This window comes from Microcoleus sp. w2-18bC1, from assembly GCF_036700365.1.
Classification (GTDB): Bacteria; Cyanobacteriota; Cyanobacteriia; order Cyanobacteriales; family Microcoleaceae; genus Microcoleus.
Window position 1 is genome coordinate 114,780 of the sequence record NZ_JAUBOS010000005.1, and the last position, 57,671, is coordinate 172,450.

The 57,671-nt window shown below is 45.8% G+C and carries 50 protein-coding genes (1 of these 50 only partly in view); 28 read left to right on the forward strand and 22 right to left on the reverse strand.

Annotated elements, in window-relative coordinates; genetic code table 11:
- The first annotated feature begins 518 nt into the window (after positions 1-518).
- The 3 genes from QT979_RS05485 to QT979_RS05495 all read left to right on the forward strand — a co-directional run bounded on the left by QT979_RS05485 (position 519) and on the right by QT979_RS05495 (position 4,232).
- Positions 519-2,120: a metallophosphoesterase gene (locus QT979_RS05485; RefSeq protein ID WP_333308539.1), complete on the forward strand. Its 1,602-nt coding sequence runs from the start codon at positions 519-521 to the stop codon at positions 2,118-2,120.
- Between the two features lie 145 nt (positions 2,121-2,265).
- A complete protein-coding gene (locus QT979_RS05490; protein WP_333211017.1) occupies positions 2,266-2,994 on the forward strand; it encodes a DUF3891 family protein in 729 nt (242 codons plus the stop codon).
- A 269-nt stretch (positions 2,995-3,263) separates the two neighbouring features.
- Entirely contained in the window at positions 3,264-4,232 is a 969-nt protein-coding gene (locus tag QT979_RS05495; protein ID WP_333211015.1) for a YegS/Rv2252/BmrU family lipid kinase, read from the forward strand.
- Positions 4,233-4,284: 52 nt separating this feature from the next.
- Here the strand turns inward: QT979_RS05495 and QT979_RS05500 are convergent, their stop codons facing one another.
- Positions 4,285-4,641 (reverse strand): hypothetical protein, encoded by a 357-nt coding sequence (locus QT979_RS05500; RefSeq protein WP_333211013.1) that lies wholly within the window; start codon positions 4,639-4,641, stop codon positions 4,285-4,287.
- A 379-nt stretch (positions 4,642-5,020) separates the two neighbouring features.
- Here QT979_RS05500 and QT979_RS05505 point away from each other — a divergent pair, with 379 nt between their 5' ends.
- The 3 genes from QT979_RS05505 to QT979_RS05515 are packed head-to-tail and all read left to right on the forward strand — an operon-like array spanning position 5,021 to position 10,204.
- The gene (locus QT979_RS05505) at positions 5,021-9,514 is read left to right on the forward strand and encodes a WD40 domain-containing protein (RefSeq protein WP_333308541.1); all 4,494 of its coding nucleotides are present in this window, start codon (positions 5,021-5,023) and stop codon (positions 9,512-9,514) included.
- A gap of 19 nt (positions 9,515-9,533) precedes the next feature.
- The gene (locus QT979_RS05510) at positions 9,534-9,773 is read left to right on the forward strand and encodes a hypothetical protein (protein ID WP_333211010.1); all 240 of its coding nucleotides are present in this window, start codon (positions 9,534-9,536) and stop codon (positions 9,771-9,773) included.
- Positions 9,761-10,204 carry a PIN domain-containing protein gene (locus QT979_RS05515; protein ID WP_333308543.1) on the forward strand — a complete coding sequence of 148 codons (444 nt, stop codon included), beginning with the start codon at positions 9,761-9,763 and terminating at the stop codon, positions 10,202-10,204. The genes QT979_RS05510 and QT979_RS05515 overlap by 13 nt, the downstream gene beginning before the upstream one ends.
- A 206-nt stretch (positions 10,205-10,410) precedes the next feature.
- Here the strand turns inward: QT979_RS05515 and QT979_RS05520 are convergent, their stop codons facing one another.
- Together QT979_RS05520 and QT979_RS05525 are read right to left on the reverse strand one after the other, a co-directional pair.
- A complete protein-coding gene (locus tag QT979_RS05520) occupies positions 10,411-12,138 on the reverse strand; it encodes an ABC transporter ATP-binding protein (RefSeq protein WP_333308545.1) in 1,728 nt (575 codons plus the stop codon).
- A gap of 307 nt (positions 12,139-12,445) precedes the next feature.
- Positions 12,446-12,928: an FxLYD domain-containing protein gene (locus tag QT979_RS05525; protein WP_333308547.1), complete on the reverse strand. Its 483-nt coding sequence runs from the start codon at positions 12,926-12,928 to the stop codon at positions 12,446-12,448.
- Between the two features lie 219 nt (positions 12,929-13,147).
- Between QT979_RS05525 and QT979_RS05530 the strand changes: the two genes are divergently transcribed.
- Positions 13,148-13,675, forward strand: coding sequence for a hypothetical protein (locus tag QT979_RS05530; protein ID WP_333308549.1), 528 nt, complete (start codon positions 13,148-13,150; stop codon positions 13,673-13,675).
- Positions 13,676-13,780: 105 nt separating this feature from the next.
- On the opposite strand, the gene QT979_RS05535 is transcribed toward QT979_RS05530, so the two are convergent.
- The gene (locus QT979_RS05535; protein ID WP_333308551.1) at positions 13,781-15,490 is read right to left on the reverse strand and encodes an ABC transporter ATP-binding protein/permease; all 1,710 of its coding nucleotides are present in this window, start codon (positions 15,488-15,490) and stop codon (positions 13,781-13,783) included.
- 629 nt (positions 15,491-16,119) lie between these two features.
- On the opposite strand from QT979_RS05535, the gene QT979_RS05540 reads away from it, so the two are divergent.
- Positions 16,120-17,343 (forward strand): RNA-guided endonuclease TnpB family protein, encoded by a 1,224-nt coding sequence (locus tag QT979_RS05540; protein WP_333308553.1) that lies wholly within the window; start codon positions 16,120-16,122, stop codon positions 17,341-17,343.
- 147 nt (positions 17,344-17,490) lie between these two features.
- Here the strand turns inward: QT979_RS05540 and QT979_RS05545 are convergent, their stop codons facing one another.
- The gene (locus QT979_RS05545; protein ID WP_333308555.1) at positions 17,491-19,194 is read right to left on the reverse strand and encodes an NAD(P)/FAD-dependent oxidoreductase; all 1,704 of its coding nucleotides are present in this window, start codon (positions 19,192-19,194) and stop codon (positions 17,491-17,493) included.
- A gap of 93 nt (positions 19,195-19,287) precedes the next feature.
- On the opposite strand from QT979_RS05545, the gene QT979_RS05550 reads away from it, so the two are divergent.
- A complete protein-coding gene (locus tag QT979_RS05550; protein ID WP_333308557.1) occupies positions 19,288-20,202 on the forward strand; it encodes a calcium-binding protein in 915 nt (304 codons plus the stop codon).
- A gap of 79 nt (positions 20,203-20,281) precedes the next feature.
- Here QT979_RS05550 and QT979_RS05555 read toward each other — a convergent pair whose 3' ends face one another.
- The 4 genes from QT979_RS05555 to ribD form a co-directional block, all read right to left on the reverse strand.
- Positions 20,282-21,766: a DNA-processing protein DprA gene (locus tag QT979_RS05555; protein WP_333308559.1), complete on the reverse strand. Its 1,485-nt coding sequence runs from the start codon at positions 21,764-21,766 to the stop codon at positions 20,282-20,284.
- A 4-nt stretch (positions 21,767-21,770) separates the two neighbouring features.
- Positions 21,771-23,867, reverse strand: coding sequence for a RecQ family ATP-dependent DNA helicase (locus QT979_RS05560; RefSeq protein ID WP_333308561.1), 2,097 nt, complete (start codon positions 23,865-23,867; stop codon positions 21,771-21,773).
- Positions 23,868-23,977: 110 nt separating this feature from the next.
- Complete coding sequence (locus tag QT979_RS05565; RefSeq protein ID WP_333308563.1) at positions 23,978-24,574, reverse strand: hypothetical protein; 597 nt, start codon at positions 24,572-24,574, stop codon at positions 23,978-23,980.
- Positions 24,575-24,626: 52 nt separating this feature from the next.
- Complete coding sequence (gene ribD / locus QT979_RS05570) at positions 24,627-25,802, reverse strand: bifunctional diaminohydroxyphosphoribosylaminopyrimidine deaminase/5-amino-6-(5-phosphoribosylamino)uracil reductase RibD (protein WP_333210993.1); 1,176 nt, start codon at positions 25,800-25,802, stop codon at positions 24,627-24,629.
- Between the two features lie 372 nt (positions 25,803-26,174).
- On the opposite strand from ribD, the gene QT979_RS05575 reads away from it, so the two are divergent.
- Positions 26,175-27,035, forward strand: coding sequence for an FAD-binding domain-containing protein (locus QT979_RS05575; RefSeq protein WP_333308564.1), 861 nt, complete (start codon positions 26,175-26,177; stop codon positions 27,033-27,035).
- Between the two features lie 122 nt (positions 27,036-27,157).
- Positions 27,158-27,571, forward strand: a complete 414-nt coding sequence (locus QT979_RS05580; protein ID WP_333103914.1) for a hypothetical protein — start codon at positions 27,158-27,160, stop codon at positions 27,569-27,571.
- 142 nt (positions 27,572-27,713) lie between these two features.
- Here the strand turns inward: QT979_RS05580 and QT979_RS05585 are convergent, their stop codons facing one another.
- A complete protein-coding gene (locus QT979_RS05585) occupies positions 27,714-28,253 on the reverse strand; it encodes a cyclic nucleotide-binding domain-containing protein (RefSeq protein WP_333103913.1) in 540 nt (179 codons plus the stop codon).
- A 148-nt stretch (positions 28,254-28,401) separates the two neighbouring features.
- On the opposite strand from QT979_RS05585, the gene QT979_RS05590 reads away from it, so the two are divergent.
- From QT979_RS05590 to QT979_RS05625, 8 genes are all read left to right on the forward strand, one after another.
- Entirely contained in the window at positions 28,402-28,680 is a 279-nt protein-coding gene (locus QT979_RS05590; protein ID WP_333210986.1) for a hypothetical protein, read from the forward strand.
- Positions 28,681-28,911: 231 nt separating this feature from the next.
- Positions 28,912-30,021, forward strand: coding sequence for a hypothetical protein (locus QT979_RS05595; protein ID WP_333308567.1), 1,110 nt, complete (start codon positions 28,912-28,914; stop codon positions 30,019-30,021).
- A gap of 205 nt (positions 30,022-30,226) precedes the next feature.
- Positions 30,227-30,502, forward strand: coding sequence for a hypothetical protein (locus QT979_RS05600; protein ID WP_333236574.1), 276 nt, complete (start codon positions 30,227-30,229; stop codon positions 30,500-30,502).
- On the forward strand, positions 30,495-30,836 hold the full coding sequence (locus tag QT979_RS05605) for a type II toxin-antitoxin system PemK/MazF family toxin (RefSeq protein WP_333103909.1): 342 nt from the start codon (positions 30,495-30,497) through the stop codon (positions 30,834-30,836). Before QT979_RS05600 ends, QT979_RS05605 begins: the two co-directional genes overlap by 8 nt.
- Positions 30,837-30,900: 64 nt before the next feature.
- Complete coding sequence (locus QT979_RS05610; protein ID WP_333308569.1) at positions 30,901-34,020, forward strand: AAA family ATPase; 3,120 nt, start codon at positions 30,901-30,903, stop codon at positions 34,018-34,020.
- A 381-nt stretch (positions 34,021-34,401) separates the two neighbouring features.
- Positions 34,402-37,710, forward strand: a complete 3,309-nt coding sequence (locus QT979_RS05615) for a PAS domain S-box protein (RefSeq protein WP_333308571.1) — start codon at positions 34,402-34,404, stop codon at positions 37,708-37,710.
- A gap of 165 nt (positions 37,711-37,875) precedes the next feature.
- Positions 37,876-39,750 (forward strand): adenylate/guanylate cyclase domain-containing protein, encoded by a 1,875-nt coding sequence (locus QT979_RS05620; protein WP_333209605.1) that lies wholly within the window; start codon positions 37,876-37,878, stop codon positions 39,748-39,750.
- 272 nt (positions 39,751-40,022) lie between these two features.
- Positions 40,023-40,625, forward strand: coding sequence for a Uma2 family endonuclease (locus QT979_RS05625; RefSeq protein ID WP_333308573.1), 603 nt, complete (start codon positions 40,023-40,025; stop codon positions 40,623-40,625).
- 9 nt (positions 40,626-40,634) lie between these two features.
- Here the strand turns inward: QT979_RS05625 and QT979_RS05630 are convergent, their stop codons facing one another.
- Together QT979_RS05630 and QT979_RS05635 are read right to left on the reverse strand one after the other, a co-directional pair.
- Positions 40,635-41,402 carry a YebC/PmpR family DNA-binding transcriptional regulator gene (locus tag QT979_RS05630; RefSeq protein WP_333209601.1) on the reverse strand — a complete coding sequence of 256 codons (768 nt, stop codon included), beginning with the start codon at positions 41,400-41,402 and terminating at the stop codon, positions 40,635-40,637.
- A gap of 148 nt (positions 41,403-41,550) precedes the next feature.
- Positions 41,551-42,189 carry a histidine phosphatase family protein gene (locus QT979_RS05635; protein WP_333209599.1) on the reverse strand — a complete coding sequence of 213 codons (639 nt, stop codon included), beginning with the start codon at positions 42,187-42,189 and terminating at the stop codon, positions 41,551-41,553.
- Between the two features lie 63 nt (positions 42,190-42,252).
- Here QT979_RS05635 and QT979_RS05640 point away from each other — a divergent pair, with 63 nt between their 5' ends.
- Positions 42,253-42,525, forward strand: coding sequence for a BrnT family toxin (locus QT979_RS05640; protein WP_333236556.1), 273 nt, complete (start codon positions 42,253-42,255; stop codon positions 42,523-42,525).
- A complete protein-coding gene (locus QT979_RS05645) occupies positions 42,512-42,733 on the forward strand; it encodes a hypothetical protein (protein ID WP_333308575.1) in 222 nt (73 codons plus the stop codon). Before QT979_RS05640 ends, QT979_RS05645 begins: the two co-directional genes overlap by 14 nt.
- Positions 42,734-42,896: 163 nt before the next feature.
- Here QT979_RS05645 and QT979_RS05650 read toward each other — a convergent pair whose 3' ends face one another.
- A complete protein-coding gene (locus QT979_RS05650; RefSeq protein ID WP_333308577.1) occupies positions 42,897-43,070 on the reverse strand; it encodes a hypothetical protein in 174 nt (57 codons plus the stop codon).
- Positions 43,071-43,160: 90 nt separating this feature from the next.
- Positions 43,161-44,069 carry an endonuclease NucS domain-containing protein gene (locus QT979_RS05655; RefSeq protein ID WP_333308579.1) on the reverse strand — a complete coding sequence of 303 codons (909 nt, stop codon included), beginning with the start codon at positions 44,067-44,069 and terminating at the stop codon, positions 43,161-43,163.
- A gap of 199 nt (positions 44,070-44,268) precedes the next feature.
- On the opposite strand from QT979_RS05655, the gene QT979_RS05660 reads away from it, so the two are divergent.
- Entirely contained in the window at positions 44,269-44,622 is a 354-nt protein-coding gene (locus tag QT979_RS05660; protein WP_333209595.1) for a DUF4864 domain-containing protein, read from the forward strand.
- 22 nt (positions 44,623-44,644) lie between these two features.
- Here QT979_RS05660 and QT979_RS05665 read toward each other — a convergent pair whose 3' ends face one another.
- Positions 44,645-45,334, reverse strand: a complete 690-nt coding sequence (locus QT979_RS05665) for a class I SAM-dependent methyltransferase (RefSeq protein ID WP_333308581.1) — start codon at positions 45,332-45,334, stop codon at positions 44,645-44,647.
- 333 nt (positions 45,335-45,667) lie between these two features.
- Between QT979_RS05665 and QT979_RS05670 the strand changes: the two genes are divergently transcribed.
- Positions 45,668-47,530, forward strand: coding sequence for a polysaccharide biosynthesis/export family protein (locus QT979_RS05670; protein ID WP_333209592.1), 1,863 nt, complete (start codon positions 45,668-45,670; stop codon positions 47,528-47,530).
- Positions 47,531-47,628: 98 nt separating this feature from the next.
- A complete protein-coding gene (locus QT979_RS05675; protein WP_333308583.1) occupies positions 47,629-47,757 on the forward strand; it encodes a hypothetical protein in 129 nt (42 codons plus the stop codon).
- 123 nt (positions 47,758-47,880) lie between these two features.
- Here QT979_RS05675 and larE read toward each other — a convergent pair whose 3' ends face one another.
- The 5 genes from larE to fraC form a co-directional block, all read right to left on the reverse strand.
- Positions 47,881-48,708: an ATP-dependent sacrificial sulfur transferase LarE gene (larE, locus tag QT979_RS05680; protein ID WP_333209588.1), complete on the reverse strand. Its 828-nt coding sequence runs from the start codon at positions 48,706-48,708 to the stop codon at positions 47,881-47,883.
- Between the two features lie 136 nt (positions 48,709-48,844).
- The gene (locus tag QT979_RS05685; protein WP_333209586.1) at positions 48,845-49,666 is read right to left on the reverse strand and encodes a Uma2 family endonuclease; all 822 of its coding nucleotides are present in this window, start codon (positions 49,664-49,666) and stop codon (positions 48,845-48,847) included.
- Between the two features lie 161 nt (positions 49,667-49,827).
- The gene (locus QT979_RS05690) at positions 49,828-50,601 is read right to left on the reverse strand and encodes an ABC transporter permease (protein WP_333209584.1); all 774 of its coding nucleotides are present in this window, start codon (positions 50,599-50,601) and stop codon (positions 49,828-49,830) included.
- Positions 50,602-50,776: 175 nt separating this feature from the next.
- On the reverse strand, positions 50,777-51,775 hold the full coding sequence (locus tag QT979_RS05695) for a DUF5357 family protein (protein ID WP_333209582.1): 999 nt from the start codon (positions 51,773-51,775) through the stop codon (positions 50,777-50,779).
- Between the two features lie 5 nt (positions 51,776-51,780).
- A complete protein-coding gene (fraC, locus tag QT979_RS05700; protein ID WP_333142471.1) occupies positions 51,781-52,299 on the reverse strand; it encodes a filament integrity protein FraC in 519 nt (172 codons plus the stop codon).
- A gap of 227 nt (positions 52,300-52,526) precedes the next feature.
- Here fraC and QT979_RS05705 point away from each other — a divergent pair, with 227 nt between their 5' ends.
- The 4 genes from QT979_RS05705 to QT979_RS05720 all read left to right on the forward strand — a co-directional run bounded on the left by QT979_RS05705 (position 52,527) and on the right by QT979_RS05720 (position 57,033).
- Positions 52,527-53,660 carry a cob(I)yrinic acid a,c-diamide adenosyltransferase gene (locus tag QT979_RS05705; RefSeq protein WP_333209580.1) on the forward strand — a complete coding sequence of 378 codons (1,134 nt, stop codon included), beginning with the start codon at positions 52,527-52,529 and terminating at the stop codon, positions 53,658-53,660.
- Between the two features lie 463 nt (positions 53,661-54,123).
- Positions 54,124-56,112 (forward strand): calcium-binding protein, encoded by a 1,989-nt coding sequence (locus QT979_RS05710; protein WP_333308586.1) that lies wholly within the window; start codon positions 54,124-54,126, stop codon positions 56,110-56,112.
- 413 nt (positions 56,113-56,525) lie between these two features.
- Complete coding sequence (locus QT979_RS05715) at positions 56,526-56,768, forward strand: DUF6883 domain-containing protein (RefSeq protein WP_333308608.1); 243 nt, start codon at positions 56,526-56,528, stop codon at positions 56,766-56,768.
- 88 nt (positions 56,769-56,856) lie between these two features.
- Positions 56,857-57,033 carry a DUF4926 domain-containing protein gene (locus tag QT979_RS05720; RefSeq protein ID WP_333308610.1) on the forward strand — a complete coding sequence of 59 codons (177 nt, stop codon included), beginning with the start codon at positions 56,857-56,859 and terminating at the stop codon, positions 57,031-57,033.
- Between the two features lie 133 nt (positions 57,034-57,166).
- Here the strand turns inward: QT979_RS05720 and QT979_RS05725 are convergent, their stop codons facing one another.
- Both QT979_RS05725 and QT979_RS05730 read right to left on the reverse strand, forming a co-directional pair.
- Positions 57,167-57,355: a CsbD family protein gene (locus tag QT979_RS05725; protein ID WP_333048102.1), complete on the reverse strand. Its 189-nt coding sequence runs from the start codon at positions 57,353-57,355 to the stop codon at positions 57,167-57,169.
- Positions 57,356-57,446: 91 nt separating this feature from the next.
- On the reverse strand, positions 57,447-57,671 hold the 3' portion of the coding sequence (locus QT979_RS05730) for a DUF167 domain-containing protein (protein WP_333209577.1). Its footprint extends 12 nt past the window's final position; 225 of the gene's 237 nt are visible here — the last part of the coding sequence; its start codon lies beyond the right edge, outside the window; the stop codon is at positions 57,447-57,449.

Genomic DNA, 57,671 nt, shown 5'->3' on the forward strand with positions numbered 1-57,671 from the left:
CCAAAGGCGTTTTTCGAGTTCGGTGTTGTTTGCTGGCATTGTTAGCGTTATCTTCCCACGTCCTTGATTGATTCCCTCGTCTGCGGCAACAACAAACAGCACCGCCTCGTACAAGCTCTTATTTTAGTTTAGAGACGAGGCGATCGTATCAAAACCAAAGAAACCGAGTTTTTGGCCGTTGCTATCGGTTTTAACTGAGATGTTGCACCACTTCCAATAACCGCCAGGGTTGAAACCCCTGTCGAGAGAGCAAAAGTCCTCGCTTAGAGGACTAAAAGCCTTTCCCTATCAACTTTTCAGTCGGTTTTAACCGAATGCAAGCTGTCAGACGGGGGTTTCAACCCCCGGCGGGTTAAAGAGAATGGGGCAAGATGTGAGTTGTAACGCTGTATTCTCGTCCAAAACCCGGTTTCTGACTGCCCGCGCGTCGATTTTCAGCTTTTAGAGAGATGTAAAAACTCGCCCGATCGCTGCAATATTAATAATTAGGAACTCAGCAATTTTGGAGAAGAGGTGAATTGAAATTCGTTTCCGACCCGCAAATAAAAGTCAAAATCCGCAAAATGAACGAGCGGGTGCGGTGGCAAGAACAGTCGATCGTCCATCGCGGAATCGACCAAACTCGGATGGTTTTAGAATCTCAAACCACCGACTCTCCAGAGTTTTCGTTTTTAGTCGTAGGCGACAGCGGCACGGGCAATCACCGCGGTTACAATCCCCAGCGGCAGATTGCCGAACTGATGCTCTCCGAGCGCGAAACCTGCCGTTTCGTCCTCCACACCGGCGATGTAGTTTATCTCGTCGGTTCCAGCGAATATTACTTGCAAAACTTTATTCGCCCCTACCGAGAATTTATAGTCGGCGGCGAGCATCCCTCCCGGATTGCCTACGATCGCATGGTGTTTAACTTTCCGTTTTTGCCCGTACCGGGAAACCACGACTATTACGACTTGCCCATAGTCTACGGCATTCTGTCGGCGACAGCTTTGCCGCTGCGCCGGCTGTTGGGTTCCAAGTTGGATCTCGATGTCGGCTGGCACGGTTCCGATCGCGGAAACACCTACGCCAAAGCCTTTCTCGACTACCTCAAAGCTCACAAAATGCCGGGAGAGCTCGATCGCCACCTAGACGCCCACTACACCGCCAGCACCAGCACAGGCCGCTGCATCCGCTACCAACCCGGACGCTTTACCCGCTTACCCAACCGCTACTACACCTTCCGCAGCGGCGGCATCGACTTCTTCGCCCTCGACTCCAACACCTTCAACGAGCCATTACCGATCCCGAAAACCAAACAGGGCGACATTCGCCGCCAGAATTTGGAACTAGAACGCCAGAGATTGGAACAAGAAAAATTGGCAATGCTCGAAATGTGCGATCGGCTCAACCCCGAAATTCCCGAGGAAGACGAACAGCTAGACGACTTGGCGGCCAAGTTAGAGCAAGTTGACGAAATGTTGATGGATATTGACAAACAACTGTCCCCCGACAAAACAGCCGCCACCGACGTTGAACAGCTCGAATGGCTGAAAAAAAGGCTGATTAACTCTTGGGGCGATTCCGAGGTGCGGGGGCGGGTAATTTACCTGCACCATCCCCCCTACGTGACCGAGGCGACAAAGTGGAATCAAGCTCAAACTTTGGCGGTTCGGTGGCGATTGCGCGAGGTACTCGACGGGGTGGCCGATGCAGTTGGGGATGTGGCGCGGGGGCGTCCGCTAGTAGATTTGGTGCTGACGGGCCACGCTCACTGTTTGGAATACCTGCGGACTGGGGATACTGGACACGGCGACTCTGGGATTAATTGGATTGTCTGCGGGGGAAGCGGCCACAGTCTCCGCCGCCAGCGCCCGGAAGGGCCGATGTTGGAGGAAGCATTGAGTCCTGAAGCTTATCGGTTGGCGCGGCAGTCTGGTTCCGAAACAGCCAGCCGGCGGGTAGCGGAATCTTTGCTATTTGTCGGCCGCAGCGGTCAAGGTTCCCACAAACGCCGTCCTTATTCGTGTTTGCGGATTGATGTTCTCGATGGATCTCCCCCGAAGTTCCGCATCCGACCTATTGTTGTCGAACGATTTGAGGGGAAATGGCAGGAGATCTCGATCGAACCTTTTGTGATTTAACTTTCGTTTTTCTGTAAGTCTCCATCCTTCTTAAAAATGTGGGCTTTGACCGATTCCGGTTCCCGCTTTTTTAAGGCTACGGGCGATCGAGAGCCGAATTCTCGCACAAAATACTTGTATCAACTTAATTCAGGACAAAAATTCCATGATTGCTAATTTAACCGCCACCGGCTGGGAAATTATTTACCACCGCGCCCACGCTTTACTCGCGGCGCAACTTGGCGGACAGTGGAAGCGCTCGAAATCTCCGGTTCGCCTCTACGAAACCATAGCGGCGATTTCGCATCACGACGATTTGGAGAAAGAGTGGGAAGAAAATATTTTGACTGAAGCGGGCGCGCCCTTTGATTTTACCTTGCAGACAGAAACTTCTCTGCCGAAAATTAAAGCCATGACGCAGAATTCCCTATATCGCGGTAGGTGGGTAGCCATGCTGATTTCTATGCACATGAGTTATCTCAATGAAGGAAAGCGGGGAGAGTCGAAGGAACTCGACGAGTTTTTGGACGAACAACTGGAAAATCAAAAAAAATGGCAAAAAGAGTTGAATATTTCCGAGGAAGATGCTAAGGCAGCTTATGCTTTTTTCCAGTGGTGCGATCGGCTATCATTAATTCTTTGCAGCCGCGAGTTACCCGCCGGAGAACGAGCTTTAGAAATTAGTGTCGGCCCGGACGGCAAGCGCTACGATATTGTACAGCACAGCAACGAACTCGTGACTGTAACTCCTTGGCCTTTTGAAGACGATAAATTTACTGTCAACGTCGAAGCGTGCAATTTAAATCAAGTCAAATTTGACACCAATGAGGAAATCAAGGAAGCGTTGCACAAAGCTCCGCGCAAAGTCTTAGAGTGGACTTTTGTCAAGTCTTAACTAAACCTTTGAAAAATAGGTGAGGGTTGTTGTGGAAGTTTAGCGGGCATGGCATTTGTGTTAACTTAATGTTAAAACCATGTCTAAATCAGGGTTATAGTTGAGCCTTGCTCCCCCTTAACTCCCCTTAATAAGGGGGGGATAAGAACAGTCAAAATGAGTCTTATTAAGGGGGATACGATCGCGATCGAAACTTGGATACAAACTAAACGAAAAAATCTAGAGTTTCAGTTCAGCCATTATCCATTACCTATTACCTATTATCAACTATGAAACGTTCAGCTTGCCTAATTTTCAATCCCGTCGCTGGTAACAGCGACCCCCACCAAGACTTAGCTAGAATTCAGGAACTTTTAGAGCCTTTTATTGACTTAGACATTCGGCTGACAACCCCCGAATTAGACGCAGACCAAATCGCCCGCGAAGCAGTTGATAGAGGAGTTGCGGAAATTATTGCTTGCGGGGGCGACGGCACATTATCAGCAGTTGCTGGAGCGATTGTCGGCACAAATATTCCTTTAGGAATTATTTCGCGGGGAACGGCTAATGCTTTTGCTAATGCTTTAGATATTCCGAATACAATTGAAACCGCTTGCGCCACTATTTTTGGAGGGCTGACGCGGGTGGTGGATGCAGCGATTTGCAACGGTGAAATGCCGATGGTTTTGTTAGCGGGAGTGGGTTTTGAGGCAGAAACTGTCGAACTAGCCGATCGCGAAATGAAGAATCGCTGGGGAATGCTGGCTTACATTCTTTCAGGAATTAAACAGTTAAACAATTTAGAAAGATTTGAAGCGGAAATCGAAACCGAAGATAAAATTATCAGCCTTACTGCTGTGGCCGTAACAGTGGCGAATGCAGCGCCGGCTACTTCGATTTTAGCTCAAGGCCCGGCGGGGATTGTTTTTGATGACGGCTTGCTGGACGTGACGCTGGTGGCGCCTGAGAATAAAGCTGGGGCGATCGCAGCTTCTTATCACCTTTTGCAAACAGCTTTGAGCGGCAATCCTACGGATCGCGACGACATCGGTTATTTGCGGGCAAAAAAAGTAAAAATCAGTGCCGATCCGCCTCAAAAAGTGGTTGTAGACGGCGAAATCATTGGCATGACTCCGGTTTCTATTGAGTGCGTTCCGGGAGGTTTAACTATTTTTGTACCGCGAGTTGAAGAAGAACCCGTGGTAGAAAAACTCACCGGTTTAGCGGACATCGAAATTACATTGAAGCCCTCAACGTAAAATTTTTAGCGACACAAACAATAACAAAGACCGCGCGGGCGGTCTTTGTTTTTTAGGCGTCTAAAATTTGGCGAATGCGGCGCTCCAAACGTTCGAGATCGAGTCCACCTTCATCGCGGCTGATGCGGCGCACGGTTACGTTAACATTGCTCAAATCGGCAAGCAAATCTTGCAGGATTTCTTGTTGCTGCCGAGCTTGAGTTATTTCGCGCGGTTCCTGCACCAAATCACGAACAATTGTATCTTCCGCGCGCGAAGCAACGATCGGGTCTACTTCGCCGTCTACGTGCACAAAAGTGCGCCGACCAGGCCCCCGTTCTTCTTCAATTGGTATTACTGCTGTTACTCGATCGGAGCGTACATATTTCCCAAATCCCAGGTGGACTAAGACAGAAGATTGTATTTTCATAGATAGCAAGTTTTATTTGTTAGTTATCTATATTTTAACTTTTTAAAATCGGATATGACAACTCAATTAGAGCTATTATTACTACAATGTATGTCGGTTTTTTCGATGTTTTAGAGTTGTCAATTTTTCTAAAAGATGCTAAGCTAATTAACTGGATATAACTTACCAACCGTGGGTCAGAAACCGGGTTTTTTACGAAAAGACACGCTCCTACCAGCAGATTTGGTAAAAACCCAGTTTCTTTGGTCGAAGTGCGTAAATCCTGTTACCATAAAATTCAAGCAGTTTGCGATCATCGCCCGCAGCGCATTTCAGGGACACAGCCTACCGATTCTAGATTTGAGCATTACTTCCACGGAAAAACAGGAAAGCCTAAATCATGCTAATTAGTCTCGACTTAGTTATCAGTATCCTGACTACAATTCCCTTCGGCACCATCAAAGACAAGTTTCAGCGCAACGAAAGTGTCATCAAAATCTTAAAAAGATTTAACCTCGACCCCGATGCTCCGCCCGCAGATTTTAGCGGAGTTTATGTTTATACTTTAGTAGAGTACGGCGCTGGCAAACCCAAGCAGATTTTAGAACTGTTTCGCCAAAAAGAGATTGAATCAGCATTTCGCAAAGCTTTCGAGTCCGATAGCCCAGCCATTTTAATTCAAGCAGGCGACGACTATCTTAATGAGAGTGCTTTAGGCAAAGAAATTCGAGATTTAGGCATTGACCCCAGACGGGAATTTATGGCATTTGCCGCCGTGTTTATGGAAGTAGCAAAGCGGACGCGGACGCTGGGAGATGTGATGATGGGAAATTCGATCGCATCTTTGCAAAAACGCCTATCTTTGGTAATGGATCGCATCGAACGCCTGCCCACTATCGAAGGAATTCGCACCGAGTTTGCACGACTGGAAGCCGAAGATTATCCCGCACTTCCCGCCGCAGCATCAACTAATATTCAAAAGTCTCAAGCTTTTATTTTATCACAACAAGTTCGAGGATGGTTTGAAACATTAAGTTATAAGTTTGAAACCTATCAAATATCGGAAGATAACTATTTTGAATGGATTATCAATGTTCCTGTCAGACGCAATCGGTACGATCGCATTTTAGTGCGCGGAATAGCCGGAGAAGCCGGACTCAGAGACATCTCAGCCCTGCGCGAGTCGGTAGAAAAACAGCGCACCGATGAAGGGTGGTTAGTCACCGCCCGCCGCATCAGTCGCGCGGCGCGGGATGAAGTAGAAAAAGATGAAAATCGCGATTTAGCTTGTTATACCTTCGATGAATTACTCGACCAAGATGCCGATTTTACCGCTTATCTGAATTGGCTAGAAACAGAAATTACCAGCCGAGGAATTGATACCAAATATGTGCCGCTAGCTTGTACGAAAGAAGAAATCGACCCCGATACTCACCGCAAGATAGGCGTGAGTCATTATGGCGATCGAGATGGCTGGATCGAAGGTTATCTTGACCTGTGGTTGAATGACCCAGTAAAAGAACATATTTCAGTTTTAGGAGAATTTGGAACTGGAAAAAGTTGGTTTGCGATGCACTATGCTTGGATGGCGCTGCAACGCTACCGAAATGCTCAAAAGCGGGGATTAGAACGTCCGCGTTTGCCGTTAGTAATTCCTTTGCGAGATTACGCCAAAGCAGTTAGTGTCGAGTCGCTATTTTCCGAGTTTTTCTTTCGCAAGCACGAGATACCTTTGGCGGGTTATTCGGCCTTTGAACAACTTAATCGCATGGGTAAATTTCTGTTAATTTTCGATGGTTTTGATGAAATGGCCGCTAAGTGCGATCGGCAAGAAACCATCAACAACTTCTGGGAACTAGCAAAAGCCGTCGTTCCCGGCGCAAAAGTCATCCTCACTTGCCGTACCGAACACTTTCCTGAAGGCAAGGAAGGACGGGCATTGTTCAATGCAGAACTGCAAGCATCAACAACCATTTTAACAGGCGAAATTCCCCAATTTGAAGTCTTAGAATTAGAAAAATTTAACGACGAGCAAATTAGGCAAGCGCTGTCATTTCAAACAGAAGCGGCGACAGTAGAAAAAGTGATGGGAAACCCGCAACTATTGGATTTAGCGCGTCGCCCGGTGATGACCGAGTTAATTTTGGAAGCATTGCCCGATATTGAAGCTGGAAAACCAGTCGATATGTCGCGGATTTATCTGTATGCGGTGCGGCGGAAGATAGAGAGAGATATCAAAGCTGAACGTACTTTTACTTCTGTAGCAGATAAGCTTTACTTTTTGTGCGAACTGTCTTGGGAAATGCTGTCTACCAACCAAATGAGTCTCAATTATCGCGGTTTTCCCGATCGCATTCGCAGCTTGTTTGGTTCCGTCGTGCAAGAGGAAAAAGACTTAGACCACTGGCACTACGACATGATGGGTCAAACGATGCTAATCCGCAATGCAGATGGCGATTATACTCCGGCCCACCGTTCGTTGTTAGAGTTTTTTGTCGCTTATAAATTTGCAGCGGAATTGGGAGTTTTGGCCGCAGATTTTACCGAATTAGTTGCGCCCGAACAGTCTTGTTTAGATCCTAATGCAGCGCCTCAAAAATATACTTGGTCTAATTATTGTCGATTGCAAGCCCAGAAGAGAAATAATGGTGAGCTTATCGCGCCTTTGCAGGGATTTACTGCTGAAGATTTAGGGCAACTTTGTCAGAGTTTCGGAAAAGCGCCGCTGACAAAAGCAGTGATGGATTTATTGTTACCAATGGTAGGGGCGGTGTCCTCGTGCCGGCCTTGCCTCGATGTAGCGGTAGCTACGGAGGAATTATTGGAAATTCTGGAAGCAACGCGGGGAAAAACTGAAAGTGAGGTAGGTTATGTGGGAGGGAATGCGGCGACGCTGTTGGTGAAAATCGATCGCACTGCGTTAGAAACAAAAGACCTGTCTCGTGCGGTTATTTTAGGTGCTGATTTTACAAATGCGACGCTGCGTCGCGTCAACTTTGCTGAAGCTAATTTGGCTAATTCTGATTTTACTAAAATCTTCAGCAGCGTGCGATCGGTCATATTTAGTCCCGATGGCAAACTGTTAGCTACAGGTGATACTGATGGCGTAGTTCGCTTGTGGGAAGCTGGCAGTTGCAGAGAAATATTGACCTGTAAAGGACATACCAACGTGGTGGAGTCAGTCGCCTTCAGTCCTGACGGTGAGATACTTGCTAGCGGGAGTTATGAAAATACAATCAAGTTATGGGATGTCAAGACTGGTGAATGTTTAAAAGTTTTGCAGGGACATACCGGATCGGTAATGTCAGTCACCTTCAATCCTGATGGAAATCTACTCGCTAGCGGGAGTTTCGATTGCACGATCAGGTTATGGGATATCCGCACAGGTGAATGCTGCAAAATTTTGCAAGACCATACTAAAGTTGTATTTTCAGTTGCTTTCCATCCTGCTGGTGAGATACTTGCCAGTGGAAGCGGCGACACAACAGTAAGGCTGTGGAATGTCGGTACTGGTGAATGCCTCAAAATTTTGTACGGTCATACTAAAAACGTGTTTTCAGTAGCTTTCCATCCTGCGGGTGAAATACTTGCTAGTGGCAGCAGCGAAAAAACAGTGAAACTGTGGGATATCAGTAGCGGTGAATGTCTCAAAACTTTGGAGGGACATGGCGATCGAGTACGGTCAATAGCCTTCAGTCCTTCGGGCGAAATACTCGCAAGTGGAAGTCACGATCGAACTGCAAAGCTGTGGGATATCCGCACTGGAGAATGCTTGAATACTTTGCAAGGACATAGCAATCAAGTAAGGTCAGTCGCCTTCAGTCCAAACGGTGAAATACTTGTTAGCGGTAGTTACGATAAAACGCTGAGGCTGTGGGATATCGACAGCGGTGAATGCTTGAATACACTGCAAGGGCATCGCAATCAAGTAATATCGATCGCCTTCAGTCCAAACGGTAAAATACTTGCTAGCGCCGATGACGAACAAACTGTCAAGCTGTGGGATGTCAGCAGCGGTGAGTGCCTCCAAATTTTGCACGGGCATCTCGATCGGGTAAACTTAGTTGCCTTCAATCCTTCGGGTCAAATACTTGCCAGCGCTAGTTATGACCAAACACTGAAACTGTGGGATATTCGCAGTGGTGAATGCCTTCATACTTTGCCAGAATTTGGCAATGAAACACGATCGATCGCCTTCAGTCCAAATGGTGAAATACTTGCGAGTGCAGGTTATGACCAAACGGTGAGGCTGTGGGATATCGGTACTGGCGAATGCCTCAAAACGTTGCACGGACATAACAATTATGTATACTCGGCTGCTTTCAGTCCTTTGGGCGAGATATTTGCCAGTGAAGGTTTTGACGGAACGGTGAGGCTGTGGGATATCCATACTGGTGAATGCCTCCAAATATTGCAGGGGCATACGGATTGGGTACGCGCGATCGCCTTTAGCCAGAACGGTGAAATACTTGCCAGTGGAAGTATCGATCAAACAGTAAGAGTATGGGATATCAACAGCGGTGAATGCCTCAATATTTTTCACGGGCATACTGATTGGATACGTTCAGTTGCCTTTAGTTATTCGGGTGAAATAGTTGCTAGTGGAAGTGTAGATGGAACGGTAAGAATATGGGATATCCGTACAGGTGAATGTCTAAAAATTTTGCAAGATCATACCAGTAGAATTAACTCAGTTGCCTTCAGTTCAAATGAAAAAATTATTGCTGCTTGTAGTCGGGATGGCACAATTATGATTTGGGATATTGAAACTGGTGAGTGCCTCAAAATACTCAAAAGTGACAGACCTTATGAAAACATGAATATTGCAGGAGTTACGGGTTTAACGGAAGTTGAAAAAGCCACGCTCAAAGCTTTAGGAGCTGTTGAAAATTAATCATCGCAAAGGAGGAAGTATGCAGTCAGCAATACGGATTACAACCAAAGTTCTTGCAGGAAATAAACTGGAAATTCAAGTGCCGCCTGGATCTGTGGGTGAAGAGGTTGAAGTGTTTGTGATTATACCAGAAAAGCCTCAAGGTGGGCGACGTAAAGTGTTGGCATTGTTGACAGAAATCCGCAGCCGTCATGTTTCCAGAACTGTTGAAGAAATTGACCGGGAACTAGAAGAAGAAAGAAACTCATGGGACAACTAAACCTACCAACCTCTTCTACAATTTACTTGGATACACAAGTCATTATTTACACCGTTGAAGCTAACTCGAATTACTATTCGCTTCTTCAACCCTTGTGGCTGAAGTTTCAAACAGGTGAAATTGAACTCATGACCAGTGAATTGACGTTACTGGAAACCTTAGTTTTCCCTCTAAAAAATGCTAACACTATCTTAGTCAGTGACTACGAACAACTTTTATTATCCTCAGATATACAGCTAGTTCCCATCACTCAATCTGTACTGAGAACGGCAGCTAATTTAAGGGCTAATACCCATCTCAAAACCCCTGATTCTATTCATGCTGCGACAGCCATCACTGAAGGCTGTACGCTGTTTATCACCAATGACAATGGATTTCGTAATGTTCCAAATCTATCTGTTGTCATCCTGAGTGATGTTTTGGCATCATAATCATAGGTGATCGCATTCCCAAAAGAATGCTATTTTTCCCTTTGGATATATCTGAAAACCTGTTCAACCGTCAGGTTGAGTTCGGGGAACGCAGATGATAAAATACGATGATAGGACTTACCCACGAGTAGTCAGAAACCGGGTTTTTTCGACAATACTTCGTTGAAGCCAGCAAAAACAGCTAAAAACCCGGTTTCTAACGTAGCCTACTGACTAAATTGCTGAGCGTAGTAGCCAGCATAGCGATCGCCCTTTTCCAGCAACTCCTCGTGCGTGCCAGATTCGACAATTCTGCCTTTTTCCAAAACTAAAATGCGATCGGCTCTCCGCACAGTAGCCAAGCGGTGAGCGATAATAAATACCGTGCGATCGCGCATCAATCTTTCCAGGGCCTCTTGCACTAAACCTTCGGATTCCGAATCCAGCGCCGATGTAGCTTCATCCAAAATCAATATTCTCGGATTAAGCAAAACTGCACGGGCGATCGCAATTCTTTGTTTTTGTCCCCCAGATAAATTTACACCCCTTTCTCCTACCCAAGTTTGATAGCCGTCAGGAAACTCACTAATGAATTGATGAGCGTTAGCAATCTCCGCAGCTTTTTGAACATCTTTCAGTTGATAATAAGATTGACCGAAAGCGATATTTTGAGCAATTGTACCGGAAAATAAAATCGTTTCTTGCGGTACAATTCCGATTTGCCTCCGCAGAGTATTTAAGGTGACATCTTGAATATCAATACCGTCAATTAAAATCTGTCCCGCTTGCGGATCGTAAAATCTCGGTAACAAGTTTACTAAAGTAGTTTTACCCGCACCCGATGCACCCACGAGAGCAATCATTTCTCCGGGAAGCACCAACAAACTCATGTTTTGCAGGATGGGCGTCTCTGAGTTATAGGCAAAATTAATGTTGCGGTATTCGACTTTGCCAGTAACATGGGGAAGTTCAATTGCACCCGATTTTTCGACTACAGCGGGTTGAATTGCTAATAATTCAAAAATGCGATCGCTAGAAGCTTCTCCCTGCTTAAAATCTCCGTAATTAGCAGTTGTAATAGCGATCGGGTCAATTAACAGTGCTACTCCTGCGATATAACTGATAAATTGAGTACCTGTGAGATTTCCTTGAGAAATTTGCCAACCTCCCAGGAAAAAAAGCAAAATCACGCTCATCGCTTCCAGAAAGCCAACTACAACGAACTGAAGTGCTTTTACTCTTTCTGACAGATACTTAGCGCGACGGTTTTGTTCTGCTTCTTCTGCAAAGCGGGCAATTTCGTAGTCTTCAGCCACAAATGCTTTGATTAAACGAATGCCGCTGAATACTTCTGTCAGCAAAGCGGATAAATCAGAAATACGATTTTGACTTTGCCGCGAGTAACTTAGTAGTCTTTCACCAAACCATCCAATTAAAATAGCCATCAGCGGTGCAATAATTAATGCACCCAAGGTTAATTGCCAGTTGAGATAAATCATATATCCCAGGACGGCAATTAGCTGCAAAACACAAGGGATAAACTGATGAAAAAATTTATTTACTACTTCGCCAATGCGGTCAATGTCTTCGGTGAGGCGGTAGGATAAGTCTCCAGTTTTGGCGGTTTCAAAGTAGCCGATATTGAGTTTTTGCAGGTGGGAGTAGACTTTTTTGCGAATTTCTAAAGCAATAGTCAAAGCAGCTTTTGCCATCAGCGTATCTTGACCGTACTGGGCTGTACCGCGAAGTAGAAATATAATGGCGCTGAGTGCAGCAATTTGAGCGAACCCTTGTAAATCTCCTTTTCCTATAAATTTGGCTGTTTCGCCAACTAGCCACGCTATAATTGGCCAAAATATGGTAAATACTACAGTACAAGCTAATGCTTTACCGATCGTTTGTTTTTGGGGACGGAGGTAGGGTAAGATTTGCCAGTATGTCGATCGAGTTTTCAAGATATTTTGCCCTCGCAAATTCTGTTTTTGGGAATCTCTGCAAGAATATTCAAACTTCGATCCCCCCTAACCCCCCTTAATAAGGCGGATACAAGATTATTATTGCAAGTCCCCCTTTTGAAGGGGGATTTAGGGGGATCTCTGCGTAAGTCATAGAGATATCGGAGCCAGAATATGATAACAGCGATCGGACAAATCTCAACAATCATTCTTCACCGAAAGCATCCGGGATACAAAGGTCACGGATTCATCTGTGGAGTTCATTGTCCAATTCTTCAATCTAAAATCTAAAATCTAAAATCTAAAATCATTCTTGACCGTCGGCATGAGTAGCCTGTACTTTAGACCCCGCGACAACTTGGCCCCGAAAGACGGCTGACTGTCCGGGTGCAAGAGTAACTGGTTCAGCGTAGATAAATCCGTTGTCAATTAAATTGCCTAACTCGTCCAAAACTTCATAATTGACTTTGACATTCTTGATTATTTTGCAGCCTTGATTAAGCACTTGGCCGCTGAAAAAGTTGCCGTCATAATTAGTCGCCGCAATAGACACTTTCGCAGCAATGTTGGAACCGGGAATGCAAGTTTGGGAAGTTCCTAAAGATGGCTGTTTCTCGCATAACTTGCCTAAGTCTACTGTTTTGCCATCGGGGGTTTTCATGTAGCAAAATGGCTCGTCAATTTCGGAGTTTTGGGCAATTGTATTTGTAGAGTATGCAATCAAAGCGCGAGCTGAAATCGGGGCCATTAGCAAAGTGGATAAAGCTACTGTTAAATGTAAATAAATCATGCTTTTTTCGGCAATTTATGAAATAAATTCTACAATATAATGCAGCTAAAATTTAGGCTAGCATATCTATATGTATGGCGCGTCGCGCTCACGCTGCATTGTGCTATGATAAGACATCAAACTTTAGAAAGTAAAGTAAAGTCATGGTCGTTACTCAAGACAACTCAGGATAAAAAAAGTTAGAACTGATCGTGTTGTTCTTGGGCAGGAAAGGAGAAAGTGAAAGGAGAACCTTTGCTCCTACCGATTGTGAACGTTACTCAAATTGAAGCTCCCGACGCCATCTTTTTACCACTCAATCCCCAGAGTACATATAAGAATAATTATCATTGGCTCGTTCCTCCGGAGAATGAGCCACCGATTGTGCAAATTACGCCGAAATTATTACAGCTACGTCCCTCTGTTTGTGTCTCTGCTAAAAAAAATTATAAGGTTGGTGCTGATACCCCCGTCGTTGTGGTAGCAACTGTCAAAGATGGCTTAGCCATGATGGAAAAAGCAACTTGTCAGGATGGGGAATACCCCGATGGGGCAGTAGGCGGTGCTGGATTTCCTGTAGAAGTGTATAACAATGGCGATGCTAAAGAAAATTACGCAGAACTAGAACTGCTTTCTCCACTACATCTTTTCAAACAGGGCGATCGCTATCAGTATACTGTGCGTTGGAGTCTTCATCAACTGCTTTCAAGTGATGTCAATGCTATGGCAACACGCGACGCTATTGAAAAACTCCTGAAAGGGAAGTGATGGACGGGTACGGTCAAAAGTTACTCTGTTCTACCTGATCGCACGCCTGGAATTTTGAGGCGGGTACGGTAAAGACCATTACTTGCAGTTCGGCAATTGCATTTTTCAAACAAACTCGGCGAGATCGGGGCTGTAATCTTTAGCCGATATCAGATGCCAATTGGTATTACCAACTAGCCTTAAGACCTGCTCGTGATACTGTACCAAAGTCGGACGGTGACCGACACTGATAAAGGCAGTTCCTGTTTCTTTGAGCAACTGATAGAGCCGTCTCTCGTTAGCCACATCCAATGCACTCGTTGATTCATCCAAAATAGCGTAGCGAGGTTTAGTCAGCAGTAGGCGTGCAAATGCTAACCGTTGTTGTTCTCCTAGTGACAAAACATCAGCCCATTCCAATTCCACATCAAATCCACCTACCCGTTCTGGCAAATGGGAAAGATTGACTTGTTCGAGTATTTCGTGCAGTTTTTCATCAGTAACTTGACCGCTGGTGTTGGGATATAGCAATTGGCTGCGTAAGTCCCCTAGCAGCATATAAGGCCGTTGGGGCAAAAACAGCGTTTCCTCCGGTTTAGGACGGACAATGCAGCCCGTACCCGCATTCCACAATCCTGCGATCGCTCGCATTAACGAACTCTTGCCAGCGCCAGAAGGTCCAACAATCAAGACGCTTTCACCCTGCCCCACCTTGAAAGATAAATCTCTAACTAAGATTCGCTCATAGTTAGGCGTCTCTAAGGTAACCCCTTCGAGGGCTAGATAGTGCTGTTCCACAACATCAATCGTTGCCATGCCGGCTCGAGGTGCTGCCATTTGCTCGGACAGAACCCGATCAAATGTTCCTAAACGATTAATCTGAGTGGTAAAGTTAGTTAGCATATCAAAATTCTCGGCAATAAAGCCCAGGGCACTTAAAATAGACACAAACGCTCCAGAAGCTTGCGTTACCTGCCCAAAGTCTATCTGACCCGCAAAGTATCGAGGAGCTAAAAAAACTATAGGTAAATTTGTAAATATCATCCCGGTTCCTTGAGTAAAGAAACCAAGGTTACGCTGCAAGAAAATCACTTTACTAAAATTATTCAAAACTTCATTAAATCGCTGTGATACTGCACTAAATTCACGCTCTTCACCTCGGTAAAATGCAATTGATTCACTATGGTCTCGAAGATGAACCAAACTATAGCGAAAATTTGCTTCTCGTTGTAACTGATTGAACTTTAATCTACTTAATCTCTTACCTATAAAGATAGTGAAAACAGTTTTAAAAGTAGCCAGTATAAATACAACTAAAGTCAGTGCCTTGTCAATTGTAAAAAGAACGCCGAGAAAAGAAATTATTGTGACAACTTGGTTGAATAATAATCCCCAAATATCAATATTTTGCTTGACAAACAAATTAACGTCTTCAGCTAAACGCTGATCGGGATTATCAACCTTATCATTGAACTTAATTTTGTAGAAACCTTGATTGCTAAAATATTTCTTCAGTAAGTGATTCGTTAGCCACTTTCGCCAGTAGAGTTGCAGTACATTTTGCGAATAGAATAAGAAAACCATAATGGGCGTGAATATGGCAAACAGACCCAATAGCATCAGCCACATCTTATAGAAGTCTGAAACATTCTTTCCCGTGACTGCATTCATCAAGTCCCGCATAATATAGCTCTGGACTATGCTCACAGCATTGAAACCTAGCATTAATAACATTACGAGGGCGAACAACCCCCTAGCTCCCCATTTTTCTCTGGAAAAGAAGTAGGGGTTTGCGATCAACCAAAACTGCTTTACCGACTGCTTCAATTGATTCATCTTTTCTTATGGGTAGGAAAAATTGTGCTTTGGTGGAAACTACCTGTAGCGGATGGGGCAATTCTCATCGTTCTTGTCCATCAGCGACACCTGGCATGGGTGATGCTCCCGTGGTACTTCCCTAATGATGCTCGGATAACTTCAAGATTTCTATCTTAAGGTAGATGACAAATCTTAAACCTCAGTAATTTTACTGATTTAACGGAACTTAACCGGCACACGGGGTAAGTTCCGTCTGAAACCATTGCGAGGTGAGACTTGCCCGGAGCCTCCAAGTCTTTTACATAAATACAATCTCTTACAACCCTTATGTGGCTGGGTTTTTGCTTAAATTCATCCTCGAACAATACTCTCGCCCTAAATATTGAGAAAATCTTAAATACATGACTACGGTTTGTCGGCAGTCAAGTCGCTAAAACCGAGACGGGAAAAAGAATACAGCCCCCAGAACTACCCCCGCAGGGGGTAAGTTCCGATTTAACTCCTCGCTCCTGTTGTCCCCCGCTATAACTGTACCCAGTTTAGCGGTGGGATGAAAGGCAGGGAGATTGTAGGTACGGAAATCTCCAAATCTTTATCGGTGTCGCTGTTTTACTGGAATGTGTATAATACAGTAAGGAGGTAATGAGATGCTGCATACTGCCATCAAGGTTCGACTTGATCCAACATTAGAGCAACAAGCCCTACTGTCTCAGCACTTTGGCTGTGCCAGATGGTGGTGGAACTATGCTCTAAACAAGTCAATTGAGACTTACAAAGAAACGGGTAAAAGCCTTGGTCAGTCAGCACTCAATGCCTTTTTACCCAAACTCAAGAAAGCCGAAGAAACACTTTGGTTGTCTGAATGCTATAGCCAAGTTTTGCAAGCAACAACGCTCAACCTCACAACTGCCTATAAAAACTTTTTTGCAGGTCGTGCTAGGTTCCCGCGCTACAAGTCAAAGCATGATAAGCAATCGATTCAGTATCCTCAAAATGTCAAGGTACTTGATGGGTTTGTTCGGTTTCCGGGCAAAGTCGGCAAAGTTAAAGCCAAGTTGCACAGGAACATAGAAGGAACAATCAAAACCGTAACGGTTAGCTTAGATCCTTCTGGGAAATACTTTGCCTCAATATTGACGGAGAGTGAAGGCGACAATCCAACTGTTTCAACGGCAGGCAAAGTAATTGGAATTGACTTGGGATTGACTCACTTTGCTATTACGAGCAATGGCTGCAAAGTCTCCAAGTATGATCGCCCCAAGCATCTAGCCAAACACGAGAAAAACCTCAAACGCAAGCAACAAAAGCTAGCTAAAAAACAGAAAGGAAGTAATTCAAGGAACAAAGCCAAAAAGACTGTAGCTAAAGTGTACGAACGGGTAACTAAATCCCGTCAGGATTTTCTACATAAGCTTTCGAGAAAGCTCGTCAATGAAAACCAAGTTGTCGTAGTAGAGAATCTTAATGTCAAAGGCATGGTATGCAATCACAATTTAGCTAAAGCCATATCTGATGCGGGATGGGGAATATTTGTCAATTTCCTAGCTTACAAGCTAGAGAAAAAAGGTGGTAAGTTGGTTGAAATTGACCGTTGGTTCCCCAGCTCCAAGCTCTGCTCTAATTGCTATTACCAGATTGATAAGCTACCGCTTGATATTAGGAAGTGGACTTGTCCTAATTGCGGTACTCGTCATGACCGTGATGGTAATGCTGCAATAAACATTAGAGCGGAAGGCATCAGGATACTACAGACGGATGGAACAGCCGTTTTTGCTAACGGAGGGGAAGTAAGACCAAAGATTGGACGCAAGTCTGTTCTGAGGCATTCCTCCGTGATGTTAGAAGCCGACACTATAATCGTTTCGATTTAGTGTGGGTAGTTCACAATCAGTAAAATGGCTTTAAGCTGTTGGGCATCTAAATTGTATTTTTGGGCGGGCTAGAAGCCCACCCCACAAGAATTAGATGCACGGGCTAGGAAAAACGGCGAACAAGCATTAAATACGCACCTGGCGAGATTATCTAATACTCGGCTTCCTATTCCTAAGATTCTGCGCTCCGGGAATTTTTCGGCTGGGACGGCGAGTGTTCAAATTACTCGCAGTTCGAGCATTCAAAGCATCAGCAGAAGGTATCAAACCCAAGTCTTGCAAAATTTCAACAGCCGCCCTTTGTCCAGTTTCGCAACCGCCTTCCATGTAACCTTGATTTTCCAGCGAAGTGTGTTCTCCGGCAAAATATAAATTGCCAACTCGTTCGCCTTCAACGCCGTACATTTGCGTCCACTGTCCGACTAAATAGCAGGAATAAGAACCTTTAGAAAAGCGTTCTCCCGGCCAATAAGCTCGCACAGCTTTGCCCGATCGCAAATTTCTCACTCCGGGAAAAACTCTTTCAAATTGGTTCAAAAATCTTTGTGCTTGGTCTTCGGGAGTTCCGGCACCGATCGACAAACCCTGCTTTCCTCCTGTAAAATTAGTAACTAAACCGTTAGGAGTAGGAGCAAAAGGCGTAGCTTCCCAGGTATTCTGGAATCCTAAATCGCTATAAACAGAAGCCGTCGATCGATAAGGTTCCCGCCAAATTCGGCTGCGGTAGCCGGTAATTAACTTAGAATTAGTACCGTAACCCAACTGCTCGATCGCCCTGCGCTTTGGTTGGGGCAAAGGTACGTTAATTTTAACGTCTCGCAGAGTGCTGAACGGCAAAGTTAACAAAACTCGCTCGTAAGTGCGCTCGAACGCGCTTAGTCCCGATCGCAAATTTACCCGATAGCGGCCATCCGGCAAAAGAGTAATCGCTTCCAAAACCGTCCCCGCCTCGATCGAACCAGACAATTGACCCGCCAAACGGTTGATAATTTGACTGTTGCCGCCGTCAATTTGATAACGCTCATCGCTGTTGCCGTACAATTCAAAACTGCCAGGTTCAGAACCGATTAAAAACAGCAGATTTAACGCCGACTGTTCTTCAGGATCTCGACCGTATTCAGTCGTGTAAGCAATGCGGAGTAGCTGCCGGACAATCGTGCTAGTCTCAGCTTGGTCTACATATTCAGCGATCGAAAGATTGTCCAATCTTTCCGCTGCTTCTGTAAAATCTTGATAGCTAATTTCATCGCCAACCGCCTCCAAATCAGCAGTAATTTTACTCGCTAGTGGCGCAAATTCCGCGATTATTTGCTCAAGAGAAAAGCGGCGCCCTTGAAAGAAAAAAGTATCCTTCACCAGTCCACTCTGCACTTGGGCTAAGTCGATCGCCCGCAAACCCAATTCCGTCGCCAGCGAGATTAAATTAGTGTGGCCGGTGTCAATAAATTCTCCCCCCAGATCCGCCGGAATCAGCGTTCCAGCCACCTTGGGAATAGTGCGAATCCGCCCCCCCACGCGGTTAGTTGCCTCGATTATATCGGCACGCACACCCGCTTGGCGCAAGCGATAAGCCGCCGTCAAACCCGCAATCCCTGCACCCACAACCAAAATGGGCGATCGTCCGCCCTGTTGAGCAAAAGCTCCCCCTCCCTCCCTGGTAAAAGTCGCAGCAGCCACAGCCCCCGCAGCAGCTAAGCCCCCGTGCAGCAAGCGGCGCCGAGATATGGCAGAATTGGGAATGCCAGCGCTCAGCATCCCCAGCAGTTCATCAGCCGGAATGCCAGTTTCCCTTGATTTCTGAGCAATACTCGCAGCGCGGCGCAGCATTGCCATCAGTCCAGATTTAGCCATAATTAAGACATCCTCACAAAACAAAACTTTGATGTAAACTGGATTCTCGATCGTGCACTTTCCAGACTAAAGTCCAGAGAGATTTTTTTAATAATGCTAACCCTCAGAACACTGTTCGACAGCAAATTTTATCTCGAAAACAACCCAGATGTCGCCGTAGCAGTTGCCAGAGGCACGGTATCGAGTCCCTTCGATCACTACCGAAAAATTGGCAAATTTGAAAATCGCGACCCGAATGCCCTGTTCGACGCCAGCTATTATTTAGACACCAATACAGATGTAGCGGTATCAGCCAAACTCAATGGCTTTTCAGCAGCCGATCACTTTATTAGATTCGGTCAATTTGAACGACGCAACCCCAACCCTTTCTTCGATGTTGGTTTCTATTTAGCAAGCAACCCAGATGTTCAGACAGCAGTCCAAACAAATCAATTTACCCCTTTTGAACACTACTTCAAAGCCGGTCAATTAGAAAACCGCAAAGCCAGCGTTTTCTTCGATCCCAGCTTTTATCTAGAAAAATATCCGCTGGTAGCAGCCGCAGTCCAAAGCGGCGCAGTTAAAAGTGCGATCGACCATTACATTCAATTCGGTCAACAAGAAGGATTGTTGAGCACTCTCCCCGATCCCGCAGACAATTTGAACGCAGCAAAAAGCCTGGGCATTCTCACAGAAATTCAAACTGCGAGCGATTTTGTGGGAGATGCAGAAACAGCCGACATTTACAGTTTCATCCTCAATACTCCCAGCCTTTTCAGTGTAACTGTTGACGGCTTGAGTGCAGATGTTGATGTTGAATTAATTCAAGATCTCAACGGCAACGGCGAAGTTGGATTAGACGATCTTATTGCTTCGTCTAACAATTTAGGCACGGCTTCAGAAACAATTGTCAGCAATGGGCCTTTACCTGCGGGGAGTTATTTTGTCCGCGTTTCTCAATTTCAAGGCGATACAAATTATGACTTGAGATTGCTATCCGCTCCCTCAGTAATACCGCCCCAATTTTAAGGAGTAAATTAATTTGAAAATTTAAATCTTAGATGGAAAATTTGAAGAATTTACCCACGGAAGTTTGAGACACCGTGGGTTATGCACTTTCATCAAGCAAAGATAATAAAGCTCCTTTTTGATGGGCTACATAAGCCACTGGATTCTTAGTTTTGATCGCCTTACCTTCTGCCACGGCTCTTTTTAACCATAGCCGCATTTGCCCTATTTGAACATCCAGAAGTTCCGCAAGAGATTTATCATCTAACGGTTGCTCTAAATTACTGAGAATCAAGGGTAAAACTGCTTCGTAAATATCTTTTGGACGAAATTCGACGGCAGGTGTTTTCTCGTAGGGAATCGCATTTTCGGAAGTTCCATTAGATGCAACATATATTTCTTCCGAGGCTGGTGCTTCCACTTCTGTTTTTGCGGATACAATCTCCAATGCTGAGTTTGACAGTGATCTATTTACTGCAATATCCAATGTTAATGAGTGTGTCACTTCCACATCTGTAACTGCGGCTGCAATTTCTAACAGCGAACCTTGTGGTTGTGGGTTTTCCCTCGCATCAGCCGATTCATAACAATTCGTTTCTCTTTCAGTTTCGATTGAGCCAAATTCTGATGTAGATTCGCCCCTAATTTTCCTTAAAATTCCCCTTAATGAACTAGGAGGTATAAATGGAAATGGCCAAGGTTGTGCTCCCCGTTTCAGCAGTTGGCGATTGCCTTCTGGTACGGCATCATCTATCGGCACAAAAACCGGGACATCTTTTATCCTTTCTAGCGCTTCCACCGCACCCGCCCAAGTGCCGCCCGTACCGACTGAACAACTGACTACAAGGGCGCGATCGGCTAAAGCATAAATATATTTATTTCGCCCCATCGCATTGCCAACATTAAAACTAGCATTCGGATCGCAAGCAGATACTAAAGTCAGTCTGCCTTCTTTAATACCAGTGCGATATTTTCCAGCAACAGCAGCTTTAGCCAAACTGTCAGCCAGCACACCAACAGCCGTTCCTTTGGCCTCCAGCGCGCTTAACATTGCCGCCGTATCTACCCCGCGCGCGCCACCGGAAACTACCTGCATTTCTTGTTCGGCACAAGTCTGTGCAATTCTCTGAGTGCGAGCGAGTCCTTCTTCATCAATATCCCGAGAACCAACAATAGCCAATCCTCCCTGAGATAGCAATTTTATGTTGCCAATTCCATAGATAATTGCTGGTGCTAAATGTTTCAATATTTGCTTGAGGCGCTTGGGATATTGAGAGTCGCTTCTTCCCAATATCCACAGCCCTTGATTAGTCCATTTTTCCACAGCTAAACTCAGCATTACACCTCGTTCTAATAACGCCGAAACTCGGTCAAATTCAATTCCACTCGCCGGAATTTCTTGTAACAGGTTTAAGCCATTTGGAGTTAGCAAATCTGCTGGGCGCATCTGATTTTCGCGCAGCAAACCAGCCAAAGAATTATATTCGCTAAGTGTTAGGGGCTGCGGTTCTGTTTGCCGATTTTGCCCGAAGCTAGCGCACAAGAGTAAAATTGCTTGAGTATCTGGTGGCAGTACGTGATTCATATATCTAATCGGCGAGAGAGTTGAGGGATAATGCTAGAGGAAAAACTGGCCCGCTACCAGCTTGACGTAAAAGTGCAGCAATGACTGTAAAAGTCCACCGGGAATCTACCATATCGTCAACTAAGAAAACTGTTCCTTTGATTCCTTCCCAAGTGTCTATCGCAAATGCACCATCCAAATTATGAGCTTGCTGATAACTATTATTCATCTCTTTTTGAGGTTGTGTTGGGTTAATTTTCCGAATGACTGGCTTAAAAGGCAAATTTAATCGAGCGGCCAGCTTTTGAGCAAAATTCGGTACTAAGTCGGGACGATTTAAAGAAGGTACGCAAGTCACCCAAGTTGGAAATGGTTGAGGTTGCCAGCGCTGAATCATTTCAAAAGCCCCCTCAACCAGTGCATCATTAAAATTATTATCCCGATACTTACCTAGTTTAACTAATTCTCCCCAACCTGCGTCACCCCATAAAGACAGAGCTCTTCCGGCTTCGGCTCTTAAATTAGGTTGAATATTTCCCGAATAACGGTAAATTAGAAATGCTTTTGAAGGCCATTGTTTGCGGGGTTCGATAATTATATCGCACCGCCGTAGGTACTGAATTGCTTGATTTACAATTTCCAGAGAAGGGGTTTCTGGCAGTAAAGATTCACCCAAACATACAGCACATTTGCCACACTTAGTTGGATTGGGGTCATCTAATTCTTTTGCGAGAAAAGCCATGAGGCATTGCTTTTTTTCGCCCATGTATTCTCGCATTTGGTCTTGTTCTTGGCGACGAATTTGCGTCAAACGTTCGATTTTATCACTGTCTGGCTGATAGTTAATAGGGGTAGCATACCACTTGGAATTTTGCTTGCTCACCGGGGCTGGTGATTCAAGAGATAGCAGTTTTAAAACCTTCTCAATTTTACCTTTAGAAAAATTTATTTGTTGCTCTAACTGGGGAACAGATAAGCCATTATCGGCTTGGTTAAGCGCGATTAAAACTTCCTGCGTATGGGCTTGTGGAGGAAAAGCTGTTCTGATAAAATAGTGGGTAATTTCGTCATCTTCATCGCCACTTAAAAGAATGCCATATGCTTGTTTTACGGCTCTACCTGCTCGCCCTACTTGTTGATAATAATGAACAACGGAACCAGGACGTTGGTAATGAATGACGAATCCTAAATCGGGTTTGTCAAAACCCATTCCTAAAGCTACAGTTGCAACTAACGCTTTAATTTCGTTGTTGAGAAGTTGGTCTTCTAAGGCTTCTTTCTCTAGATTTTCCAGCTTGCTGTGGTAGGCTTTAGCATCAATTCCTTGAATGGTTAACCAGTCCGTAACCCGTTCGGCATCTCTGACAGTTAGGGTGTAAATGATGCCGCTTCCCGGTAAGTTGGGCAACTGTTCTGCTAACCATGCCATTCTTGCTGCTGAACTTCCCAGAGCGATATTTTGGAGTTGCAAGCTTTCTCTAATTAAGTTTCCTCTGATTACGCGGAGATTTGCACTTAATTGCTCGATGATATCGTTAACCACTCGGTTGTTAGCTGTAGCGGTTGTGGCTAAAACAGGTATGTTTTGAGGAAGAGCTTGTAAAATTCGGACAATTCGGCGATAATCTGGTCGAAAATCATGTCCCCAGTCGGAAATGCAGTGGGCTTCATCGACGACAAATAACCCAATGTTCAGAGAAATTGGTAACAGTATATCCTGGGTAAATTCTTCATTGGCAAGTCTTTCGGGGGAAATTAGGAGAACATCTATTTGTCCTGCTAGCAACTGAGTTTTTACGAGTTGCCATTCCTCTGTATTGCTGGAGTTAATTGTTGCTGCTTTAATGCCAATTCGATCGGCTGCCGCAATTTGGTTTCGCATGAGAGCGAGTAGAGGTGAAATAAGGAGTGTGGGGCCTGCTCCTCTATCTCGCAGCAGCCGAGTTGCTAAAAAATAGACTAAGCTTTTACCCCAACCAGTGCGCTGTACCACCAGCAGTTTCGATCGCTCTTCGATTAAAGAGGCGATCGCTTCCCACTGTCCGTCTCGAAAGTCAGCTTGTTTGTTGTTGAGGGCTATCTGGAGAAGCGCTCGCGCCCGATTTTTCAATTCTACTGTCATATTGCTAACCTGTTGGTGAAAGTTCCTGATTTTGTAATTTAGTGCTAAAAATAACAGGACTAATTACTAACATGATATCACCAACTACCCAAGTCTTAATTCGTACTTTATTACCCCCTGGGAGAGGGCAAAGATTGAACAGGTGTCGGAGGCCAATTAGAGCGACTTCTGCTTAGAGTAGTAGACACCAAAGCATAGCCCAAAATAGCAGGAAGCACGATCGCACTCATAAACACGATCGTCGCAGCCCAAGTCATCGCATTCGAGATCGGGCCGTAATGAGTGCGGTAAGGGTCAAACATGGGTAAATTAGGCATCGGGGCATCCCGCAGCGCGATCGGACGTTTGAACCGCACCCGCCTGTCGTCTAGCTTTTCGAGCAAAATCCAGCCAACTTCCGCCTCTTCCTGGCATAGCTTGTGAAAAATCGCAGGATTGCGGAACAAATCGTTGCTAGCCCGCACAATCTTGTACTCCCAAACCGTCAAATCAACAGAATTGGGTTCAGACTTGGGATTGCTATTGGATCGCGCATTTTCAGGCGCATTAAAATTATCTTCTTGAGATTCGTACCGAGTCAAAACTTCCTCCTCCTCATCGCATTTTTGCCCCGCATCCAATTGCTCGTGGTTCACCAAAAAACCCACAAGCGCAGCCTCCAAGCCGAGACTGCCAATCATCAAACTCCAAATCAGAATTGCAACCATAAAAGGAGTTAAAAGTTAAAAATCAAAAACTCAAAAGACTCGCTTTTAACTTTCAATCTTTAACTTTTAAATAGCCTTCTACCACACAATCTGCACCAACTGTGCGCCAAGAAACCCGCTCTAAAGTCAAAGCATCAGTCATTGCGGAAAAGCCCAAATCTCCTACAGGAGTTGGAGCACCTTTACCACCGACAATTTTAGGAGCAATAAAAGCCATAATTTTTTGAACTGCACCCTCAGCAATTGCCCTCGCGGCTAAAGTGCCACCGCACTCCCAGAGTACAGAAAGAAAAGATCGATCGTACAAATAAGCCATAACATTAGTCGGTGTCAGAGGCGAGAGCTCCACAACTTCCACCCCTTTGGCGATCAAAAATTCCTGAAATTCCGGGTTAACCCCAGGCTCAGTCAGCACCAAAGTAGCCGCCACAGAGGTTTCCCACAACCAAGCCGACTTCGGCAAATCCAAAGTGCGGCTCATCACCACCCGCAAAGGATTATTCCTATCAGGCTTGTGACTCGTCAGTAGGGGATTGTCCAGACGCACCGTATTTCCCCCAACAATCACAGCATCGCAGCCGACGCGCACCCGGTGTACCTCGCTCCGAGCCTCCTCGCCTGTCACCCAAGCGCTGTGGCCGCTACTGGTAGCAATTTTACCGTCCAAAGTCATTGCATATTTCAAAATTCCAAAAGGCCGACGGTACAAAATCCGGTGCACAAAAGCCTCGTTGAGTTTCTGGCAAGCTTCCCCTTCCACTCCCGCCACCACTTCAATGCCAGCCTCTCGCAACCGGGCTAGCCCACTTCCAGCTACCAAAGGATTCGGATCGACCATGCCAGCCACTACTTTTGCCACCTTGGCCTTAACTAAAGCTTCGGAACACGGAGGAGTCCGGCCGTAGTGGTTGCAGGGTTCCAGGTTCACGTAGACAGTCGCTCCTGCGGCGAGTTCCCCCGCTTCCCGGAGCGCAAAAACTTCGGCGTGAGGTTGACCGGCACCGGGATGAAACCCTTCGCCGACAATCTTGCCGTCTCGGACAATTACAGAACCGACAAGGGGGTTGGGTGCGGTTTTGCCGAGAGCACGGCGAGCCAATTCTATGCAGCGGCGCATCATGGCTCGATCGAACTCTTCAACTTCGCTGTTTTCCAGTTGTTTTGTACCTTGCTGCTGTCCGTTAGTTAAGCTGGCGATCGTTTTAGCGTGCGCCGGAAAAGTTTCCATAGGATTTTGGTATTATATCTATCCCTGAGTGTACTGAACTTTGATGCTAATTTTGGCTGCGATCCGACGATCGATTGCGGCTGGGGCAAACTGTACGTTACCACTGAAGATATAGCCTTTCCCAGTAACATGAGGTGGGCATAGGGCATAGGGCATAGGGCATAGGACTCGGCCCCATACCTCATCACGGTTGAGAACCGCTATATTGCACCATTCTCAATTAGCCTTTTATGAACAGGCCGGAAAGCCTGTTACTGACAAGGGTGCAAGATGTGAGTTAGCAGGAGTGAAAAGCAATTTAGGGCGATCGACCCGCACGCCCGATCGCATAGCTTTAAGATTAAGAAACAATAGCAGGCGCTTGAGAAAACCATGAGTCAGGAGATGAAGCGGGAATTTGCCAGCCGCGACGAATTAATTGCCTACGTGCGTGAACAGTTCCCCGAAGCCGCCGGCCGGGACAGCAGCGTACCCCCAACCCCAGGCGGGCGGAAAGCAGCCGAGACAGCCCTGCAACAAATTGACCCCGGCAAATACGCCTCAACCCGCAATTTCCTCAACGGTGCGGTAACGCGCTTGTCGCCCTATTTGCGCTACGGAGTTTTGAGTCTTGCGGAAGTCCGGGATGCCGTACTGGAGAAGGTGCGGCATCCAGAAGAGGCCGTAAAACTCGTCAACGAGTTGGGTTGGCGGGATTATTGGCAGCGACTGTACGCCGAATTGGGCAAGGGCATTTGGCAAGACCGGGAACCCTACAAAACTGGTTACACTGCTAAAGATTACAGCGAAACTCTGCCACAGGATGTCGTCGAGGGCACGACTGGTTTGGTTTGCATCGACAGTTTCAGCCGCGAGTTGCGAGAAACTGGTTATTTGCACAATCACCAGCGGATGTGGACTGCCGCTTATCTCGTACACTGGCGCCGCGTGCGTTGGCAAGCCGGAGCTCGCTGGTTTTTGCAACATTTGCTAGATGGAGATCCGGCGAGCAATAATCTTTCTTGGCAGTGGGTAGCAAGCACTTTTAGTCACAAACCTTATTTTTTTAATCGGGAAAATTTGGAGCGTTACACTAAGGCGGTTTATTGTCGCGATTGTCCTCTGTATGGGCAATGCGATTTTGAGGGAACTTACGAATATTTGGAAGGGCAGTTGTTTCCTAATGGAGAAAAGGTCGATCGTAGCGGCGGTTCTAAAAGTTGGCAAGGCTCTAAAAAAGGTAGCAGAAATTAAAAAGTTAGTTGTCAGTAGTCATTAGTCATTAGTCATTAGTCATTAGTCATTAGTTATCAACAGTCAACAGTCAACAGTCAACAGTCAACAGTCAACAGTCAACCGTCAACAATTACCAATTTATGAACAATCCGATTATTTGGCTGCACGGCGACTGTTTGAGTCCTGAAGGCCCGGCTTTTCAAGCGCACCCACAGGCACCGGCAATCTGGGTTTGGGATGATGCGCTCATTGATGAATGGCAGTTGAGTCTCAAACGAATGGTGTTTATTTACGAATGTTTGCTGGAGTTGCCAGTAGTTATTCGGCGGGGCGATGTGGCTGCAGAAGTTATCGCTTTTGCGATCGAATCCGGCGCTAATCAAGTGGTAACTACCGAAAGTCCCAGTCCTCGATTTCAGGATATTTGCCGGGAAATTAAGCGATCGCACCCAGTAGAAGTTTTGCCACCCGAACCCTTTGTCCGCTACGATGGTTACATTGATTTGAAGCGTTTTTCTCGCTATTGGCGCGTCGCTGAAAAATATGTTTTCTAATTGTAATTGGAAATTGGAAATTGGAAATTGGAAATTGGAAATTGGAAATTGGAAATTGGAAATTGGAAATTGGAAATTGGAAATTGAAAAGAGGTGTTCTTTTCTCTTCTTCCCTCTTCCCTCTTCCTTCTTCCCTCTTCCTTCAACTCCCCTTCAAACGCTCCAACAGCCATTGAAATCTCGATGCCGCCAAATCTGGATTTTCGACATTTTGCGGGATGCCGTCCTCGCCGTCGGGATCTTCATATATTAAACCATCACTATCATCGCCGAAGCGTTTGACTGTACCCCGCAGTCTGGACGACAGAAATTTGGTAATCGCCCGATAAAACCGCAGGGAAAAAAGCACGTCTTGCTCGAGTTTTTCAGTTAGCAGTCGCCGGGGAATTGACAGGATGAGGCACTCTTCAATTGCCGTGACGCTAGCAGAAGGAAGCCTCCCGTCTACAAAAGACATTTCCCCTAACACTTCCCCGGAAATAATTTTTCCAATTTCTTTGTCGCCCAAAGATGATACAGAAACGCTCAAAGTTCCCTCCAGAACTATGTACAGGGCGTCTAAGGGCTTACCTTCGGTGATCAGGGTTGTGCCGGGGAGGACTTGGGTGCGGGTGCCGTTGGCGAGCATCCAATCGATGTCGCGATCGCTCAATTCGCCTAATATCACTAGAACTTTGCTCATAAAGTCAGGTTGAGATGAGATACTTTGTATTTTTTTACTTGTTTAGTTGCGTGCAGTTGTTAGATGGTCAGACCCTGAGCGAAAGCGAAGGCTAAACTTTACAAATAGAAGACTAAATTTTACACAATTTTCATAAAATTCAGTAATTTTGACACGATCGAGCCACAAATATTTCTCGGATCGGTGGTATTATTCTACATTAATTGTCAGGGACTGTGCAGCAGCCGATCGCGTTGTATTAACTGCACTTGCTTTGGACGGCGGGGCTGCCAAGACTGTTTTGAAAGCTTGTTGTCTCTTGGTTTCGACTCCGTGCGCCCTCAAAAACCGGGTTTTTCCGGCGTGGCTGCAAGTGCAGCGCCCCCAAGTACAGTATTGTAGAATGCAAGCGAGACGCGCGATCGACCCATCAATTAAACAGGATTAAGGATGGAATCATCCCTAGGATTGATTTTTTGCCGATCGATCGGTAAATTAAAATTAGCCTCTAAACCCACCGTCCGTTCTTGAATCTAATCAGCTTGAGAGTTGACTATTCAACGGTAAAATGGCAATCTAGGAACAACACAACTCATATTTGTGTCTTTTTTTCCCAAAGCTCTCGACGTTCTCCCTCAAACACTTACACTTTTAACACACCCTTCATTGAGGAGTTGCTATGAATAGTCTATTTTCCAAGTCTACTTTTGCGTTAATAAATCTTGCAGCTTTAGCTGTTTGTTGCAGTACCATGTCAGCGAAAGCTGAAACTGGCAACTTGCCCGATGTCGCTACAACTGCAACAATCGCAGCTCAAAATATTGACCAAACTTCTGAGCCTGCGGCAACTTCAGCAGTTAAACCCGACGCAGAAACAACGTCTAGTAATAAAAAAATTGATTCAATCAGTTGGAGCGAACTAACAGAAGCGGCAGAGCCAGCAGCCTCTGAACCGGCCGCCAACTTGCAAGTATCTATTGCTGCACCCGAAAAATCGGAAGCAGCAACATCTGAAATTGCTGAGACAGAAACAGCGCCAAATACCTCCATTGCTGCTGAGACCCAAAAGTCGGAAGAAACCGCTAAAATTGCTGACAATGGTGTCAAAGTTGAGTCAACAGTCGAGACTGCCAAAAAGAGCGATCGACCTAGCTCAATTGTTGCCCAAAGCAATAATCTTGAAGTAACAGCAACGAAGGAAGAAAAAGAAGTCCAAACAGCACAAGAATTGTTGAGCAATCCTGTCAGCACTTCCGCCTCAGCTTTGACAAACCAACCCAAAGTTGCTGAAAAACCGGCAACTGTCTCGGAACCAACTGAAAAAGTAGCTCAAGGAACTCAAATCCGACCAGGCCGAGCTACCCGTTCTGGACCCAGCTACATCGGCATTGGCGGCAATGTAGGTTTTGGCGGAGATTCAGCCTTAGGCGACGGTTCATTTGCGATTATTAGCAAAATCGGTTTGACGAACAATTTGTCGGTGAGACCGACTGTTTTGTTGCGCGACAACTTAACTCTTCTAGTTCCCGTTACCTTCGATTTTGTATCTCAAGAGACCGTCGAAGTCAGCGAGGATTTTGTGATTAGTGCTGCTCCCTATGCAGGTGCTGGCGTGATAGTTACTACCGGAGATGACGGTAATTTTGGCTTCCTGATTTCGGGGGGTGTAGATGTGCCGCTGACGAGAAATTTAACAGCAACAGCGGGATTGAATATTGGTTTTGTTGACGGAGCTGACGTGGGATTGTTAGTCGGTGTCGGCTATACGTTTCCGAATATTGCCCGGTAGTGTTGCTGTTTGAGCAAACCCAGGACAAATAAATAAATAGGCGCGGGGTTGGCTGTAGGAATACAGTCAACCCTTTTTGATGATGGAAAATCTGCCTATGCGATCAAGGTAGGGTACGCCATAAGCAGAGAGCGCCGAGATTGATTTTTGTGAAAGATATAATGATGGTGCGATCGTACTTTCTCACCAACCACCCGAAAAAACCGTGACCAAAACAGAAATCTTAGCAGCACTCAAAAATCTGACAGCAGAAGAACGCCTAGAAATTATCGAAACAGCTTCGCGGATGATGCGCGAAGAAATAGAAGAAAAAGCCCAGCGCAAAGTTGAGAGAAAACGGAGACTCAGAGCCGCAGCAGAAGCAGCAGTTCCTTTGTATGAACCAGGAGGGCCGCTGCACGATTTGTGGTCGCCCGACAGCGAACCGTATTTCGATTCAGAGGAAGAATACCTGAGCGCAGGGGTAGAAACTAATGCGTAAGGGCGAAGTGTGGCTCGTCAGACTAGATCCAACGGTGGGAGATGAAATCGGCAAAACTAGACCTGTTGTGGTTGTCAGCGATGATGAAGTGGGAAATTTGCGCCTCAAAGTAATTGTTCCAATTACAGCATGGAACGATCTTTTTTCCCCGCTTGATTGGATGGTGCAGCTCGATCCGACATCAGAAAATGGCTTGGCGAAACTCTCCGCCGCCGATACTTTTCAAGTCCGTTCCGTCTCCCAACAAAGATTTGTCCGACAACTCGGAACCTTGTCCGAGACAATTATGGAAGAAATTGCAGAAGCACTGACAATTGTTCTGGATCTAGATTGAATAACTAGGCAACAGCGTACAAATAGTGTTATTTATAGATAGATTGTATGGCGCGATGGCCTAAATGATTCCTATACAACTTACACTCAAAAATTTTCTCAGCTATCGCGAAGCTGCTTTAGACTTTCGCGGCCTGCACACCGCTTGCATTTGCGGGCCTAACGGTGCTGGCAAATCCTCCCTCTTAGAAGCCATATCCTGGGCACTTTGGGGCTGTTGCCGCAGCGATACGGAAGACGATATCATCCATATCGGCGAAACTGATGTGCGCGTTGATTTCACTTTCTCCACCGGCGGCCAAATCTACCGGGTGATTCGCAACCGTCGGCGCGGACAATCGGGAAGTTTGGAATTTCAAGTCAGCTTGAATTCTGCCGAGAGTGAGGAAAAACTTAATTTTCGCACGCTCACAGACAAGGGGCTGAGAACCACTCAGCAAAAAATCCTCGAACACATCAAACTTGATTACGATACTTTCATCAACTCGGCGTATTTGCGGCAGGGGCGAGCTGATGAATTTATGCTCAAAAAGCCGATCGAACGCAAACAAGTTTTAGCCAACCTACTCAAACTCGACTCCTACGACACTTTATCCGAACAAGCCAAGGATACCTCCAAACAATTTAAAGCTCAAGTCGAAGTGCTCAAACAGAGTTTGCTAACCGTACAAGAGCAACTGCAACAAAAAGAAGCTCTCGCCTCCGAACAAACTCAATTGCAGCAAGCAACCGATTTGCTTCAGCAGCAGCAGCAAGCCGACACAAACGAGTTACAGCAACTGCAACTCCAGCACCACAACCGCCAAAGTTGGAAAGAACTCCTCGCAGGCTACCAGCAACAACACTACAATATCTCTCAAGAATGCCGCCGCTTGCAGCAAGAACTCAGCGCAGCAAAACAGCAGAAAAATGAGCTGCAAGCCCTCCTTGGACAAGAAAATGAAATAACAGCCGGCATCGCGTATTTCCACAGCTTGCAAGCCACAGAAGAAAGTCTGGCGGGAAAATTTAAGGTTAATCAACAAGCCCAAAATCAGCGTCAGCAATTGCAAGAACAGCAACGGCAAGAACTGAACTTTTTGCAAAGTAAAATTCAGCAGTTGCAAGCTCAATTAGAGGTTTTAGAACAAGATGAAAAAGATGTTCTGGAGATTCTCAAACAGCAGCCGGAGGTTGACAAAGGACTCGCACAGTTGCAAGCAGTTCGATCGCGCCTCAATGAACTAGAGCAACTGCAACTGCAAGTTTCGCCACTGCTACAACAGCAGCAGCAAAAGCAACAAAAGCTCGATCGCGCCCGCGCTGGTTTAACGGCCCGCTTAGAGGAAATTAACCGACAGGTGCAAGTTCAGCAGCAGCAGCGACAGCCGCAATTACAGCAGGAAATCTCGGCTATCGCCAATCAAATTTTGCAGTTGGAAAACAAGCGAGTTTATCAGCAGCGAGTCCGCGAAAAAGGTCAAGAAAGGCACGACTTTCTCGGAAACTTGCAAGCCAAAAGTCGCGACTATCAAACCCGACTCGCCGAGATCGACCAAAAACTCCAACTGCTGCGGAAACATGAAGGAGAAACAACCGCAGGCGAAGGTAAAGCCTCGAATTTTGCAGAAAACGAGCCATCGAATTCGCATTTAATGGTGCGGGATGCAAATTTTGGCAATTGTCCTTTGTGCGATCGACCTTTAGACGAACACTACTGGAATTTGGTAGTCACAAAACACCACACCCAACAGCAGGAAATCTGGAACCAACTGTGGGTTGTGCGCGAACAGTTGGCCGTCTCTGAGCGCGAAATTCAAGTTCTCAGACATGAATACCGCGAACTTGAAGAGGAATTAGCGCCCTACCAAGAATTGCGGGAACGCCGCAGTCATTTACAAGCACAATTAGATAGCCTGGGCCAAGATGAAAACCGACTGCAAAGTATGCGTCAAGACGCTGCAGAAATCGAGCGGTTGCTACGCACCGGCGAGTATGCAGCGGAGGATTTGGGCGAACTCCAGCAAATCGAACAACAACTGCAACAGCTCAATTACAGCGATCGCAGCCACTCCCTCGCCCGCAGCGATGAAAAGCGCTTGCGGTGGGCGGAAATTAAGCAAGCTCAAATCAAAGACGCTCAGCAGAAACTGAATAAAATTAATGCCCGCCGCCCGGATTTGCAAACTCAATTAGCCACCGTACAGCAACAGTTAGAACAGCAAAAAAACAGCTCGGAAATACAGCAGCAAATTCTATCTTTAGATAGATACATTGCTGAAATTGGCTATAATTTGGAACAGCACGAACACGTGCGGAGCGAAATGCGCCGATCGCAGTTTTGGATCGCCCGCGCCGAAAAATTGCGATCGGCAACTGTGCAGTACCCCCAAGTGCAGCAGCGGGTTAATGAAATAGCAAATTCCATCGCAGTACGCGATCAAGATTTGCAAGTTGTCAGCGCTCAAACTGCCGCGATGAACCAGCAATTGCAAGAACATCCCGATCCCACAGCTCGCATAAGTGCGATCGAACAGCAAATCAGTCGCCGCCGCCAGCAGCTAGACCAACATTTGGGAAGTCTCGGACGCCTCCAGCAGCAGCAGCAAAATCTGGAAAATCTGCAAGTTCAGCTAGTAGCTCAAAAAGAGCAAATGCAAGTTGCCAAACGCCAGCAGCGAGTTTATCAAGAGTTGGGTCAAGCCTTTGGTAAAAACGGCATTCAAGCTTTAATGATTGAAAATGTTTTGCCTCAACTCGAAGCTGAAACCAATCAGATATTGTCGAGATTGAGCGCGAATCAATTGCACGTTCAATTTATTACTCAGCGGGCTGCTGCTTCTAAAAAAGCAACTAAATTGATTGACACTTTAGACATTTTAATTGCTGATGCTCGCGGTACTCGCGCCTACGAAACTTACTCTGGCGGTGAAGCTTTTCGGATTAATTTTGCGATTCGGCTGGCGCTGGCGAGATTGCTGTCTCAGCGGGCGGGCACGGCTTTACAAATGTTGATTATTGATGAGGGATTTGGGACTCAGGATGCTGAAGGGTGCGATCGGCTGATTGCTGCAATTAATGCGATCGCCTCCGACTTCGCCTGCATCCTCACCGTTACCCATATGCCGCACCTGAAAGAAGCTTTTCAAGCCAGAATTGAAGTAAGCAAAACTGCTCAGGGTTCTTGCATTAGCTTGTCAATTTAAAAGGGTTGATGAACCGGATGGAAGGAGGAGAAGAAAAAAAGTTCAACATATCAGTGTTTTCACCTTCTCTTTTCTTGCCGCCTTGGGTATTTTCACCTTCTGTTTTCTGGATAAGTACCGAATGCCTTCTGTTATACTACTTACTTTCAAGCACAAAGGTAATTGTATGCCCGTGCCCCAAACCATAATGGAATCAGTCATTGCCAATCTAAAATCTAAAATCTAAAATGGTATTAGTCGTCTCCCCCGTCGGCTTTTTTGGGCTGCTGACTTTGTTAAAAAAGCTAAATTAAAAATAAAATTATAGAATAAGAATGGCTCAAGCTATTTATAATTTCCTATTGTTCTGTCCGCTCCCAAGGAGTTTGGATATTGCTACAGATGACAACAGACTCTTTCAACCTGTCTCTCCTAGAACGGGCGATCGCAGCTTCGAGCAACAGTATCCTCATCGCGGATGCTCGCAAGCCTGACACACCTATTATCTACTGCAATCCTGCTTTTGAGAAACTGACCGGTTACAGTGCCGAAGAAGTTATTGGACGCAACTGCCGGTTTTTGCAGGGGCCCGATACCGATCATGCCGAATTAAATAAACTCCGCCGCAGCTTGGAAGCGGGAACGGAAATTCAGGTAATTATCAAAAATTATCGCAAAGACAAAACTCCTTTTTGGAACGAATTAATGGTTTCCCCCATCCTAGATAATGAGGGAAAATTAACTCATTTTATCGGAGTTCAGAACGATATTAGCAAAAGAGTAGCAGCCGAAACAGCCAGGGAAGAAAGCGAAGAAAGATTGCGCGTTATCGCCAGTACGACTCCCGTTCCCATGTTAATTACGCGCCTAGAAGACAGCGTTATTTTGTATGCAAATCCTGCTCTTGGTGAAAGTTTAGGTTTGAGTAATGAAGAACTCCTTGGTGGAAAAAAAAATGAATTTTATGCCAATATCAACGACCACATTCAATTGCTAGAATTAGTCAAACAAAATGGTTTTAGCGACCGCGAAGAAATCTGCCTCAAGAAAGCAAATGGTAGTTTTTTTTGGGTAAAAATGTCGATGCGAGCGATTAATTTTAATGGCGAAGCCGCAATTTTATCGGCATTTTACGATATTACCGATCGCGTAGAAGCAGAAACAGCACTACGGCAAAGCGAAGCGAGGTTTCAAAAACTAGCCGCCAACGTTCCCGGCATGATTTATCAATTTCAGTTAGCAGCAGACGGCGCTATGTCTTTCCCCTACGTCAGTTCCGGCTGCCGCGAACTCTGGGAATTAGAACCAGAGGTACTCCAAAATTCAGCTAGGCCCGCGATCGAAATGATTCATCCAGACGATGCGCCAAGCTTCCATGAATCTGTTGCTACCTCAGCTAAAACTTTAGAGCCTTTGCGGTGGGAAGGAAGATTTGTTTTTCCGGGCGATCGGATTAAGTGGATTAGCGGGGCTTCCCGACCAGAACCGGGCGAAAAAGATAACATTATTTGGGACGGCTTGTTGATTGATATTAGCGATCGCAAACTTGCAGAATCAGCACTGATCCAAAGCGAAGCCAGATTCCAAAAAATGGCCGCCAACGTGCCGGGAATGATTTATCAATACTTGCTGCATCCCGACGGTTCAAATGAATTCATTTATGTAAGTTCCGGCTGTTGGGAACTCTACGAATTAGAGCCAGAAAAAGTTGAACAAAACTCGGATTTAATTTGGGCAACGGTGCATCCAGAAGACCTAAAAAATCTGTTAGAATCAATCGCAATTTCCGGCAAAACTCTCAAACCTTGGATATATGAAGGGCGGATCGTAACCGGATCGGGAAAAGTGAAATGGATTCGCGGCATTGCCCGCCCCGAAATGCAGCCTGGGGGCGATATACTGTGGGAGGGAGTGACAATCGACATCAGCGATCGCAAGCTAGCAGAAATCGCCCTCAGCGAGTCAAAAATCGCCCTGCAACAAGCCAATCAAGAACTAGAAAAGCGCGTCCTAGAACGCACGGAAGCCTTGGAAACCTCCCAAAAAATGCTGTGGTTGGTAATCAATAACATCCCTCAGTTAATCGCCTGGAAAGATCGAGATTTAGTTTACTTGGGAGGCAACAAAAACTTTGCCAAAGTCGCAGGTTTCAATCACCCCAGTGAAATCGCCGGTCTCACCGACTTCGATATGCCTTGGAAGCCGGAAGAAACAGAATTTTTTCGAGCCTGCGACCGCCGTATCATGGCAACCAACACCCCAGAATATCACATCATAGAATCCAAAATGCAAGCCGACGGCACCCAGTGCTGTCTGGATACAAATAAAATACCTTTACACGACAATTCCGGCAATGTTGTCGGCATTTTGTCTACTTTTGAAGACATCACCGATAGGCTTTCCCTAGCAGCTCAAGTCCGGGCCAGCGAGGAACTATTTCGCACAATTTTTGAAGATGCACCCATCGCTATCTACTTAGCTAATTTAGATGATAATAAGTTAGTGAGAGTCAATAAAACTTACTGCGAAATGCTGGGATATACCGCAGCAGAATTGCTTGCCCAAACATTTATTGAACTTGGACATCCCGAAGATTCTCCAAAAAATCTCCAAGTTGCTGATTCTCTTAAGCGGGGAGAAATTACTCACTATCAAATCGAACTCCGCCAGATTACCGCTACAGGTAAAATTGTTTGGGTAAACGTGACAGCTACTTTGATTCGAGACGGTGAAGGACAACCTATTTACAACTTAGGGATGATTGAAAATATAACCAATCGCAAAATTTCCGCCGCCGCACTCCAAGCTTCCGAATCTCAATTAAGAAAACAAGCCGCCCAATTGCAAGAAGCATACGAACAGCTACAAAACGCTCAAATCCAATTAGTTCAATCCGAAAAAATGTCGAGTCTCGGTCAGATGGTGGCTGGGATTGCCCACGAAATCAACAATCCTGCCACTTTTATTAACGGCAATATTTCTCATACTTACAACTATTTTCACGATTTAATTGAACTGTTAAGTCTCTACCAGGAATGCTATCCGTCCCCAGGGCCTCAGATTGCTAAAAAAGTTAAGGACTTAGAGTTAGATTTTCTGAAGGAAGATTTGCCAAAAATGCTAAACTCTATGAGAGTAGGAGTAGAAAGAATCAGTAATATTGTGTTGTCGCTGCGGAACTTTTCGCGGCTGGATGAATCAGAAATGAAGTTAGTAGACGTTCATGAAGGAATTGACAGTACACTGTTAATTTTGCAGCACAGATTGCATCAGGCAAGTCAAAAAAGCCGGATTGAAATTATTAAAGAATACGGAAAAGTCTCAAAAATTTACTGTTGTGCGGGGCAGTTAAACCAGGTATTTCTCAATATTATCAGCAATGCGATCGATGCTCTAGAAAACCAACCGGAACCTCGGACGATCGTGATTCGCACCCTCATGAAAAAAGCTGGGTTGAAAAGCCACAGTAAAACCCAGCTCAGTGATTGCGATCGCATGGTAATTTGCATCGCCGACAGTGGCCCGGGAATGAGCGAAGAGGTTCGCAAGCGGCTATTTGACCCGTTCTTCACCACCAAGCCCGTAGGCTCTGGAACTGGTTTAGGATTATCCATCAGCCATCAAATTGTGGTAGAAAAACATAAGGGAAGCCTGCGGTGCATCTCAGCGCCCGGACAGGGAGCGGAATTTTGGATTGAAATCCCCTGCTGAGCGATCGTCCATTAATGTAAAAGTAAAAGTTTAAATATCTAACTTTTAATTCCCAATTGCCGTCGGTGCTTGAGTTATCAGGGTTTTGAATTAACCGCACTCAGAGGCCGGAACAAATCGCACTCAGCGGTGTGCTAATCTGCAGCCCTTATTCGCTAGGCAATTATGCTGAAAAAACTACCTTTATCCTGGTCTCGCTACATTCCAGCCGGGTTGACGCTGGCTTTGGGTGTCGGGCTGTCGGTTTTGACATTTGCCTTGGTTTGGGACTGGGAAGACAAGCGCCGCGACTACGAAATGCACCGCCGCATTGACGATATTTCGATCGGCATCGAACGCCAGCTCAACTCCGACTTAGATACTGTTCTCGCCCTCAGCGACTACATGAAAGCCTTCAGCGCCGTTGAGCGTTCCTCTTTTGCCCGGTTTGTCGCCCGGCCCCTATCCGTCCACCCCAGCCTGCAACTCCTGGCTTGGGCCCCCCGCGTCCCCAATTCCGAGCGGCGCAACTACGAAACCAAAGCTAGAACCGAAACAGATCCCAGCTTCGAGATTACAGAGCGTGGCCCGCGAGGAGAACTCCGCAAGGCCCTCCAGCGTTCCGAATACTTCCCGGCTTTCTACGTCGAACCACCAGCCGGAAACGAGACAGTATTAGGCTTTGACCTCGCCTCCCACCCAGAAATCCGCGTCGCGCTCGATCGAGGGCGCGATACAGGAGAAATGATTGTCACCAACTACATCGGCTTAACTCAGGGCAATTCCCCGGAACAGGGTCTTTTGGCAATAGTTCCGATTTACGAAAACAGCAGTAAACCGACTACCCTGGAATCCCGTCGCCAATTGCTACAAGGATTTGTTCTGGGCGTATTTCGAGGCAAAGATATTTTCCAAACCTCTTTAAAAGGACGCAATACCGAATACCTCAATATTTATCTCGTTAGCGAGGCTCCAGACAAGCAACAAGCAGCGTCATTGTTACCCCAAACGGCCAACCCGGTTCTCAAAAACCTCCCTGCTGAGAGGCAAATTCAGCAATTTGCGGTGCAGTTCCAATCCGCGAGCCAACAAGTGCTTCCAGTATCAGTCGCTGCAAAACCCTCTCTCCTACAAAACTGCCCGATTCTTGACAATCCAGGCCCGAACTATACAGCTTGCAGAAGGCGGCTGAAAATTAGCGGCCGCCAGTGGTCTATGTACGTGTCGGCAACGCCGGAAATTCGCAGGATTCGCAAGCACTGGCGCTCTTGGGGAACTCTGACGATGGGGATGCTGTGGACTCTGATTCCGGTGACATATATGCTGACATCTTTGAGTCGCACCGCCCAAATCGAAAAGCTAGCCGGAGAAAGAATTCGCCAAGCCGAACAGTTGCAGGCTGCTTACCTACAGTTGGAACTCGAACAAGCTAAATCCGAGCAATTGCTGCTGAACGTTTTGCCCGCAGCGATCGCCCTGCGTTTGAAGGACAATGAACACAATATCGCCGAAAGTTTTGCGGAAGTAACTGTCATGTTTGCCGACATTGTGGGGTTTACAGAGCTTTCGTCGAGAATTTCAGCGACGGCGGTAGTGGAAGTGCTCAACGATATTTTTTCCGCTTTTGACCACTTGGCCGATCGCCACGGTTTGGAGAAAATTAAGACTATTGGTGACGCTTACATGGTTGTCGGCGGTTTGCCTACGGCCAGAGAGGATCATGCCGAGGCAGTTGCGAACATGGCGATCGATATGCTACACGAAATTCGGCTCCTCAGTTTAGAACATTCGGAACCTTTCAGCATTCGGATCGGGATTAGCAGTGGCCCTGTCGTTGCCGGCGTTATCGGCTTAAAAAAGTTTATTTACGACCTCTGGGGCGACACAGTAAATATTGCTTCGCGCATGGAATCCCACGGGATTACCGGCTGCATTCAAGTCACCGCCGAAACCTACGAGATATTAAAAGATAAATATACTTTTCAGAAGCGCGGCGCCATTCAAATTAAGGGCAAGGGATACATGGTTACTTATTTGCTGACTGGGAAAAAAGATTATTGACAATCAAGCATCCAGGATACCCGCCACGTGATTCATCCGTCCAGAAATAAAAAACCTGTATCCGATGAAACTTGCCCCCCGAATTGCTCCGTGGGGTCAATGCTTCAATTCTTTAATCTAAAATCTAAAATCTAAAATCTAAAATCGATTGACCCAGCCCAAAAACGGATACAAGCCTCCGAATCCCCGATCGATTAAGACTTGCGATCGCCAAGCTAAGATATGATAAGCTCAAGGTATTCTATCACCCCTGCACCAACTGAGGAAAAACCATGACGACGCTGCTAATTCAAACCGAAAGCGTCCCACTGACGGTCAATTTCCCTGCGATCCAATCGATGACTGTTGAACAGTTCTATGAATTCTGTATAGTTAATCGCGATTTGAGAATTGAGCGTACTGCCAGTGGGGAAGTCATTATCATGTCACCAGCTTTTTCAGATACAGGGAACCGCAACATTAAAATTGCTCAGCAACTTGCAAACTGGGCAGAAGAAGATGGCACAGGTGAAACGTTTGACTCCAGTGCAGGCTTTACCTTGCCGAATGGAGCAACCCGATCTCCCGATGCCTCCTGGATTAAACTAGAGCGCTGGAATGCCTTAACTGAAGAACAAAAAGCCTCATTCGCACCGATTTGTCCCGACTTTGTGATTGAATTGCGGTCTGCTAGTGACACTCTCAAGGGATTGCAAAACAAGATGCAAGAATATATTGAGAACGGTGTATCGCTCGGCTTTTTGCTCGATCGCAAAAACAGAAAAGTCTACATCTACCGTCCCGATTGCGAACCTGAAATCTTAGATAATCCTGAAACAGTCAGCGCAGATCCAGAGTTACCGGGATTCGTCTTGCGGATGGCCAAAATCTGGTGATTTAGAGCGTTACACCATACTCAAAGACATCAATTCATCGGTCATTTCAAAATTCGCCGTGACGCTTTGCACGTCATCCAAATCTTCCAGTGCATCCATTAACTTTAGGAGCGATCGAGCTTTTTCAGGAGTGTCTATTTCCACTGTATTGCTCGGAATCCAGCGATTTTCCGACTGCAAAACTGCAAATTTTTTTTGTTTCAAAACATCAGCCAGTTGTTCCAGATGAGCCACACTTGTAAATACCTCTGCACCTTCAGTATCCTCATCAATTAATATCAAATCATAAGATTCCGCCGCCGCCTCTAGGGACGCTTCAAACAATTGTTCCTCATCAATCGGGCCGCGTACAGTACAAACTCCTTTGTTGTCAAACATCCAGCCCACACAACCAGTTTCGCCCAAGTTTCCGCCATTTTTAGTAAAAGCTTCTCGCAAGTCAGCCGCTGTGCGGTTGCGATTGTCTGTCAGCGCTTCAATCAGAATAGCAACCCCGCCAACGCCGTAACCTTCGTAGCGAATAGCTTCTAATTCCGAACTTCCCCCCGCCAAGCCAGCACCTTTGGCGATCGCCCTTTCTATGTTTTCATTAGGAATATCCGCCGCCTTGGCTTTTTCTATAGCCGTCCGCAGTTGAAAATTGCCAGCGGGATCGGGAACTCCGCTGCGGGCCGCGACAATAATTTCGCGAGATATTCGAGCAAAAACCTTGCCTTTAACGGCATCAACTCTCGCTTTTTGGCGTTTAATATTCGCCCACTTACTGTGTCCAGCCATATCGATTTAAGATTTTCGATTTAAAATGTGCGATCGAGATTAAACAATAACACCCAGATTCGGACTAATCAGATGAACGTAAGGTGCTCTTCTGCCGCGCACCTTACACACATAGCATAAAATGCGATTTTTCGCACGAATCTCAACTTTAATTAAACCGGATCGCTGTTTCAGAGTCAGTCAGGTGAGAAGTATCGCCATTAAGTGCGATCGACCATTCTCCCTCACCCCGCACCACTTTCACCAAACAGCACAAAGAAGCGTTAATTTCCGTTTCTGCACAGCCCGCTAGCCCTATCGCAGTTCCTAAAACCGACGCACCGTGACCTACTAATAACATATCTTCAGGAAACTCAGCCGCGAGGCGTTTAGCAGTTTCCCCCGCCCTTTTGAGACAAGCTTCCCCAGTTTCGGGATAATTAGTAATACCGCTTTTGTAGGAAGCATCAATCCGGGGAAAACGCCTGCACAAAGCTTCGACGGACTCAGTTTCCGGCATTTCTGTCATCCATTCCGGATTCAACCATTCGCACAGTCCCCACTCTAGTTTAATTGACAAATCGAGAGCTTCGGCCGCGTGATTTGCTGTTTGGACAGTTCGCAGAAAAGGGGAAGCAAAAATATGAGAAATTCCTTCTCCTTTGAGGCGATTGGCGAGTTGTTTAGCTTGAACGTGACCGTCTTCGGAAAGGTGGGGATCGTAGCGGTGTTCTGCGGTGAGAAACCAGTCGGGGTTAACGAAGTCGATGCGGTTTCCGTGTCGTGCGATCCAGACTGTTTGTGGCATGAGTTGGTTTGAGTTTGGCTTCTAGGTGTAATATTATATCAAAGATGCTGATTTGGGCTCTTTATGAAATTCGAGTGGGATGAAAACAAGGCTGCGGTAAATTTGTCCAAGCATGGGATCTCATTTGAGGAAGCCAGAACGGTTTTTGACGATCCCCTCTACGTCGATTTCTACGATCCGGATCACTCTGATGAAGAAGATCGCTATATTATGGTTGGAGAGTCCCAGCAAGGTAATTTATTGATAGTGTCGTATACAGAAAGAGCAGATTTTATTCGTTTGATTAGCGCCAGAAAAGTAACACGAGTGGAGCGAGAAGTTTATGAAGAAGGATGAAACAGTGATGGACGATGAGCTTCGGTCGGAATATGATTTGAGGAAGTTGCGTGTAAGAAGGCTAGGATCTGGACGAAAGACCTTTGGTGGTGTAAATATTCGTTTAGAACCGGATGTTGCAGAGATGTTTCCCGATTCTGAAGCAGTGAATGAAGCTCTGCGGTTTTTGATTAGAATTACTAAAGAAAACCTGGTATCTGAGAAATAATACCAAATCTGGTGTCCTCTGTATTGATTTAATATTATATCGAAGTTTGGTAATTTGGTGGGTTGCCAAGCTATTGATTGATTTTTTTTAACCGCAGATACACGCAGATAGACGCAGATGATAGTGGGTTTGGTAAGAGATGATGGGGTAGTGTTTTTTACCTTTAAAGTCTTTCCAGCCATTTTTGCATGGATAAATCAATTAATTGAGCTGAAGTAAATTTACAGGTACCTTTCTCTAAGTATTCTGCAATTTCTAAAATTTCCGGATATCGAGCGATAATTTTCATTTTAATAAAAACATCTTTGACATCCTTGCTTAAATCTATATACTTCATCTCTTCATAAGTTAATATTTGAGAAGCTGCCGATTTGTTAACGAGTTTAATGGCGCTATTAATGTATTCTAATAATTCTTTTTCAATAAACTAAGTATACCTAGGCATACACTGTTGGATATCTTTTATATTTTGCTTTATTTTTTCTGTCTGATTAGCTATTACCTTCTTATTAGAGCTAACTTTACCACCAATTCCTCTCGATACGTAGCCCTCTATCAAAGCATTATCATTCCAATCTGTCCAGACTCTTGCTCTGGAAATAGTTTTACTTGTCAGACCTTTTAAAGGTAGCCATAAAAATAAGATGAGATTTCCTTTACTGTCTGAACATAACTCTGCACAAAATTTACTGGTCTTAGTGTTGCCATTTCCATATTTAATACTACCACTATCAGTAATTTCTTGCATTCGCTTATCAAAGCAGAGAATTTTATCCCTAATTTTCAATATTTCTTGCTGTTGACTAAGCTCACACTGGCTTAATAGTTTTATAAATGCTTTAGGTGGAATCGGTATATTATCAGTGCTTTCTTTTTGCTGGTGAACAATTTCTACTTGTGACATCTGTTCAGTATCTACATCTTTCAGTTGTAAATTTAAGTTGTCCTCAAAAAAAACGATCGCAAATTGCAAAAACTGAAAAAATAGCCCGTGATACTTCCTGGCTGTAAAATTATCCCTGTGAAATTTTGGCGTAATTGCTATTAAGCGAACGGGTCGATCGTAATCCACGCGATCGGCAAAAGGTTTGTGTTCCAACAAAGCATCGTAATAACGGGTTAACTGCTGAACGACATATCTATCTTCGCCGTTTTTCAACTCCAGCACAACTAACCGTTTATTCTCGTCCACCGCTATAATATCGCATCTTTGCTCGTTGACAGTGAATTGCCGCTTGATGACTGTCAAACCGAGCAAACTTTGCAAGTGAACTTCGACAAAATCCTCTAAGGCTTCTTCATTTGCAAATTCCCACCCCGACCCTGTTTTCCTCAATGCGGCGCTGCTTAGCATTTTGACAATTCTTAAAGTCTTTAACCAATTTTACCACTAATGTCTGTAGCCGGCCAGGGTTTAAATAAACCCCGATCGCCCTGACAGCTTCCCAGCCATCCCGCAACAAAATCGCTTTTAAGTTGGAGCGCTATAATAGTAACTATTCGACACTCCCATCTCTTGACAAATTATTAAAGATATGTTCCTCAGTGAAAGCGATCGCACTACCATTCGCTCAGTCGTAGAACAGCAACTGCAAGCATTTCAAAAAGACGATGCTGCTGGGGCTTTTGCCTTCGCCAGTCCCGGAATTCAGCAGCAGTTTCGCACAGCCGAAAACTTTATGCACATGGTAAAAATTGCCTATCAATCTGTCTACCGTCCGCGCTCGGTATTATTTGAAAACCTCGCCACTGTAGAAGGAATTCCCGCTCAGCCGGTGCTGTTGCTGGACTCGGAAGGCATCCCAATCCGAGCCATTTATCTCATGGAAAAACAGTTTGATAATAGTTGGCGAATTAATGGCTGTTATTTGGTTTCCATAACAGCATAATAAGTTATTATTACTTTTATGCTCAGCTTTTTTTGCTAACTCGCAGCATCTTATTCCCGCCTTTTTGAAACTCATAAGGAGCCTCTTGAATTTCTACACTAAAACTTCTCTTTTTCAATTCTGTGAGAATCGGATTTAAGTGATCGGATTCCTCCCCGCTAAAACTCTGCAATAGAGGGAAGACCCGGACTTCCTTCGCAACCCGACACATTTCTGTAATTGCTTCCAAATGAAATTCTTCGGAAAGTAGGTGAGAATAAGCAAATAAGAAATGGCTGCACAAAGCTAAATCGAATTTACCGTTCTCGAAAGGCAAAACAGGCAGCTCAGCAGTTATGTAGCGGCCTTGCTGTAAGCCTGATGGAAAATCTTCTAAAAATTCCTGCATCGCCTTCATTCGCACTTCCCCTAGCTGGTAGGGCGATTCAAAATTATTCCACAGGTAGCCGTCTAAATTGGCTTTAACACCGTCAATCACAGTTTGATATGTTTCTTGGATGCGATCGCCAATTTCCACCGCAGTAAACTGATAAACTGGATCGCAAGAAATTACCTTGTTACCTTGGCGAGTCATTTCCGCATTGAAACTCGCCGGGCCGCCCGCACAATCAAGAATTGCTAGCTTGAGGTCACTTGAGGTCAAGCTAAACATTCCTATGTATTCATCCAAGCAGCGCCCCCAGGGAATTACTTTATCCAATTTTAGTGACACTTGTCTTTGTCCTGCAGATAGAATTATCTAATATTTTACCTCAAATCAGGGCGGTTTTTTCCTATCTCCTTTCTTCGGCGGGTTGATTTGTATGCGGACTTATGTATGAAAAATTTTGCTCAAACGAGATCCTAATCCTGACAACAGTTGGCGGGCTTTACACTTTCTTTACAAACAAGGCACAAAATAGTTAAGTACGATCGTACAATTTTTATGCTTGCACCTGTGGATTTTGCAGCACAGCGAGGCTACACTGGACAGCAGGGAAAATAAACTAAAATCCACTAGCTAAATTGCTCTTGTTCATTGGCAGGCTGCAACCAGGGAAGAAAGATGAAACATACCATTCAAACCGCTACAAGTCTGAGTTTGTCAGCACTCCTGGTGCTATTGAGTTCGCTGCCCAGTAGAGCTCAGTTACCTGCCGTCAGAACTCCTGCGCCCGCTAGGAACCCAAACCAACCGAGAGTACCGCCGCCACCTCCGGGTTCGAGTTTGCCGCCGATCGGCAATTCTGGTTCGCTGACACCAGAAGCAGCTTATACTTTAGGCCCGGGCGATCGCATTGCTTTAGATATCTTCGGCGTCCCTGAATTCAGCAGAGAATATCAAGTGTTAGTTGATGGGACGCTCAATTTGCCAATTATTCGCAGCGTCTCAATTCAAGGGTTGACGCTGCAACAAGCCGCTAATGTGATTACCCAGCGATACGAACCCTTCATCAATGTTCCCGTTGTTACCGTGACTGTGATCGTCGCTCGCCCCCTAAATATAGGTCTTGCGGGTGAAGTTACTCGCCCGGGTTCCTACAAGATTAATCCCACTAGAGAAGGAGGAGGAGTAAAATTCCCGACTTTGATGGAAATGCTGCAACTTGCACAAGGGGTGACATCAGCAGGAGATATGCGAAATGTCCAAATTCGTCGTTCCAACAGAGGCGGGCCGGAGCAAGTTACTAATGTTGATTTGCAGGATTTTTTAGACACGGGAAATTTGCGTCAAGATGTCACGATTCGAGATGGAGATACAATTTTTGTACCGACAGCAAGGGCCCTGAATACTCAAGAAGTTCGCCAAAGAGCCAGTGCTAATTTTTCCGCTGATATTACTAAACCAATTGGTGTGGTAATTGTCGGGGAAGTAAACCGGCCGGGGCCTTATACTGTATTTGCTTCGGATGTGCGATCGAGCAACCAACAAACAGAGTTGAGTTTTGTAGCTATCGACCAACAGCAAGGAGCAGTTGTAGGCTTACCAACAATAACTAGAGCATTGAAAATTGCTGGTGGTATCACTACAGAAGCTGACATTCGCCGCGTGCAAATCCGCCGCCGAGTCAGAGGTGGCAATGAACAAACTATCATGGTAAATCTGTGGGATTTGCTGCAAAAAGGCGACGCAACTCAAGATATTTTGCTGCAAGAAGGAGATAGCGTAATTATCCCGACAGCAGCTACTGTAGACTTAGCGGAAGTTTCTCAAGTCGCAAATAGCAGTTTTTCTCCGAACGCGATTAGCATCAATATTGTAGGAGAAGTAATTAGGCCTGGGGCTTTGCAGGTGCGGCCTAGTACATCCCTGCACCAAGCTTTGCTGACGGCAGGCAGTTTCAATCAATTGCGGGCTAAAAAAGACAAGGTAGAACTATTGCGATTGAACCCCAACGGTACTGTTTCTCGCCGCACGATCGAGGTAGATTTTGCTCAAGGGTTGAATCCTAATAATAACCCTACTCTCCGCAACGACGATGTGATTCTGGTAGCGCGATCGGGCTATGCTAGGGTAGGAGATAATATCAACAGTTTTTTGCAGCCAATAACAGGAGTTGCAAGTGGGATCAGCGCTGTTAGCGGCGTTTTTACTGGGTTTCAAGCAACTATCAACGCTTTTCAAAACTTATTTTTGGGAGGCGATTTTGAGCGGCGAAATCAGCTCAGACAGATTCGCGAACAACGTCAAGACAGACAAGAGCAACGTGAAGACAGACTGCTAGAAAGAGAGCTACAACGTGAAGAAAGACAGCGGCAAGCTGAAGACAGATTGCTGCAACTTGAAGACAGACGCTTGCAACTCGAAGACAGACAGCGGCAAATAGATCTTGAGAATCGGCAACTCGAGATCCAGCAGCAGCAACTTCAGCTCCAGAATCAGCAGCAGCAAATGCAGCCACAGCAAATTCAGCCAACTACTCCTTGATCAGACTCGGGCGTTGAAAGTTAGCCACCCTGTTTATGACTCGGCGGTTGAAACCGCTGCATAGAGTCATTCGATTTTAGATTTTAGATTTTTGATTTTTGATTGATCCCACGGATAAATTCGGGGGATTGTACTATCAAGAAATTCGCGGCATTGCTGATTTACGGTATGAAACGCTAAATATGACTGTCATAGAAACCAGTATCCACAAAGCTTTGGGATTTTAAAGTTTTTTTTTTCATACCCTGATTCAGCAACGCCACTATAAAGGTTCGATTGCCATGGTTCCCCTTTGTCCATTTCCCAAACTACATCAATCATGAGAAATTTTTTGTATTCGGGAAAATTAATCAACCTTTTGCCTGCAACAACTGCGGCTGCAAAACCTGATTTAATTTGCCACTGCGAAACCCCTCCAAATCCAAAGTCGCGTAAACAAAACCAAACTCTTGAAACACCGCGACTAATGCAGGCAAATCCGCATTTAACACAAACTGCTTAATCTCCTCTGCTGGTAACTCAATGCGGGCCGTATCTCCATCCGATCGCACTCGCAAATTTTTCAGTCCCAACTGCCGCAAATAGCGTTCAGCGCGCCCCACTCTTTGCAACTTTCCCACGGTGATTTCTTCGCCGTAAGGAAAGCGCGAACTCAAACAAGGTTGAGCCGGTTTGTCCCACCAAGGCAAACCCAATTCTTTAGCCAACTGCCGCACTTCCAATTTAGTCATGCCTACTTCTGCTAAAGGCGATCGCGCGCCGCGTTCCTTCGCAGCCTGAATTCCGGGACGGTAATCCTTTAAATCGTCAGCATTAACCCCATCCACCACATAAGGATAACCCTTTGCTAGTGCTAGAGGTTTCAAAGTATCGTGCAGTTCGCTTTTGCAGAAATAGCAGCGGTTAACCGGGTTAGAAGTGTAATTTGGATTTGCCATTTCCTGAGTTTGTACTTCCTGGTGGGCAATCCCTATTTCTGCTGCTTGAATGCGCGCATCTTCTAAATCTTCTGGCAGTAAAGATGGGGAAACTGCCGTCACTGCCAAAGCGCGAGATCCCAACACATCAAAAGCGATTTTTGCCACCAAAGTGCTGTCAATTCCGCCGGAGTAGGCAATCAAAGCCCGTTCCATCTGTGCGAAAATATCTTTTAATTGTTCGAGTTTTTCTACTAACATAATTTCAACTTTTTGTGACAAACAGAGAAGTAAGAAAGCAAACTAAAGAAAGAAGGATGAAGAAAGCATATCTCGATCGGGTTCCCTTCTTCCCTCGAACCTCTTCCTTTTTCCGACTTGCATCGGACTTCTAATGCTATTCTGGATCGATACCGAGGGCTGCCAATCGAGCCAAAAGTTCTTGATTTCGCTGTCTTTCCTGTTCCAGCAGCGTCTCGGCTAACTCTTTGTCTTGCTGTTGGCGATCGGCTCGCTGGCGTTCATTTTCTGCCCGCAGGCGTTCATCTTCTGCCCGCAGGCGTTCATTTTCTGCCCTTTCTTCCGGCCACAAAAGCAGTTCTCCGCCCTCCGTCCACCAGCGCAGCCAATATCCCGTTCTACCTTCGCGAGTTCCCTGCCACACTCCCAGAAATAGATTTAATCCAGGTATTAAATAACGGCCGTTTTTATCAGGATTTTGATTGTCATAACGCTCGGATTCAAGCGCATAAACTTCTATTCTGCCTGTATGCGGTCGAAAAATGACATAGCGAGGAACTTTGATTACTTGTTCGTAAAAAAAACACTTACCGATTTCTTCTGTGTGTTCGACAGAGTATTCATCGCCGTAAGTAGCTGATAGAAATTCTATCACTACAAAAGGGACAGTTCCTTCGGTATGAGGGGTGTAACTACGGCGGGGATAGTTATGAGGCCAAGGTTGAACCGGCTGCACGTACATCCAGTCTGGGGCTTTGCAAATAGTGCGATCGTCCACAGCAGCGCACAAAGCAAAATTAGAAACTATTAGTGCGTCTTGCATTAGTTCCGGGGAATCCACTACAGACTGGCGCAAACCGTTAGCTAGCAAGGGATGGTCTATATCGTCTACAGGGTCGTCTGGTAGGATGAAATCATCGGGTAGCAGTGGCCAAGTAATCTTTAACTGCGATATCGGTTTGTGAATTATAGTAGTCATAAGTCACCTCATTTTACCAATAAAAGTTTGAGTTTTAGTCAAGATTGGCGATCGATAACCTTCTCTATATATTAGCGCTCTAAGTCGATAATAAAATTGTTTGTAGTGAGGATTTTAGTCTTCACTACAAACCATTACCCTAAAGGTGCGGAATGCGCGCTTTAAAATTCCCGGCGGGAAAATATGGCGATCGCAATTGACAGCAGCAGCACCACATACAGCAAACCGTAGCCAGCATCTGTAATCAAACCTGCCAAGTAAGGAACTTGTCCGTAAACAGCATCGTTTCTCAAATTGAATCTGGCTAAATCCGGCAAAACCAGATAAAGTCCCATCATCAATTGTTCAAGACCAGGATTTTTAGTTAACTTGCCCAAAGCCACTAAATCCCGCGTCGAATGTCCCATTAAATAAACGCCAAATGTCAGTAAAGTTGCCAACAGCGAACTGCTAAAAACCCCAAATAAAATCCCGACACCAGCCATCAGACACAGCTCAAACCAGATAAATAGCGAAGCGATTAAAATGCTTTCCAAAGGGAAAGGAATGCGGCTCAAACTCAGAATAGCCAGATAGATAACAGTCATTGCTGCTACAAGCACAGCCAGCACCGCCGACAGTCCTAAGTGCTTGCCCACAATTAACTCAGCCCGACTTATCGGCTTAGCAACTAACAGATAAACAGTGCGCTTTTCAATTTCTTTGTTGACCAATCCGGTAGCCACAAACACTGTGGCAATTAAACCGAGAATGCTCATAGCCGCTAAACCGATATCTAAAATAATTTTCTTTTCGGTTGTCGCCGCCAATTCCGGTATCAACCGTACCGAAGCGCCCATCAACAGAGCAAAAATAATAATTAAGTAAAGGATGCGATCGCGAATTACTTCCCAAAATACATTGGTCGCGACTGTCAAGATTCTTCTCAAATTCATCTAGTTATTAACCCACTGGAGACTTTCGCCATACTTTAGTGTAAGGAAGAGGGAAGAGGGAAGAGGGAAGAGGAAAGAAAGAGGATTTTTTTCATCTCAGACTCTCAGAATCTCCCACTCTTAGACTCTCCTACTCTCCCGCTATACCGATCGCAATTAGTTAACAGAGACCGAATCAAACTTGACTGTCCCCCGCCGTTCCATCTTTTTTCTGTCCGGGTTGAGAGCGTTTGATCGCATCACAGGTTACAGTCGCCCTATTGCCTATATTGAACACCTCGCAAGATTTGGTAAACGAATATATTTCCGGTCTAAAAACCAGCCCCAGCCAAGTTGCCTGCATCTCTAACTGATAGCGGGAATCTCCTTGGACGATCGAGGTTTTGACATCCCACCTCGCATCTTCTGCGACTACCCCAGTTGTTTTTAAGGCTTGATTCCGCAGAAAAAATCGCTCGTTGTCAATATCTATTAACATTTGCTCTACTTGCGCCCACGGTTTTGTGCGGGCTTCATTTCGCAGGTATCGCTCCATTTCATTGAGGATGACAACTCCTCGGGAGCGATTAATAGTTGGCTGTTGAAATGTCACCACATAATCGCTTTGCCTTAAATCCTGAGATAAAACACTCGGATACTGTTCTATCCAACCTTGAATTAAAAAGTGAAATGCAAACCAACAGGAAAAGAGCAGGTGAACTAGAGTGATCATCAAAAAATGAGGGCGCACCAACGACCTGATACCTTCCCGTTTCGACTCGCTATTCCAAATCTCTATTGTCGCCAGAACTACTACTGCTATAAGTGGGCCAGCTATCCATGCTATTTCCTTCCTATCCGACGGCAATCTTACCAGCAACCACAACCCAATTAAAATGCTTGTCACCCACGGACTCAGACTTACTCCTTTAATCACAAAAGGTTGCTGGCTGGTCAGCAAACCCATTGAAAGTGTAAAAAATAACCAGCTCATATCAAAAAGCAGAGTTCTCGTCCGCCAGTCAGTGACTGCCGCCACTGTCAGCAAAGCTAAAAAGATGCTGAGTAGTAAAGGAGTCTTCCAGTGGACAACTTTAGGCGGAATCATCGCCTTTTGGATTTTTTTATTGGTTTCCCAAAGGTTGTTCGTCAGCTTAGTGAGTTGCTGAGTGACATCTAAAAATTGCTTCATCATAAATTTCAATAGACGCTTTGCAAAAACAACACGGTTAAAATAACGATATTGCTAACAGTGTGGGCGATTAAGATCCCCCCAAACTGGGTAGTTACTTGAAAAGTTTTTTTTGGAGGACGGCGGGTGAGGGTTGGTGGTCCTAAAAACTGAGGTTTGGAAGCTTTTTTATTGCCGGAAACCATGTTTTCTATGAATTCTAATCCCTGCCATTTAGCTAGAAATGTGACTGCCAATACTGAGAGTGCTATCATAGTTATTGGAGCGTAAACATTATCCCCACGTCCTAATAAAATATAACCGATAAGCTGTTCCCGCAATTCTTTGCTAAGAACGCTTTCAATGCCGAAGAAAACTAACCAGCCTACGCAAGTGCAAGATAGATTGAGGATGGCTGTATATTCAATGCTGGTTTTGGGGCCGAGTTTAAGTAGTTTTTGCAAAAACCACGATTCGATCGCGATCGCCAAAAACATAATTAAAATTTGCACCAAAACAGTCCGAAATGGGAAAACACTCGCAATCATAAGCCTTTAGGTATATCAGTCCGTGTTAAATTTTAATTGTACAGCACAAGCGGAAGAATCTTAACCGGAGGTTTGAGCACCTGATTCCGTTAGATCGCTGCTTAAAAGATTGGGGGTTAGAAGTTATCGTATAATCTGTTGAGATCCGCCAAAAGAATGGAAAAATTAAACATTCAAGGCGCGCGATCGAATACCCACCCCGCTACAGACTCAAACAACTGCTGATTATGGTAAGGAATGGCATTGGTATTCGGACAGCCTCATCCCGGTCGGAACGCGCCGCGGGTCAGATTCACGTCTACGACGGCGCTGGTAAAGGCAAGTCTCAGGCAGCTTTGGGAGTAGTGTTGCGGTCGATCGGGCTGGGTATCAATTCTGACTCGCCCACACGAGTCTTGTTGCTGCGCTTTCTCAAAGGCCCCGGCCGCTCCTACGACGAAGACGGAGCAATAGAAGCCTTGCAACGGGCATTTCCGCACTTGATCGACCAAGTGCGAACCGGCAGAGCCGAATATTTTGGGACCGAAGCAATCACCCGCTTCGATCGCGCCGAAGCTCAGCGAGGCTGGGATATCGCCAAAGGAGCGATCGCCAGCGAGCTCTATTCCGTCGTGGTACTAGACGAACTAAACCCCGTATTGGACTTGGGTTTGCTGCCAGTTGACGAAGTAGTCCAAACCCTCAAAAACAAACCAGAATATTTAGAAGTCATCGCCACAGGTCGAGCGGCCCCGGAAGCTTTGCTGGAGATTGCCGACTTACACTCAGAAATGAAGCCCCACTATCACCCCGCAGCGGCAGACCATCATATTTCGGGTATCGAAATATACACCGGAGCGGGGAAAGGCAAGTCTACGAGCGCTTTGGGCAAAGCTTTGCAGGCAATAGGTAGGGGTATCAGTCAAGACCAATCTCACCGGGTGTTAATCGTGCAATGGCTCAAAGGTGGCAGCGGTTATACAGAAGATGCGGCGATCGCAGCCTTGCGGCAAAGCTACCCGCAGCTAGTAGACCACCAGCGGTGCGGCCGAGATGCTATAGTTTGGCGGGGGCAACAGCAAGAGCTAGACTGCATAGAAGCAGAACGCGGCTGGGAAATCGCCAAATGTGCGATCGCCAGCGGCTGGTACAAAACGATTATTCTCGACGAACTCAATCCCACAGTAGACTTAGAACTGCTGCCGGTAGAGCCGATCGTCGAAGCCCTGCTACGCAAGCCGCGGGATACAGAAATTATTATCACCGGGCGCTGCCACAAACCCCACGCTTACTTTGACTTGGCAAGCGTACACTCCGAGGTATACTGTCACAAACACTACGGCGATCGGGGCGTAGAACTAAAGCGGGGCGTAGACTTTTAAAGCCCGGAGCGGTACTCGGTTCAATCCGGGTCAGAATTATTAAATGACGGCCCTGCCTGGAAAACCGGAAATTGCCACAAAGCCTTGTTACCAAGTAACAAATCTCCCAATTTCCCTTGTCTTCCCGATCACCCAGATCTGCCTTTTTTAATCTTTAATTTCCTCCCCCGGACGCGATCCCCGACCGCCAATCCAGAATGGAACATTAAGAATATGAGCCGCGTCTTATGGAGCGTGAGCACCTGAGACAGTGCACCAGGATTATTAAAGGGTGAAGACTTTGAAAATAAAAGCTTACAAGCAAAAAATCCGCGAGGGAGAAAGTCTAGACAGGGTTAACGCCAGTAGGCTAGACTTGCGGCTGGCAAACAGGTTAAACTACAGCGGAATCCAAACATTCGGTGTTCTAGGCAGTGTCTGTAGTCGCACCAGCGATGACCAACAAGTAGAGGAGTGAAGCTTTATGACAACGTTAGATGACAATTCTAATCAACTAGATTTAAACCTTCCGGGGCTAGGCCCGGATACAGTATTCGCCGGAGAGGGGGCGGATTTCATTAGAACTTCCACCCTGGGCGGCAGCTTAATATTTGGCCAAGGCGATAACGATACTCTGATTTCAGTTGGCCCGAACGATACCATATACGGCGGCGACGACGAAGATTCAATCAGATCTCAGCGCACTCCGGCTTTGCTATTTGGCGACGCAGGCTCGGACACGATAATCGCTGAAGCCCGCGCTACCCTGGCCGGCGGCGAGGGAGAAGACATCCTCCAAGGTACTGTCGAAGCTAACCTGATGTTTGGTAATCAGGGCGAAGATACGATGCTGGGAGGGGCGCAGAGAGGAGATTCCCTTTACGGCGGTAAGGACAATGACAAGATCGGCTTCTTCATCGCAGGCGGTGGCAACAACCTCTCTTTAGACGGTGGTTTGGGTATTGGCTTCGCTGGCAATGAAGGCAGCAACTTCTTGCGGGGTGATTTGGGCGACGACTTGGTTGTAGGTATCAATGTAAGAGACAGTCTTTATGGCGGTAGAGGCAACGACACCCTAAGAGGTGTGGCCAGCAACAGCTACCTGTCGGGCGATCTTGACGACGACATCTTATTCATTACCAACAGTACGCAAAGCAGCCCGTTTGCTCAGGGCAGCGTCATTACGATCGGCATTGAGAGAACCACCTTGATTGGTGGTGGCGGCAACGATTCTCTCACCGGGGCGGTCGGCGAGTTTGAAGCCGGCAGAAACTTCTTGGAGGGCGGCGACGGCAACGACACGATCACGGTTTTTGCCACGCAGGATACCGCTTTGGGAGGTGCAGGCGACGACTTCATCGAGTCATCCAGGGTATCGAATCTAACTTTGAGCGGAGGCGCCCAGAGTTCATTTCCCGGCTTCGCGGGTCGCAACTTGCTCGACGGCGGAGTAGGCAATGACACAATCGTTGCAGCTTTTGTGACGGATACAATGGTCGGCGGCGAAGGCAACGACAGCCTGAGCGGTACCTTTACTAACGCAGCCGGTGGAGATGGCAACGATACTATCGATGCTACCAAGGCCATTTTTGCTGGTACTGGTACGGCTTTGATTACTCTCGAAGGCGGACTCGGCGGCGATCTGTTAATTGGCTACACCAATCCTACTACTGGCAGCAGCTTCACCGTCACCAACCTCATGAACGGTGGCGAGGGAAGTGACACCATCATCTTTGGCAGCGCGCGCGATCGCGTGATTGGCAACGTTGCGGGTAACGACTTCATCTCCTACGCTAGCGGCGTCAGCTTTACCGGTCTTACAGCGCCAAACGTCATTACTGATAACTTAGGCAGCAACTTCATTATTGGTGGCAACGGCACTGATGTGATAACTACTGGTAGCGGGGATGACATCCTGTTCGGCGACTCATCCAATGCTATCGACTCCCTCGGAGGAGCCGGGGACGATACCTTAAATGGCGGTGGTGGGAACGACACCATGCTGGGCGGCTTTGGAAAAGACTATTTGATCGGCGGCGACGGTAACGACTCTCTCGGCGGGGGGCCTGGTGCTGACACGCTGATTGGCGGATCGGGTAATGACAGCTTCTACTACAACAACTTCGGCGAGGGCGCCGTGGGTACTGACACAGACCAAATCGGCGATTTTACGAGTGGCCAAGACAAGTTTATCTTCCAAATCAATGACTCCAACGGCTTCCCCAACTTGAGGGTACTGGATAATACGAATCGAATTTCTTCGAAGGCGTTCTTGCCACTTGAGAGTGGGCAGTACAACGGCAGTTTTGGTCCAGCCGGGGCGGGCGCGACAGAGCCGTTCGTCTTTTATGAAAATGAAACTGGACGACTAGGATATGACTCTAACGGTTTTGGTACTGCTGGCGGAGTAGTTACGCTGGCAATTCTGAATGGCAGACCGGGCATTACGGCTTCTGACATTACCCTGATTTAAGTTGGGTAAAAGTGGGTGGGGTCGATTCTGAAACATCGCCCTACCAACTCTCAAAACTAATTGTCCTATGTTTCGAGCTGGGGATATCCATCCCTGGCTTTTTTATTGGCATTGAGAATTGGGCATCGGGGATTGGGGATTGGGGATTGGGCATTGGGCATTGAAAGGAAGGGCAGATTCACCGCTCCATTTTGCCACCCATCAATAATGTTGATAAACCAGCCACCCAGCTCAAAGACGATATAATTGACATTTGAGTAAAAGTCGATTATCGTAGCAGACTAATATTCTATTTTGTCCTTCAAAAAAAGTTATTAATAGTGAAACTGCCCAATGGTCATCTAGCAGATTTAGGCAATAAAATAGAAGAATCTTCTCTAAATCTGAATCACCAAGAATGAAAAAATAAAGCTATTTTGTTTGCCCGTAAGTTAGGCATTAACCTAGAAAATGCTGAAATGCTCAAACAGGCTTTAAAAGAAGCTGCTATCAACGAAGATGTTGTTATTCAAAAAAACAATGAATACGGAACACATTATAACATGAAATTCTTGCTGAAAACCGAAGTAGGTGAGTCTCTGATTATAGCAGCTTGGAGCGTCCGCTCAGGTGAAACTTTCCCCAGATTAACAACTTGTTATCCCGTCCAAAAGTGAGGTAAAAACAATGAAAACAATTAAAGACCTAGATATTGTTGCTTTAACTGAAGATTTAGAAGCAACCCATTTTGAAACAAAATAAATCATTAAATTATATAAAGGACAAGTAGGAACAGTTGTGATGGAATTTGATGGCAGTGCTTTTGAGGTAGAATTTTCTCATCAAGATGGCACAACTTATGCAATGGAAACAATTCCCGCCACAAAATTAATGCTTTTGCACTATGAATTACTGGAATCTATAAAGGCGGTTCGCAGGTGAATTTTGCCACCAATAATGTTGATAAACCCACCCCAAGATATTGGTACAAAGAATTTAGGCTCATTATAAAAAATCCCGCAAACTATATGTTTGCGGGATTTAGTAGGCAGGAAACTTGTAGCGAATACTGTTACTAAGCTCGGTCTACAATCTCTTTTGCTTTATCTTTGAGGTCTTCTTTCAGGTGAATTGCTGATGCTTGATCCTGCTTGGCTTGACCTTCTAATTTATCTTTCTGATTGCCTGTAACTTCGCTAACAGCTTCTTGGATTTTGCCTTCAATATTTTTCGCTGTTGCTTCGACTCTATTTTCAATGCTCATATTTTTTTATTCTAACTCTACAACTATTAATATATACTTTTAAAGTTGAGTCTATATCCCTCTTTAGATAGATTTGTTATTACCGTTATTTCTATGTTAAAGGTTCGATCGCAACTTCGACAAGTTTATTTTTTGAGGAAAGACCTGATTTAATGCCGATCGCAGATTTCGGCACTTTAAACTTTTTTGCCAACAGCATGATTAATTCTTGGTTTGCTTTACCATCGACTGGCGGCGACTTGAGATGTATTGTGAGGCTGCCGTCGGGTTGCTCTTCGATGCTTTGCTGTTTGGAATTCGGTTTAACTTTGACTGT

Bases quoted from the DNA above. Each gene is read 5' to 3' on its own strand.
- QT979_RS05630 (WP_333209601.1), bottom strand. From the start codon at position 41,402: ATGGCTGGACACAGTAAGTGGGCGAATATTAAACGCCAAAAAGCGAGA.
- QT979_RS05535 (WP_333308551.1), bottom strand. From the start codon at position 15,490: ATGAATCAATTGAAGCAGTCGGTAAAGCAGTTTTGGTTGATCGCAAAC.
- QT979_RS05635 (WP_333209599.1), bottom strand. From the start codon at position 42,189: ATGCCACAAACAGTCTGGATCGCACGACACGGAAACCGCATCGACTTC.
- QT979_RS05550 (WP_333308557.1), top strand. From the start codon at position 19,288: ATGCTAACCCTCAGAACACTGTTCGACAGCAAATTTTATCTCGAAAAC.
- ribD (WP_333210993.1), bottom strand. From the start codon at position 25,802: ATGGAAACTTTTCCGGCGCACGCTAAAACGATCGCCAGCTTAACTAAC.
- QT979_RS05610 (WP_333308569.1), top strand. From the start codon at position 30,901: ATGATTCCTATACAACTTACACTCAAAAATTTTCTCAGCTATCGCGAA.
- QT979_RS05725 (WP_333048102.1), bottom strand. From the start codon at position 57,355: ATGAGCATTGAAAATAGAGTCGAAGCAACAGCGAAAAATATTGAAGGC.
- QT979_RS05670 (WP_333209592.1), top strand. From the start codon at position 45,668: ATGAAACATACCATTCAAACCGCTACAAGTCTGAGTTTGTCAGCACTC.
- QT979_RS05565 (WP_333308563.1), bottom strand. From the start codon at position 24,574: ATGGTTGCAATTCTGATTTGGAGTTTGATGATTGGCAGTCTCGGCTTG.
- QT979_RS05555 (WP_333308559.1), bottom strand. From the start codon at position 21,766: ATGAATCACGTACTGCCACCAGATACTCAAGCAATTTTACTCTTGTGC.
- QT979_RS05645 (WP_333308575.1), top strand. From the start codon at position 42,512: ATGAAGAAGGATGAAACAGTGATGGACGATGAGCTTCGGTCGGAATAT.
- QT979_RS05490 (WP_333211017.1), top strand. From the start codon at position 2,266: ATGATTGCTAATTTAACCGCCACCGGCTGGGAAATTATTTACCACCGC.
- QT979_RS05540 (WP_333308553.1), top strand. From the start codon at position 16,120: ATGCTGCATACTGCCATCAAGGTTCGACTTGATCCAACATTAGAGCAA.
- QT979_RS05650 (WP_333308577.1), bottom strand. From the start codon at position 43,070: ATGAAGTATATAGATTTAAGCAAGGATGTCAAAGATGTTTTTATTAAA.
- QT979_RS05620 (WP_333209605.1), top strand. From the start codon at position 37,876: ATGCTGAAAAAACTACCTTTATCCTGGTCTCGCTACATTCCAGCCGGG.
- QT979_RS05575 (WP_333308564.1), top strand. From the start codon at position 26,175: ATGAGTCAGGAGATGAAGCGGGAATTTGCCAGCCGCGACGAATTAATT.
- QT979_RS05710 (WP_333308586.1), top strand. From the start codon at position 54,124: ATGACAACGTTAGATGACAATTCTAATCAACTAGATTTAAACCTTCCG.
- QT979_RS05660 (WP_333209595.1), top strand. From the start codon at position 44,269: ATGTTCCTCAGTGAAAGCGATCGCACTACCATTCGCTCAGTCGTAGAA.
- QT979_RS05690 (WP_333209584.1), bottom strand. From the start codon at position 50,601: ATGAATTTGAGAAGAATCTTGACAGTCGCGACCAATGTATTTTGGGAA.
- QT979_RS05695 (WP_333209582.1), bottom strand. From the start codon at position 51,775: ATGATGAAGCAATTTTTAGATGTCACTCAGCAACTCACTAAGCTGACG.
- QT979_RS05545 (WP_333308555.1), bottom strand. From the start codon at position 19,194: ATGGCTAAATCTGGACTGATGGCAATGCTGCGCCGCGCTGCGAGTATT.
- QT979_RS05625 (WP_333308573.1), top strand. From the start codon at position 40,023: ATGACGACGCTGCTAATTCAAACCGAAAGCGTCCCACTGACGGTCAAT.
- QT979_RS05615 (WP_333308571.1), top strand. From the start codon at position 34,402: ATGACAACAGACTCTTTCAACCTGTCTCTCCTAGAACGGGCGATCGCA.
- QT979_RS05510 (WP_333211010.1), top strand. From the start codon at position 9,534: ATGCAGTCAGCAATACGGATTACAACCAAAGTTCTTGCAGGAAATAAA.
- QT979_RS05595 (WP_333308567.1), top strand. From the start codon at position 28,912: ATGAATAGTCTATTTTCCAAGTCTACTTTTGCGTTAATAAATCTTGCA.
- QT979_RS05515 (WP_333308543.1), top strand. From the start codon at position 9,761: ATGGGACAACTAAACCTACCAACCTCTTCTACAATTTACTTGGATACA.
- QT979_RS05585 (WP_333103913.1), bottom strand. From the start codon at position 28,253: ATGAGCAAAGTTCTAGTGATATTAGGCGAATTGAGCGATCGCGACATC.
- QT979_RS05560 (WP_333308561.1), bottom strand. From the start codon at position 23,867: ATGACAGTAGAATTGAAAAATCGGGCGCGAGCGCTTCTCCAGATAGCC.
- QT979_RS05500 (WP_333211013.1), bottom strand. From the start codon at position 4,641: ATGAAAATACAATCTTCTGTCTTAGTCCACCTGGGATTTGGGAAATAT.
- fraC (WP_333142471.1), bottom strand. From the start codon at position 52,299: ATGATTGCGAGTGTTTTCCCATTTCGGACTGTTTTGGTGCAAATTTTA.
- QT979_RS05580 (WP_333103914.1), top strand. From the start codon at position 27,158: ATGAACAATCCGATTATTTGGCTGCACGGCGACTGTTTGAGTCCTGAA.
- QT979_RS05525 (WP_333308547.1), bottom strand. From the start codon at position 12,928: ATGATTTATTTACATTTAACAGTAGCTTTATCCACTTTGCTAATGGCC.
- QT979_RS05495 (WP_333211015.1), top strand. From the start codon at position 3,264: ATGAAACGTTCAGCTTGCCTAATTTTCAATCCCGTCGCTGGTAACAGC.
- larE (WP_333209588.1), bottom strand. From the start codon at position 48,708: ATGTTAGTAGAAAAACTCGAACAATTAAAAGATATTTTCGCACAGATG.
- QT979_RS05685 (WP_333209586.1), bottom strand. From the start codon at position 49,666: ATGACTACTATAATTCACAAACCGATATCGCAGTTAAAGATTACTTGG.
- QT979_RS05505 (WP_333308541.1), top strand. From the start codon at position 5,021: ATGCTAATTAGTCTCGACTTAGTTATCAGTATCCTGACTACAATTCCC.
- QT979_RS05705 (WP_333209580.1), top strand. From the start codon at position 52,527: ATGGTAAGGAATGGCATTGGTATTCGGACAGCCTCATCCCGGTCGGAA.
- QT979_RS05605 (WP_333103909.1), top strand. From the start codon at position 30,495: ATGCGTAAGGGCGAAGTGTGGCTCGTCAGACTAGATCCAACGGTGGGA.
- QT979_RS05640 (WP_333236556.1), top strand. From the start codon at position 42,253: ATGAAATTCGAGTGGGATGAAAACAAGGCTGCGGTAAATTTGTCCAAG.